The organism is Methylomagnum ishizawai (assembly GCF_900155475.1).
GTDB classification, from domain to species: Bacteria; Pseudomonadota; Gammaproteobacteria; order Methylococcales; family Methylococcaceae; genus Methylomagnum; species Methylomagnum ishizawai_A.
In genome coordinates, this window is the sequence record NZ_FXAM01000001.1 from 524202 (window position 1) to 579032 (window position 54831).

The 54831-nt window shown below is 63.1% G+C and carries 56 protein-coding genes and 2 tRNA genes (2 of these 58 running past the window's edge); 27 read left to right on the top strand and 31 right to left on the bottom strand.

The features are described from left to right. The 3 genes in view from recF to dnaA are tightly spaced (at most 56 nt apart) and all read right to left on the bottom strand, a layout consistent with a single transcriptional unit that may run on beyond the window. Positions 1-293, bottom strand: the beginning of a protein-coding gene (recF, locus tag B9N93_RS02220; protein ID WP_085210495.1) for a DNA replication/repair protein RecF. The gene continues 802 nt to the left of window position 1, outside the view; 293 of the gene's 1095 nt are visible here — the first part of the coding sequence; it begins with the start codon at positions 291-293; its stop codon lies beyond the left edge, outside the window. 56 nt (positions 294-349) lie between these two features. After that, positions 350-1450 (bottom strand): DNA polymerase III subunit beta, encoded by a 1101-nt coding sequence (gene dnaN, locus B9N93_RS02225; protein WP_085210497.1) that lies wholly within the window; start codon positions 1448-1450, stop codon positions 350-352. A gap of 19 nt (positions 1451-1469) precedes the next feature. Then, positions 1470-2795, bottom strand: coding sequence for a chromosomal replication initiator protein DnaA (gene dnaA, locus B9N93_RS02230; RefSeq protein ID WP_085210499.1), 1326 nt, complete (start codon positions 2793-2795; stop codon positions 1470-1472). Positions 2796-2980: 185 nt separating this feature from the next. Here dnaA and rpmH point away from each other — a divergent pair, with 185 nt between their 5' ends. The 5 genes from rpmH to mnmE are packed head-to-tail and all read left to right on the top strand — an operon-like array spanning position 2981 to position 6720. Beyond that, entirely contained in the window at positions 2981-3115 is a 135-nt protein-coding gene (gene rpmH / locus B9N93_RS02235; RefSeq protein ID WP_085210500.1) for a 50S ribosomal protein L34, read from the top strand. Between the two features lie 3 nt (positions 3116-3118). Then, positions 3119-3514, top strand: coding sequence for a ribonuclease P protein component (gene rnpA / locus B9N93_RS02240; RefSeq protein WP_085210502.1), 396 nt, complete (start codon positions 3119-3121; stop codon positions 3512-3514). Further along, positions 3469-3693 (top strand): membrane protein insertion efficiency factor YidD, encoded by a 225-nt coding sequence (gene yidD, locus B9N93_RS02245; RefSeq protein ID WP_085210503.1) that lies wholly within the window; start codon positions 3469-3471, stop codon positions 3691-3693. The genes rnpA and yidD overlap by 46 nt, the downstream gene beginning before the upstream one ends. 2 nt (positions 3694-3695) lie before the next feature. Then, positions 3696-5336, top strand: a complete 1641-nt coding sequence (gene yidC / locus B9N93_RS02250) for a membrane protein insertase YidC (protein ID WP_085210505.1) — start codon at positions 3696-3698, stop codon at positions 5334-5336. A 37-nt stretch (positions 5337-5373) separates the two neighbouring features. After that, positions 5374-6720: a tRNA uridine-5-carboxymethylaminomethyl(34) synthesis GTPase MnmE gene (gene mnmE / locus B9N93_RS02255; RefSeq protein WP_085210506.1), complete on the top strand. Its 1347-nt coding sequence runs from the start codon at positions 5374-5376 to the stop codon at positions 6718-6720. Positions 6721-6782: 62 nt separating this feature from the next. On the opposite strand, the gene tnpC is transcribed toward mnmE, so the two are convergent. From tnpC to tnpA, 3 genes are all read right to left on the bottom strand, one after another. Further along, positions 6783-8348, bottom strand: a complete 1566-nt coding sequence (tnpC, locus tag B9N93_RS02260) for an IS66 family transposase (protein ID WP_085216142.1) — start codon at positions 8346-8348, stop codon at positions 6783-6785. Between the two features lie 78 nt (positions 8349-8426). Further along, positions 8427-8768 carry an IS66 family insertion sequence element accessory protein TnpB gene (gene tnpB / locus B9N93_RS02265; protein ID WP_254899320.1) on the bottom strand — a complete coding sequence of 114 codons (342 nt, stop codon included), beginning with the start codon at positions 8766-8768 and terminating at the stop codon, positions 8427-8429. Further along, positions 8765-9067 (bottom strand): IS66 family insertion sequence element accessory protein TnpA, encoded by a 303-nt coding sequence (gene tnpA / locus B9N93_RS02270; RefSeq protein ID WP_085210508.1) that lies wholly within the window; start codon positions 9065-9067, stop codon positions 8765-8767. The genes tnpB and tnpA overlap by 4 nt, the downstream gene beginning before the upstream one ends. Positions 9068-9119: 52 nt before the next feature. Here tnpA and B9N93_RS02275 point away from each other — a divergent pair, with 52 nt between their 5' ends. Next, positions 9120-9575 carry a DEAD/DEAH box helicase family protein gene (locus B9N93_RS02275; RefSeq protein WP_217807251.1) on the top strand — a complete coding sequence of 152 codons (456 nt, stop codon included), beginning with the start codon at positions 9120-9122 and terminating at the stop codon, positions 9573-9575. A gap of 29 nt (positions 9576-9604) precedes the next feature. On the opposite strand, the gene flhB is transcribed toward B9N93_RS02275, so the two are convergent. From flhB to fliQ, 3 genes are read right to left on the bottom strand one after another with little or no spacing between them, the layout of a single operon-like run. Next, positions 9605-10735: a flagellar biosynthesis protein FlhB gene (flhB, locus tag B9N93_RS02280; protein ID WP_085210509.1), complete on the bottom strand. Its 1131-nt coding sequence runs from the start codon at positions 10733-10735 to the stop codon at positions 9605-9607. Positions 10736-10738: 3 nt separating this feature from the next. Next, entirely contained in the window at positions 10739-11509 is a 771-nt protein-coding gene (gene fliR / locus B9N93_RS02285) for a flagellar biosynthetic protein FliR (RefSeq protein ID WP_085210511.1), read from the bottom strand. 3 nt (positions 11510-11512) lie between these two features. Further along, complete coding sequence (gene fliQ / locus B9N93_RS02290; protein WP_085210513.1) at positions 11513-11782, bottom strand: flagellar biosynthesis protein FliQ; 270 nt, start codon at positions 11780-11782, stop codon at positions 11513-11515. A gap of 249 nt (positions 11783-12031) precedes the next feature. On the opposite strand from fliQ, the gene B9N93_RS02295 reads away from it, so the two are divergent. From B9N93_RS02295 to B9N93_RS02330, 8 genes are all read left to right on the top strand, one after another. Then, a complete protein-coding gene (locus tag B9N93_RS02295) occupies positions 12032-12754 on the top strand; it encodes an SDR family NAD(P)-dependent oxidoreductase (RefSeq protein ID WP_085210514.1) in 723 nt (240 codons plus the stop codon). A gap of 43 nt (positions 12755-12797) precedes the next feature. Further along, a complete protein-coding gene (locus tag B9N93_RS02300) occupies positions 12798-14702 on the top strand; it encodes an alpha/beta fold hydrolase (RefSeq protein ID WP_085210516.1) in 1905 nt (634 codons plus the stop codon). Between the two features lie 308 nt (positions 14703-15010). Beyond that, positions 15011-15205 carry a hypothetical protein gene (locus tag B9N93_RS02305; protein ID WP_085210518.1) on the top strand — a complete coding sequence of 65 codons (195 nt, stop codon included), beginning with the start codon at positions 15011-15013 and terminating at the stop codon, positions 15203-15205. A 219-nt stretch (positions 15206-15424) separates the two neighbouring features. Further along, positions 15425-15778 carry a hypothetical protein gene (locus B9N93_RS02310; protein WP_125468800.1) on the top strand — a complete coding sequence of 118 codons (354 nt, stop codon included), beginning with the start codon at positions 15425-15427 and terminating at the stop codon, positions 15776-15778. A 407-nt stretch (positions 15779-16185) separates the two neighbouring features. After that, complete coding sequence (locus B9N93_RS02315) at positions 16186-18942, top strand: SpoIIE family protein phosphatase (protein WP_085210521.1); 2757 nt, start codon at positions 16186-16188, stop codon at positions 18940-18942. Next, positions 18914-20053 carry a PhnD/SsuA/transferrin family substrate-binding protein gene (locus tag B9N93_RS02320; protein WP_085210523.1) on the top strand — a complete coding sequence of 380 codons (1140 nt, stop codon included), beginning with the start codon at positions 18914-18916 and terminating at the stop codon, positions 20051-20053. Before B9N93_RS02315 ends, B9N93_RS02320 begins: the two co-directional genes overlap by 29 nt. Before the next feature lie 156 nt (positions 20054-20209). Then, positions 20210-21319 carry an acyltransferase family protein gene (locus B9N93_RS02325; RefSeq protein ID WP_085210524.1) on the top strand — a complete coding sequence of 370 codons (1110 nt, stop codon included), beginning with the start codon at positions 20210-20212 and terminating at the stop codon, positions 21317-21319. Between the two features lie 55 nt (positions 21320-21374). After that, the gene (locus B9N93_RS02330) at positions 21375-21875 is read left to right on the top strand and encodes a transposase (protein ID WP_085210526.1); all 501 of its coding nucleotides are present in this window, start codon (positions 21375-21377) and stop codon (positions 21873-21875) included. 56 nt (positions 21876-21931) lie between these two features. Here B9N93_RS02330 and B9N93_RS02335 read toward each other — a convergent pair whose 3' ends face one another. After that, on the bottom strand, positions 21932-23587 hold the full coding sequence (locus tag B9N93_RS02335; protein WP_085210528.1) for a hypothetical protein: 1656 nt from the start codon (positions 23585-23587) through the stop codon (positions 21932-21934). 185 nt (positions 23588-23772) lie between these two features. Here B9N93_RS02335 and B9N93_RS02340 point away from each other — a divergent pair, with 185 nt between their 5' ends. Further along, positions 23773-24426, top strand: coding sequence for a TMEM175 family protein (locus B9N93_RS02340; RefSeq protein ID WP_085210529.1), 654 nt, complete (start codon positions 23773-23775; stop codon positions 24424-24426). 192 nt (positions 24427-24618) lie between these two features. Then, positions 24619-24822, top strand: a complete 204-nt coding sequence (locus B9N93_RS02345; protein ID WP_085210531.1) for a YjfB family protein — start codon at positions 24619-24621, stop codon at positions 24820-24822. A gap of 81 nt (positions 24823-24903) precedes the next feature. On the opposite strand, the gene B9N93_RS02350 is transcribed toward B9N93_RS02345, so the two are convergent. Both B9N93_RS02350 and B9N93_RS02355 read right to left on the bottom strand, forming a co-directional pair. Continuing rightward, a complete protein-coding gene (locus B9N93_RS02350; RefSeq protein WP_125468801.1) occupies positions 24904-26001 on the bottom strand; it encodes a hypothetical protein in 1098 nt (365 codons plus the stop codon). Positions 26002-26470: 469 nt separating this feature from the next. After that, positions 26471-27502 (bottom strand): class I SAM-dependent methyltransferase, encoded by a 1032-nt coding sequence (locus B9N93_RS02355; protein WP_085210534.1) that lies wholly within the window; start codon positions 27500-27502, stop codon positions 26471-26473. A 108-nt stretch (positions 27503-27610) separates the two neighbouring features. Between B9N93_RS02355 and B9N93_RS02360 the strand changes: the two genes are divergently transcribed. From B9N93_RS02360 to B9N93_RS02380, 5 genes are all read left to right on the top strand, one after another. Beyond that, complete coding sequence (locus B9N93_RS02360; protein ID WP_085210536.1) at positions 27611-28453, top strand: class I SAM-dependent methyltransferase; 843 nt, start codon at positions 27611-27613, stop codon at positions 28451-28453. A gap of 181 nt (positions 28454-28634) precedes the next feature. Beyond that, on the top strand, positions 28635-28811 hold the full coding sequence (gene ccmD / locus B9N93_RS02365) for a heme exporter protein CcmD (protein ID WP_085210538.1): 177 nt from the start codon (positions 28635-28637) through the stop codon (positions 28809-28811). Next, positions 28808-29269: a cytochrome c maturation protein CcmE gene (gene ccmE / locus B9N93_RS02370; RefSeq protein ID WP_176225099.1), complete on the top strand. Its 462-nt coding sequence runs from the start codon at positions 28808-28810 to the stop codon at positions 29267-29269. The genes ccmD and ccmE overlap by 4 nt, the downstream gene beginning before the upstream one ends. Continuing rightward, on the top strand, positions 29266-31242 hold the full coding sequence (locus B9N93_RS02375) for a heme lyase CcmF/NrfE family subunit (protein ID WP_085210540.1): 1977 nt from the start codon (positions 29266-29268) through the stop codon (positions 31240-31242). Before ccmE ends, B9N93_RS02375 begins: the two co-directional genes overlap by 4 nt. Positions 31243-31424: 182 nt before the next feature. Next, positions 31425-32723 (top strand): hemolysin family protein, encoded by a 1299-nt coding sequence (locus B9N93_RS02380; protein ID WP_085210542.1) that lies wholly within the window; start codon positions 31425-31427, stop codon positions 32721-32723. A 73-nt stretch (positions 32724-32796) separates the two neighbouring features. On the opposite strand, the gene B9N93_RS02385 is transcribed toward B9N93_RS02380, so the two are convergent. The 8 genes from B9N93_RS02385 to gshB all read right to left on the bottom strand — a co-directional run bounded on the left by B9N93_RS02385 (position 32797) and on the right by gshB (position 39425). After that, positions 32797-34077, bottom strand: a complete 1281-nt coding sequence (locus tag B9N93_RS02385; RefSeq protein ID WP_085210544.1) for a dihydroorotase — start codon at positions 34075-34077, stop codon at positions 32797-32799. Further along, positions 34074-35054: an aspartate carbamoyltransferase catalytic subunit gene (locus B9N93_RS02390; RefSeq protein WP_085210546.1), complete on the bottom strand. Its 981-nt coding sequence runs from the start codon at positions 35052-35054 to the stop codon at positions 34074-34076. Before B9N93_RS02390 ends, B9N93_RS02385 begins: the two co-directional genes overlap by 4 nt. A gap of 3 nt (positions 35055-35057) precedes the next feature. Then, positions 35058-35564, bottom strand: a complete 507-nt coding sequence (pyrR, locus tag B9N93_RS02395) for a bifunctional pyr operon transcriptional regulator/uracil phosphoribosyltransferase PyrR (RefSeq protein WP_085210548.1) — start codon at positions 35562-35564, stop codon at positions 35058-35060. After that, positions 35557-36027: a Holliday junction resolvase RuvX gene (gene ruvX, locus B9N93_RS02400; RefSeq protein WP_085210550.1), complete on the bottom strand. Its 471-nt coding sequence runs from the start codon at positions 36025-36027 to the stop codon at positions 35557-35559. The genes pyrR and ruvX overlap by 8 nt, the downstream gene beginning before the upstream one ends. A 4-nt stretch (positions 36028-36031) precedes the next feature. After that, entirely contained in the window at positions 36032-36604 is a 573-nt protein-coding gene (locus tag B9N93_RS02405) for a YqgE/AlgH family protein (RefSeq protein ID WP_085210552.1), read from the bottom strand. 100 nt (positions 36605-36704) lie between these two features. Further along, complete coding sequence (locus B9N93_RS02410; RefSeq protein WP_085210554.1) at positions 36705-37610, bottom strand: energy transducer TonB family protein; 906 nt, start codon at positions 37608-37610, stop codon at positions 36705-36707. A gap of 28 nt (positions 37611-37638) precedes the next feature. Further along, positions 37639-38460 (bottom strand): energy transducer TonB, encoded by an 822-nt coding sequence (locus B9N93_RS02415; RefSeq protein WP_085210556.1) that lies wholly within the window; start codon positions 38458-38460, stop codon positions 37639-37641. An 8-nt stretch (positions 38461-38468) separates the two neighbouring features. Beyond that, the gene (gene gshB, locus B9N93_RS02420) at positions 38469-39425 is read right to left on the bottom strand and encodes a glutathione synthase (RefSeq protein WP_085210558.1); all 957 of its coding nucleotides are present in this window, start codon (positions 39423-39425) and stop codon (positions 38469-38471) included. 111 nt (positions 39426-39536) lie between these two features. Between gshB and rpmB the strand changes: the two genes are divergently transcribed. Genes rpmB through B9N93_RS02435 form a run of 3 tightly spaced genes read left to right on the top strand, consistent with a single transcriptional unit; the run spans position 39537 to position 40156 of the window. Further along, positions 39537-39773, top strand: a complete 237-nt coding sequence (gene rpmB, locus B9N93_RS02425) for a 50S ribosomal protein L28 (protein ID WP_085210560.1) — start codon at positions 39537-39539, stop codon at positions 39771-39773. A gap of 19 nt (positions 39774-39792) precedes the next feature. Continuing rightward, positions 39793-39948, top strand: coding sequence for a 50S ribosomal protein L33 (gene rpmG / locus B9N93_RS02430; protein ID WP_085210562.1), 156 nt, complete (start codon positions 39793-39795; stop codon positions 39946-39948). Between the two features lie 16 nt (positions 39949-39964). Beyond that, the gene (locus tag B9N93_RS02435; protein ID WP_085210564.1) at positions 39965-40156 is read left to right on the top strand and encodes a CstA-like transporter-associated (seleno)protein; all 192 of its coding nucleotides are present in this window, start codon (positions 39965-39967) and stop codon (positions 40154-40156) included. A gap of 46 nt (positions 40157-40202) precedes the next feature. On the opposite strand, the gene B9N93_RS02440 is transcribed toward B9N93_RS02435, so the two are convergent. Then, entirely contained in the window at positions 40203-40463 is a 261-nt protein-coding gene (locus B9N93_RS02440; RefSeq protein WP_085210565.1) for a hypothetical protein, read from the bottom strand. 97 nt (positions 40464-40560) lie between these two features. On the opposite strand from B9N93_RS02440, the gene msbA reads away from it, so the two are divergent. Together msbA and B9N93_RS02450 are read left to right on the top strand one after the other, a co-directional pair. Further along, positions 40561-42330: a lipid A export permease/ATP-binding protein MsbA gene (gene msbA, locus B9N93_RS02445; protein ID WP_085210567.1), complete on the top strand. Its 1770-nt coding sequence runs from the start codon at positions 40561-40563 to the stop codon at positions 42328-42330. A gap of 158 nt (positions 42331-42488) precedes the next feature. Further along, entirely contained in the window at positions 42489-43004 is a 516-nt protein-coding gene (locus tag B9N93_RS02450; protein ID WP_085210569.1) for a hypothetical protein, read from the top strand. Between the two features lie 71 nt (positions 43005-43075). On the opposite strand, the gene B9N93_RS02455 is transcribed toward B9N93_RS02450, so the two are convergent. Both B9N93_RS02455 and B9N93_RS02460 read right to left on the bottom strand, forming a co-directional pair. Next, complete coding sequence (locus tag B9N93_RS02455; protein ID WP_085210571.1) at positions 43076-44431, bottom strand: sigma-54-dependent transcriptional regulator; 1356 nt, start codon at positions 44429-44431, stop codon at positions 43076-43078. After that, positions 44428-46050 carry an ATP-binding protein gene (locus B9N93_RS02460; RefSeq protein ID WP_085210573.1) on the bottom strand — a complete coding sequence of 541 codons (1623 nt, stop codon included), beginning with the start codon at positions 46048-46050 and terminating at the stop codon, positions 44428-44430. Before B9N93_RS02460 ends, B9N93_RS02455 begins: the two co-directional genes overlap by 4 nt. 209 nt (positions 46051-46259) lie before the next feature. Here B9N93_RS02460 and B9N93_RS02465 point away from each other — a divergent pair, with 209 nt between their 5' ends. Further along, positions 46260-47261, top strand: coding sequence for a TraB/GumN family protein (locus tag B9N93_RS02465; RefSeq protein WP_085210574.1), 1002 nt, complete (start codon positions 46260-46262; stop codon positions 47259-47261). A gap of 32 nt (positions 47262-47293) precedes the next feature. Here the strand turns inward: B9N93_RS02465 and B9N93_RS02470 are convergent, their stop codons facing one another. From B9N93_RS02470 to tig, 8 genes are all read right to left on the bottom strand, one after another. Further along, complete coding sequence (locus B9N93_RS02470) at positions 47294-49162, bottom strand: SurA N-terminal domain-containing protein (protein ID WP_085210576.1); 1869 nt, start codon at positions 49160-49162, stop codon at positions 47294-47296. Between the two features lie 99 nt (positions 49163-49261). Further along, a tRNA-Asp gene (locus B9N93_RS02475) sits at positions 49262-49338 on the bottom strand. A gap of 9 nt (positions 49339-49347) precedes the next feature. After that, positions 49348-49423: transfer RNA gene (locus tag B9N93_RS02480), tRNA-Val, on the bottom strand. A gap of 12 nt (positions 49424-49435) precedes the next feature. Beyond that, entirely contained in the window at positions 49436-49708 is a 273-nt protein-coding gene (locus B9N93_RS02485; protein ID WP_085210578.1) for an HU family DNA-binding protein, read from the bottom strand. 303 nt (positions 49709-50011) lie between these two features. Further along, entirely contained in the window at positions 50012-52429 is a 2418-nt protein-coding gene (gene lon / locus B9N93_RS02490) for an endopeptidase La (protein ID WP_085210580.1), read from the bottom strand. A gap of 150 nt (positions 52430-52579) precedes the next feature. Continuing rightward, entirely contained in the window at positions 52580-53860 is a 1281-nt protein-coding gene (gene clpX, locus B9N93_RS02495) for an ATP-dependent Clp protease ATP-binding subunit ClpX (RefSeq protein WP_085210582.1), read from the bottom strand. A gap of 100 nt (positions 53861-53960) precedes the next feature. Continuing rightward, complete coding sequence (gene clpP, locus B9N93_RS02500; protein WP_085210584.1) at positions 53961-54602, bottom strand: ATP-dependent Clp endopeptidase proteolytic subunit ClpP; 642 nt, start codon at positions 54600-54602, stop codon at positions 53961-53963. 33 nt (positions 54603-54635) lie between these two features. Continuing rightward, a protein-coding gene (gene tig, locus B9N93_RS02505) for a trigger factor (RefSeq protein ID WP_085210586.1) crosses the window boundary here: on the bottom strand, positions 54636-54831 show its final stretch. 1121 nt of this gene lie beyond the right edge of the window; only the last 196 of its 1317 coding nucleotides appear in the window; its start codon lies beyond the right edge, outside the window — the gene reads right to left on this strand; the stop codon is at positions 54636-54638.

Below are 54831 nucleotides of genomic sequence, written 5' to 3' on the forward strand. Positions count from 1 at the left end.
AAGTGGATTTCGCGCCGACCGTTGCGGGCGATGCGGAGGCCGACGGGCAGGGGCGGGGATGAGTCCGCCGCGACCCGGCCCACCACGGTCAGGGCGGGTTGGTCGAAGCGGATGATCTGGTGGGGTTGCGAAGTACGGAAGGATCGCGCCCGGCCCAGCAGGTAGATGGCTTCCAGCAGCGAGGTCTTGCCGCTGGCGTTGGGGCCGACCAGGAAATTGAGGCGGGGAGAAGGCAACAGCGTGGCCGCTGCGATATTGCGGACATCCTGGGCTTCGAGTTTGAGGAGGCTCATGCGGCGTTAGCGTGATCGTTCCCGCGCCAGGCGCGGGAACGCTAGGCGGGTTGGGTTCACAGCCGCATCGGCATCACGATGAACTTGAAATGGCTGTCCTCGCAATCCTCGATCAAGCAGCTATTGGCTGCCTCGGTGAACGACAGCCGCACCTGGGCCGAGCCGACATTGTTGATGGCGTCCAGCAGATAGGCTGCGTTGAAGCCCACCGACAGCCCGCTGCCTTCCAACTGGATCGGCACCCGCTCCTCGGCTTCCTCGTGTTCGGGATTCTGCGCCTTCAGGGACATCACCGCGTCCTCGTCCACTTCCATGCTGATGCTCTTGTACTTCTCATTGGACAGCACCGAAACGCGGGTCAAGGCGCCTTTGAACACATCCTTGTCGATCAACATGATCCGGGCCAGGTCGCGCGGCATCACCCGCTGGAAATCGGGGAAGCGGCCCTCGATCAGCTTGGCGGCGAAGCTGACCGCGCCCAGGTTCACCCGCACGGTGTTGGGGGCGATCTGCACCGTCACCGTTTCCGCGCCCTCGCCCAACAAGCGGGCCAGTTCCAAGACGCCCTTGCGCGGGATGATGATTTGCCGCCCCTGGCCCTCGATTTCCAAGACCTCCTCGAATACCGCCAGCCGGTGTCCGTCCGAGGCCACGGTGCGTAGCGTGCGGCCATCCACATCCAGCAACAAGCCGTTGAGGTAATAGCGCACGTCCTGCTGGGCCATGGCGAAGGTGGTTTTTTCCAGCGCCCGGCGCAGGGTGGCGGCGGGCACGGCGATTTCCAGTTCGGTGGTGCCGGTGTCGAATTCGGGATAATTGTCGGCGGGCAGGGTCGCCAGGTTGAACTTGCTGCTGCCGCAACGGATGGCGAAACGCTCGTCCTTGCAATCGACGTTGATGGCGCTTTTGTCCGGCAACAAGCGGCAGATATCCAGCAGCTTGCGGGCCGGGACCGTGATCGCGCCGTTGTCGCCGCTTTCCACGGTGGTGCGGGTAATCAATTGCACTTCCAGGTCGGTGCCGGTCAATTCCAACTGGCCGTCGCTGAGTTTCAGCAGGACGTTGGATAGGATCGGCAGGGTTTGGCGTTTCTCGATGACGCCGATGACCTGTTGCAGCGGGGTGAGCAGGGTTTCACGCGCGATGGTGAATTTCATGGTGGATGCCAGGGTGGGTTTAAGCGGAGAGGGTGCGGAGGAGGATGCTGTAATCCTCGGCGAACTTATTATCGCAGGCCCTGAGTTCCTCGCTCTTGCGGCAGGCGTGCAGGACCGTGGTGTGGTCGCGGCCCCCGAACATCTGGCCGATTTCCGGGAGGCTGTGGTTGGTCAGCTCCTTGGCCAGGGCCATCGCCATCTGCCGGGGGCGGCTCAGGTTGCGGGTGCGCTTGTTCGACAGGAGGTCCGAGACCCGGATTTTGTAATACTCGGCCACGGTGCGCTGGATGTTGTCCACGTTGATGAGCCGGTCCTGCAAGGCGATCAAGTCCCGCAGCGCGTCCTTGGCGAATTCCATGGTGATAGGCTTGCCGGTGAAATGCGAGTTCGCCATCACCCGCCGCAACGCGCCTTCCAGTTCGCGGATATTGGAGCGGATGCGCTTGCCGATGAAAAACGCCACTTCGTCCGAGAGTTCCACGCCCAGGTTCACCGCCTTGCTCTTGAGGATGGCGACGCGGGTTTCGAGGTCGGGCGGTTCGATGGCGACCGGCAGGCCCCAGCCGAAACGGGACTTCAAACGCTCTTCCAGACCCTTGATTTCCTTGGGATAGCGGTCGCAGGTCAGCACGACCTGGTGCTTGTTTTCCAGCAAGGTGTTGAAGGTGTGGAAGAACTCTTCCTGCGAGCGCTCCTTGCCGGCGAAGAATTGGATATCGTCGATCAGCAAGGCGTCGACGGTGCGGTAATAATCCTTGAACGCCCCGATGGCATTGTGTTGCAGCGCCTTCACCATGTCCGACACGAAGCGCTCGGAATGCAGGTAAACCACCTGGGCCGAAGGATTGGCTCTGAGGATTTCATTGCCGATGGCATGGATCAAATGGGTCTTGCCCAGCCCCACGCCGCCATAGATGAACAAGGGATTATAGGCCCGCCCGACGCTCTGGGCGACCTGGACCGAGGCGGCGCGGGCCAGTTGGTTGGATTTGCCCTCGACGAAGCTGTCGAAGGTGAAGCCGGTGTTCAGGTTGTGCGGCAGGCTTTTTTTGGCGCTCTGGGTTTTTTTCGGGGCGGAGGCCGGGGCGGCGCTGTCGGCGTTTTTGCGGGAGCCGATTTCCAGGATCAGGCTGGGCGCGGGTTGGAGTTTCTGCGCGGCCAGCACTTCCTCGATCTTGCCGATGAAATGTTGCTTCACCCAGTCCAGCACGAAGCGGTTCGGGGCCAGGAGCCTGAGTTCGGCCCCTTCCTCCACCGCCTGCAAGGGCCGTATCCAGGTATTGAATTGTTGGGGCGGCAGTTCGCCTTCCAGCTTGGCGATGCACTGGGTCCAAAGGGCGCTCATAACGCGGCATCCCTGTCGGAGACAGGCCGGTGTGGGGTCGGGGGCATAGGGGAATCGGGGTCGTGGTCTCGGGGGGGTGGATACTATACCGCGGCCCGGACTTATCCACAGCATTGACAGAGGCTTAGAGGGTGCTTTAGGATTCCGCGTCTTTTTACCCCCGTATCGCAAGAGGCTTGAGTCCCATGAAAAGAACTTGGCAACCCAGCAAAATCAAGCGCGTCCGTACCCACGGCTTCCGCGCCCGCATGAAAACCCGTGGTGGCCGCAACGTGCTGAACGCCCGCCGTGCCAAGGGCCGCAAGCAACTGACCGTTTGACGCTTGGAAGCTTCCGGCCAGGGTTTCCCCAAAACCCATCGCCTGAACACGGCAGCCGAGTTCCAGCGGGTTTTCGATCAGCCCTTGAAGTCAGCGGATAGCCGGTTGACCGTACTCGCCCGGACCAACGGTAAAACCCATCCGCGCCTGGGGTTGGCGATCTCCAAACGGCAAGTCCGCAAAGCCACCGACCGCAACCTTATCAAGCGCCTCGTCCGGGAAAGTTTCCGATTACGGCAGCACACCCTAGGCGGGCTCGATTTCGTCGTCATGGCGCGTAGCGCCGCACTCCAGGCCGACCATGAAACACTCCGCCGCTCATTGCAGAAACACTGGGACCGCCTGGTGACGCAATGCAAGCCCTCCTGGTCTTCCTCGTCCAATCCTACCGCTACCTGATTAGTCCCTGGGTGGGGCACCATTGCCGTTTCCACCCGACCTGCTCCGCCTATGCGCTTGAGGCACTGGAACGGTTCGGGGCAGTCAAAGGCTCGTATCTCGCCGCCCGGCGCCTCCTGCGTTGCCATCCCTGGCATCCCGGCGGCCTCGATCCCGTCCCAGAAAAATTCGGAAAATAACAATGGATAACTTAAGGTTCGTCCTGTTCGCTTTATTGTTCTTCCTAGGCTTCACGATATGGCAGCAATGGCAGGTTGATTACGGCCCCAGGCCCGATCTCGCGGCCTTGCAGCAGCAACAACAGTCCCCCGCCGCCCCGGATGTGCCGGACTCGGCCCGCGGCGTCGATGATATCGTCAAGCAGGGCGAACCCGCCGCCAGCGCCGCGCCGCACCGCCGCGTCGTGGTCACTTCCGACCTGTTCCGCCTGGAGATCGACACCCAGGGCGGCGATATCCGCAAGCTCGACCTCCTCAACTATCCGATCAGCAAGGACCATCCCGACCAGCCGGTCGAACTGTTCTCCGACGGCGATTTGATGTTCGTCGCGCAGAGCGGCTTCCTGGGCAACGAAGCCTCCGCCCCCACCCACCACAGCGTTTGGGAAGCCCAGGCCGATCAATATCAGATGGCTCCGGGCCAGGATACCCTGCGGGTGCCCTTGGCCTGGACCAACGACCAGGGCGTGAAGGTGGTCAAGACCTATGTGTTGAAGCGCGGCAGCTATGAAATCGCGCTGGAACAGGAAGTCACCAACGGCGGCGCGGCGGGCTGGAAAGGCCGCCAGTACGTGCAGTTGCAGCGTAAAGACCCCGGCAACAAGGACCAGTTGGTCCGCACCTATACCGGCGGCGTGCTGTATACCCCCGAGGAGAAATACCGCAAGATCAGCTTCAAGGACATGACCAACGAGAACTTGGACAAGAAGTCCAAGGATGGCTGGATCGCCATGATCCAGCATTATTTCGTGGCCGCCTGGATTCCCGCCAAGGACGACGAGGAGACCTATTACACCAAGGCGCTGTCGGACAACCATTTCGTGATCGGGGCTTATTCGCCCGCGCTGGAAGTCGCGCCCGGCCAGTCCAAGGTATTCACCGCCCAGTTGTACGCCGGTCCCAAGCTGCTCCGCGTGCTGGAAGCGACCGCGCCCGGCCTGGACCTGACCGTGGACTATGGCGCCCTGACCTTCATCGCCAAGCCGGTGTTCTGGTTGCTGGAGCAATTCCACAAGATTTTCGATAACTGGGGCTGGGCGATCATCTTCGTCACCCTCACCTTGAAAGCCTTGTTTTTCCGGCTGTCGGCGTCGAGCTACCGTTCCATGGCCAATATGCGCAAGCTCCAGCCCAAACTGGCCGAACTCAAGGAAAAGTACGGCTCCGACAAGCAAAAGCTGAACATGGCGATGATGGAAATGTACCGCAAGGAAAAAGTGAACCCCTTGGGGGGGTGCTTGCCGATCCTGGTGCAGATTCCGGTGTTCATCTCGCTGTATTGGGTGTTGGTGGAATCGGTCGAGATGCGGCAAGCCCCGTTCATGCTGTGGCTGAACGACCTGTCCGACAAAGACCCCTACTTCGTGCTGCCCTTGATCATGGGCGTGTCCATGTTCATCCAGCAGAAGCTCAGCCCGCCGCCTTCCGATCCGGTGCAGGCCAAGGTGATGCTGTATATGCCGGTGATGTTCACGGGCTTCTTCGCCTTCTTCCCCTCGGGGCTGGTGGTGTACTGGGTGGTCAATAACTTGCTGTCCATCGTGCAGCAGTGGTATATCAACAAAACCATCATCGTTGATAAGCCCGCGCCCGCAGGCTCTTGATCTTGGAGAGGCCGGGCAAACCCCGGCCTTTTCTTTTATGGCCGCTTCCAACCCCGACACCATCGCCGCCATCGCCACCCCGCCCGGACGGGGTGGCGTCGGCATCCTCCGCGTTTCCGGCGACCTCGCGCCGGAGATCGCCCAGGCCGTCCTGGGCCGGATGATTCCCGCCCGTCATGCCCATTTCGGCCCGTTCCGCGACCACGACGGCGCGGTGCTGGATAGCGGCCTCGCCCTGTATTTCCCCGCTCCGCGTTCGTTTACCGGCGAACACGTCCTCGAACTCCACGCCCATGGCGGGCCGGTATTGCTGGATTTGCTGTTGCGGCGGGTGCTGGGTCTGGGGGCGCGGCTGGCCCGGCCTGGGGAATTCAGCGAGCGGGCGTTCCTCAACGACAAGATCGATCTGGCCCAGGCCGAGGCCATCGCCGATTTGATCGACGCCAGCACCGAGCAAGCCGCCCGTTCCGCCCAGCGTTCCTTGCAAGGGGAGTTTTCCCGGCGGGTGGGGAACTTGGTCGAAGCCTTGATCCAACTCCGGCTCTATGTCGAGGCGTCCATCGATTTCACCGACGAGGACATCGATTTCCTGGCGGAAGGCCAGATCGCCGCACAGGTCGCCGAGCTATTGGCCGCGCTGGACGCCATCCGCCAGACCGCCCGCCAAGGCTGTTTGCTGCGCGATGGCATGACCGTGGTGATTGCGGGGCGGCCCAACGCGGGCAAATCCAGCCTGTTGAACCTTTTGGCCGGGCGGGAAGCCGCCATCGTCACCGCTATCGCCGGCACCACCCGCGACACCTTGCGCGAATACATCCAAATCGACGGGATGCCCTTGCATGTGGTCGATACGGCGGGACTTCGGGACAGCGAGGATATCGTGGAGCGGGAAGGCATCCGCCGCGCCCGCGCCGAGATCGAGCGGGCCGATCGGGTGCTGTTGTTGATCGACGACCGCGAGCCGGAGCAGGCCGGGGAACTGCTGGCGAGCCTGCCGCAAAACCTGCCCGTCACCCGTATCCATAACAAGATCGACCTGACCGGCCAGCCCGCCGGGTTGGTCGAAATGCCCGAAGGCCCGGTGGTTTATCTCTCTGCTAAAAGTGGAGCCGGGGTCGGGGATTTGCTACGCCATCTCAAGGCCGCGATGGGTTACGAGGCCGACACCGAAGGCGTGTTCATCGCCCGCCGCCGCCATTTGGATGCCATCGACCGCGCCCGAACCGCACTGGACAACGCCGCCCGGCAGGTGGATGCGCGGGCTTTGGAGCTATTGGCCGAGGAATTGCGGGAGGCGCAGCATGCGCTTTCCGAAATTACGGGCGAGTTCACCAGTGACGACTTATTGGGGCGGATATTTGGGAGTTTTTGTATTGGAAAATAAAGTCATATTTTTCTACATCCAAAGTAAGCGTCCAGCGCTACCACCTGTCCTGATTGCTCGGCCTATGCCTGGGGTATCTGGGTGTGGAACGGCAGTAACTCGTCGATACGGCTGTTGGGCCAGGCGGGAAGTTTTGCGAGGGTGTCCCGCAGCCAGGCGGCGGGGTCGAGCCCGTTGAGTTTGGCGGTGCCGAGCAGGGTCTGGATGGCGGCGGCGCGTTGGCCGGCCCGTTCGGAACCGGAGAACAACCAATTCTTTTTCCCGACGGCGATGGGGCGGATGGCGTTCTCCACTGGATTGTTATCCACGGGCAAATCGCCGGTCTCGGCATAGCGGACGAGGGCGGGCCAGCGTTTCAGGGTGTAGTCCAGCGCCTTGGCGGCCCCGGTGCCCGGGGCGGTGCGGGCGCGGGTCTCGGCCAGCCAGGCGCGCAGGGACTCCAGTTCCGGCAGGGCGCGTTCGGCCCGCAGCCGCTGGCGGGCCGGGATGTCCAGCGACCGGGCCTCGGCTTCGACGGCGTAGAGCTGGCCGATGCGCCGCAACGCCTCCCCGGCCATGGGGCTTTGGTTGGCTTGGTGGAGTTCGAAGAACTTGCGCCGCGCATGGGCCCAGCAGCCCAGTTCGACGCAGGGCGGGGCCGCTTCCCGTTCCGGGGCGAACAGCGCCTTGTACCCGGCATAGTCGTCGACCCGCAGGTGGCCTTGCCAGGTGCCGAGGAACGCCCGCGCGTGCCCGCCGCCCCGGCCCGGCCGGTAGTCGAACACGACGATGCGGGGTCCCGGTTCCAGGTCGTTGCTGCGGTAGGCCCAGAGGTAGGCCTTCTTGGCCTTGCCGCTGCCGGGGTCGAGTTGCGCCACCGGGGTTTCGTCGGCGTGGAGCGTGCCGCCCCGGCGCAGGTGCCAGGCGAGCCGGTCCGCCAGGGGTTGCAGGGCCACGCCGAGGCGGCCCACCCAGTCGGCCAGGGTCGAGCGCGACAGGACCACCCCGTCGCGGGCGGCGATCTGTTCCAGGCGGTACAGGGGGAGGTGGGCGACGTGCTTGCCGATCAGCACCCAGGCCAGCAGGCCCACCGCCGCCAGGCCGCCGTCGATGATGGCGGGCGGCACCGGGGCGGCGGCGACGGTTTCGCAGGGGCGGCAGGCGTATTGGGGCCGGATGTGGCGGTGGACGAAGAACCGGGCCGGTTCGACGTCCAGTTGCTCGGTGACGTCCTCGCCGATCAGGACCAGGTCGGTGTTGCCGCAACGGGGACATTGGCAGGCCTCCGGTTCGTGGCGGTGCTCGATCCTCGGCAGGGGGTCCGGCAACGGCTGGCGTCCGGCCCCCGCGCGCTTCGGCTTGGCGGCGGCGGGGGCCGCCGCGCCGTCGGCCAGGCGCTCGATCTCCGCCTCCACCGCCGCCGAGTCCTCGTTCCAGGTGTCCTGGAACAGGTCGCGCTGGGTCTGGGGCAGGGCTTCGCTTTTGACCCCGAAGCGGATCCGCCGCAAATGGGCGAGTTCCAGGGTGAGCGCCTGGATCTTGAGGTCCTTGGCTGCGGACGCCCTTTGCAACGCCGCGATCATCGCCGCCAATCGGGTTTTGGCGGACGGTTCGAGGTTCAGCAGGTCGAGTTGGGCCAGCGCTTCCATGGCCCCGATCATACCCCCGCCCGACCCCCCGGAACCCTTGGAAACACTGGGTTCCGGGGGAATGCTCCGTCCCCGTCCTCAGGCTTGCCAATCCACCGGCGGCGTGGCCGACAGGCGTCGCCAGTCCATCCCCGCCACCAACCATTCCCACTGCGCCGGCGTCAGCGCGAACACCGCCTCGCCCAGCGCGGGCCACGCGAACCCGCCCCGGTGCAGCCGACGCTGGCACAGCCACGCCCCGTTCCCGTCCCACACCAGCAGCTTCAGCCGTGTGCCCGCCTTGTTCCGGAAGATGAACCCCGCGCCGGAACACGGCGACCGGCCCAGCCGGTGCTGGACATGGGCCGACAGCCCATCGATGCCCCGCCTCATGTCCACCGGCTCGACCACCAACCACAGATGCTCCGGACGCCGGATCACGCCAAGCCCCTCAGCAATTCCGCCACCCAGCGCGCCGGTACCGTCGCGGGAATATCCAACCGGACACCCGGGGCCAGCCGCAGCACCAAAGCCGGCCCCTCCTCGGCGGCGACCGGGGCCGGGGCCACCCGGACCGGAATCAATCCAAGGCCGGCCAACCCCCCGGCGGCGGGTTCCCGCTTCACCCAGCCCGAGAAGGTCTTGGGGTTCACGCCCCGTTGACGGCAATACTCGGCCTGGCTCAACCCGCTCTTCCTCCACGCCTCGACGTGGACCTCCGGCAAATCCCGCTTCTTCATCCCGCTCCTCCAACAAAAGACCCAAGGGTGTCGCGGTTTAACCAGGGCGTCCATGTGGGAGGGTTGGAGGCTTACCATCCAAACTCGTCTAGGTAGGCTGCGCTACGCCACCATCGACACCGGCGAGAAGTATTACCTCAAATGGGTCGAGGACTCCGGCCCCCACGCCGACGAGCCCAACCCGCTGGACCGCCACCTGATGCAGACCTGCGGCAAGCGGCGCTTCCTCGAATTGATCCACGACTTCATCGTCTACGACGCCGGGACCAAGAAGGTCTGCCGCCAGAACCAATACTTCGGCGTCAAGGCCGCCCAGGACTTCATCCTGCGCCGCGAGGGCGGCATCATCTGGCACACCCAGGGCAGCGGCAAGTCGCTGACCATGGTCTGGCTCGCCAAGTGGATACGCGAACACCGCATCGGGGCGCGGGTACTCATCATCACCGACCGCACCGAACTCGACGAGCTAGCTTATGCCGGGGATTCCAATAGTCAGCGGGGGGGTTGACTTTACACGACTTTTTTACCAGACAGCTTCTAACTCCGCGCATACTCCTCCGGTACCTCGATATCCCCCAAAGGTTCAGGCCCACTCCCCCCATGACGCCGGGCATCGCGTAATTGGTAGACATAGGCCAAGACCTGCGCCACGGCGAGATACAGCGCCTGCGGAATCTCCTGGTCCAATTCGGTGCTGGCGTGGAGGGCGCGGGCCAGCGGCGGCGCGGCCACCAAGGGCACTTCCGCGCCCAGGGCCAGGTTGCGGATTTGCGCCGCGATCAAATCCACGCCCTTGGCGACCACCTTGGGCGCGGCCATGCCCGCCGCGTCGTATTTAAGGGCCACGGCGTAATGGCTCGGGTTGGTAATGACCACATCGGCCTTGGGCACCTCTTCCATCATGCGCCGCCGCGCCATCTCCATCTGCAAGCCACGGATGCGGCTCTTGACCTCGGGCTTGCCCTCGGCGTCGCGCATCTCGTCCTTGATTTCTTGCAGGGTCATCCGCAGCTTGCGCTTCCACGACCACAGTTGGAACGGCACATCCACCGCCGCGATCAAGACCAGCGAGGCGCACAGCCATAACAGGCAGGTCAGGACCAAATCCATGGCCCGGCCGGCGGCGGGTAGGAAATCCAGCCGTCCCAACCCGACGAAATCGTCCAAATGGTGCATGAACAAGCCAGCGGTCACGAAGCCCACCAGCAGGAATTTAATGATCGCCTTGGCCGCCTCGACCGCCGCCTGCGCCGAGAACATGCGGGCGATGCCGGGCAGCGGATTGAGCTTGTCCAACTTCACCCCCAGGTTTTCGGAAGTGAAGTTCCAGCCGCCCAAGGCCAGGGGACCGAGCAAGGCCGCCAGCACTCCCAGCGCCAGCAAGGGCCACAGCATCTCCAGCATCAAGCCTAGGTCGTAGGCCAAATGGGCCAAGGGCGCTTCCGGGTCGAAGGCGTCGCGTTGGCTCAGGCGGATATCGTGCAGCATCACCTCGCGTAGATCGTGCAATAGCCCGGACCCGAACATGAGCATCCCCACCACCCCGGCCATTAGCACGGCCAGGGTGTTGAGCTCGCGGGAACGGGGAATCTGGCCTTGCTTGCGCGAATCTTCCAGCCGTTTGGCGGTGGGTTCCTCGGTGCGTTCCTGGTCGTTGTCTTCGGCCATGGCTCAGCCCAGCAGATGGCCGATCAAGCGATAGCCCTCGTCGAGGAAACCGGCGAACAAGGCCAGCACATCGGGCAGGGTCAGCCGCATCAGCACCAAGCCCAACAACAGGCTGACCGGGAAGCCGACCGAGAAGATATTGAGCTGCGGCGCGGCCCGGCTGGCCACGCCGAACCCCAGGTTGATGAGCAACAGCGCCGCCACCATGGGCAGGGACAGCAGCAAACCCGCCGCCATCAGCTTCCCGGTCCAGAGCGACAGTTCCCACAAGGCGTCGCGACCGAGTCCCTCGAATCCCACCGGCACCGCCTGGAAGCTGTCCGCCAGCAGCCTAATCATCACCAAATGCCCATCCATCGACAGGAACAATAGGGTTCCCAGCAATTGGTAGACCTGGGCGATGGCGGGTACCTGCACCCCGGTCAGGGGATCGACCAGGGAGGCGAAGCCCAGCCCCATGCTATAGGCCACGCTCTGCCCGCCGAACACGATGGCGGCGAACACCATATGCAGCACGAAACCCATGGCCGCGCCGATCAGGCATTGCTGGACGGAAACGAAGAGGCCGGGCAGGCTGAACAACTCGACCTCGGGCATGGGCGGCAGGTTGGGCAGGACGGCGAAGGCCACGCCCGTGGCGAGCATGACCCGCACCGGCATGGGCACGGTATGGCCGATGAACAGCGGCATGGACACGAACATCGCCGCCGAGCGCAGCAAGACCCAGGCGAATCCGGCGATGGCGGCGAGGATTTGGGCTTCGTCGAAGCGCATGGTTCAGCCGATGAGGTGGGGAATGGCGCGGATGAGGCCGCGGGTGTAGTCGATCAGCAATTGCAGCATCCACGTCCCGGCGAACATCAGGGTCAAGGCCATGATGATGAGCTTGGGTACGAAGGAGAGGGTCATTTCGTTGATCTGGGTGGCGGCCTGGAACACCGCGATGACGAGTCCCACGGCCAAGGTGCCGATCAGCAACGGGGCGCTGATTTGCACGGTGACGGTCATGGCTTGGCGGCCGAGTTCGGCGATCATGTCGGGGTTCATGGGCTGCCTCGTGGGGTGGGGGTTTCGTAGAGTTTAGACCTTGGGCGGGGTAGGGCGTGGGGGAGTCGTTTTGCCCGCGTGGCCCTGGGCGGCGTTAATATATCGGCCCGCCCAAGCCGACGCCGCGCCTCGCCCCGAATCCGATCCGCCTCGGAAGCCCGGCATCGAGAACCACCCGGCTTGCAAGCCATGGCCCTGCGCTCTGATCCAATTCGACCGCAGCACGTAGTACCCAACGGGATTGACCCAATGACCAAAACCGAGCATGAATCGAACTCCCCAGTATGCGCCATCGTGGGCGCTGGCCCCGGCAATGGCGCGGCCTTCGCCCGGCGCTTCGCCGCCGCGGGCTACCGTGTGGCGCTCCTGGCGCGGAACCTGGCGCGATTGTCCGAACTGGCCGCGACCCTCCCGGGCAGCCGGGCCTATGCTTGCGACGTCACCGACGGCGCGTCGATCCGGGCGGCGTTCGAGGCCATCGCCCGCGACCTGGGTCCGGTCGAAGTCCTGGTCTACAACGCCGGCAAGATGGTCTGGGGCGACCCGCTCGCACTGGCCGAGGCCGACTTCGAAGCCGCTTGGCGGATCAACGCCCACGGCGCCTTCCTGACGGCACGGGCGGTCTTGCCCGCCATGCTGGCGGCGGGGCGCGGCACGGTCCTTTTCGTCGGCGCGACCGCCTCGCGACGGGGCCGGCCCGGCACTACCGCCTTCGCCGCTGCCAAGGCCGCTCAACGCAGTCTCGCCGAATCCTTGGCCCGCGCCTATGGTCCCCAAGGCATCCACGTGTCCCTGCTGATCATCGACGGCGTGGTGGACGAGCCGGTCAACCGGCCCGCCTTCCCCGGCCGCCCGGACGAGTTCTTCGCAAAGCCCGACGACATCGCCGGGACCGCCGTGTTCCTGGCCCGCCAGCCGCGCTCGGCCTGGACCTTCGAATTGGATGTCCGGCCCTTCGGCGAACCGTGGTAGCCAAGCGCTGGTCTTGCAGCCTTTTTTAACGCAAGGGCCACGCATGCAACCCAAGACACCACAAAAACGGCGCGGGCGGCCCATCGCCCTATCCATCCTCGTCCTTGCCAGCGCGGGTTGCTCGACCCCGGTCGGCGTGCAGCCGGTCGATATCCAGACCGCCTACGCCCTCCAGAACCTCAGCGCCCTCTCGGCGGAACAAGCCTCGGAGCCTTCCAAGACCGTGCTGCGGCGCTTGGGGCTGCTGGACCGCTTCGAGACCGAACCAGTCCGGGTGCTGGCCGAGTTGCACCGGGGGCTGAACCCGGTGGACGACGACGAGCGCTTGTTCGCGCTGGCGGAGCTTGCGTTCCTCCATGCCGACCGGGCGCGGGACCGCCGCTATTTCCTGGCGGCCGCCGTGTATGCCTGGGCTTTGCTGTTCCCGGACGCCGACCCGCCCCGGTTGTCCCCGTCCGACCCCCGCTATCGGTTGGCCTACGATCTGTATAACCAAGCCGTCGCCAAGGGCTTGGGCCAAGCGCGGGGCGGGGACCGGGAAGAGGTGGTGTTGCGGCCCGGCCTGTATCCGCTACCGTTCGGCACGTTGCGGCTGGGCGCGGACCCCGCCGGGCCGGCCTGGGGCGGCTACCGGCTGGATCATTTCATGCCGACCACGACCCTGCGGGTGCGGGGTTTCCGCAACCGCTATAACCGCCATGGCATCGGCGCTCCCTTGACCGCCGCCATCGACACCCAGCGCTCGCTGGAAAAAACCGTCGGCGCGGAACGGCTGGCGGCCGGCACCCAAGTTCCAGTCACCGTCCTGTTGCGGTTGGACCAGGCCCGCGCCCATCTGGCCGATGGCCGGATCGAAGGGCGGATCGAAATCTACGCCGCCGACCAAGCCACCACGGTCGAAGTCGCCGGGCGCAGCCTGCCGCTGGAATCCGACCCCACGGCGGCGTTGGCCTACCAGCTCGAACACAGTCCCCTTTACGATCTGGAATTGACCGGCTTCCTGCGCGGCGGCCTGTTCAAGAGTTGGCTGCCGAAGGATCGTGCCCAGGACGGCCTGTTCACCCTGCATCCCTATAAGCCGGGCCGGATTCCGGTGGTGCTGGTGCATGGCACGGGTTCCAGCCCCGCCCGCTGGGCCGAACTGGTCAACGAACTCGAAGGCGACCCCCACATCCGTGAGCGTTTCCAAATCTGGGTGTTCTTCTACGACAGCGGCAATCCCATCGGCTTTTCGGCCTCGCGCCTGCGCTCGGCTTTGAACGCCGCCGTCGAGGAATTCGACCCGGCGGGCCGGGACGCCGATCTGCGGCGGATGGTGGTGGTCGGCCATAGCCAGGGCGGTTTGCTGACCAAGCTCACCGCCATCGACAGCGGCGACCGCTTCTGGCGGCGCATCAGCGACCAGCCTTTCGATGCCGTCCCGATGGACCCGGAAGCGCGGGCCATGCTCAAGGGGTATGCCTTCTACACGCCCCTGCCGTCCGTGGCGCGGGTGGTGTTCGTCGCGACCCCGCACCATGGGGCGTTGTTGGCGGCGGGCCGGATCGGGTCCATCGCCGCTTCCCTGGTCACGCTGCCGGTGGATTTGTTCAGCCGGGCCGCCCAGGCCGTGACCCTGAGCGGCGAGGAAAAGCTGATGAAGGCCATCCTCAGCCCGCCGACGGCGGTGGATAACATGAACCCGGACAATCCCGCCCTCCAAATCCTCCAGACGATCCCGGTCGATCCCCGGATCAAGGCCCATTCCATCATCGCGGTGCGGGGCGAGGGTGCCGAAGCGGCGGGCGACGATGGCGTCGTGTCCTACCGCAGCGCCCATATCGACGAGGCGGTGTCGGAAAAGGTGGTGCGCTGGGACCATTCCTGCCAGGGCCAGCCCGAGGTGATCGAGGAAATCCGCCGTATCCTGTACCAACACGCGGCGGAGTACGCCGGACAGCGGCCTTAGAGCTTCTATAGGGTGGGCATGAGGACATGCCCATCCACGCCAGCAGAGGGGACCGTACACCCAAACCGAAAATGCGTTAGGCGTGGCACCGGACCCTGGAAATCCGGGCCGAGCCGCCGATATATCGGTCAAAGGGCCGGGATTGTTGAATCCATAGGGGGTGTCGGAAAAATTGACACTCCCCGTCGCCCGGCCCGGCGCCATCCCGCCAAGCCCATGAAAAGCTTGGGGCAATGTTTCTAGGCATAAACCGTGCTTCACTGGAGGCACTCACACCCTTCGGCCATAGCTAGGCAAGGAGACCCGCCATGTTAGCCACTATCGAAACCCTGATCCGGAAATTCCATGGGCGGATTCACGAGGCCGCGGGTTTTGTGATCGCATACTTCGACGATCCCGCGCAAACCCAGGGTTGCGCCTTGGCCATCGCGACCCAGACGCACCGCGAGGTGGAATGGTGCGGTTGCCAGCTCAGCGTGCTGGTTTACGGTCTGCGGGGTTGAAATGCGGGAGCGACCTGTCGCCGTGGCGCGGGAAGACCGCACGGCAATCCGCGCCCATCCGTCCGGCCAGGGCGCGGCGGGAGGCGGGCTAGGGTGACGGCCACCGTGTTCATCAGGAATATCCCGGCGGATACCGATCCCAAACGGCTCGGGCGGTTCGTCGCGAGCGGTCTCGATCCCCGGCCCGGGTTCTTACCCTGGCGGCGCAGGGGCCGTATCTTGGCAATCAAGATCATGGCCTTGCTGGATGCCGAGACCCGGCTGGCCGAATATCACGGCTTGGTCGAACTGGAATCCGAACTCGCCGCCGATGGGGTCGTCAAGCGCTTGAACCTCAGGGTGTTCGGCGGCCGCCGGGTGCTGGTCCGGCGCTACCGGGAGCGCTCGCCCGTCAACGACCGGCGGCACGGCCAAAGCCCGGCAACCGCCCGTTTGTTCCATGACCGCCGCGCCGGGGATCGGCGCAGGCGGTGTTTGGAATGGACCACGGTGGCGGCGACCGGCGCGGTGCCAAGCCCGGCCAAACCGGCCGATATGGCTTTGACCAAGTTTAATTTAGGTCCGGGGGGATAACGATGCCCAAGGCTTTGGCGCTCTGGGTGTCCGCCACCTGATGGGCTTGGAAAGCCTCGCCTTGCCCGTCGCCCCGATGGCCGCCAGTTGCGTGGTGCGATTGCACCGGCTGCGTATCCGCTGATCCCGTCCCGTCCGGGCCGGTCCTCTTTCCGACCCGCTCTTCCCCGTCTTGTCCATCCCCGTCCCGGCGTGGCGCCGGTTTCCTGGCACACCTGGGAAGCTTGGCCGCACCCTGCCTCAAGGCCACACAGCCCGTGTCGCAGGCCACCCCGTTTCTCTGTTTTTTTCCCATCGAATCCCCGGCTTTCTTGTAGACTTCCCAATACAAGCACGAAACACCTTATTCCTCTCCCCGCACGATAAAGAACGAGATGAAAAAAACACACCTAATATGAGGAGAACATATGCAACCACAACCGCATCCTGCCCAAGCAGCGGGTGCCGGGTCGCAGGGCTTTTTCCGGGAAGCCTTGGCCTGGGCCTTGGACCAGTACGTCACGGTGTTGGCCTTGCTCGCCATGACCGCCCTTGTGACCTACGCCATCTTGATCGCCGACCTCCGCAGCCAGGAAGGTAGCGCCGCCGCCCTCAACCTCGCAGGCCATCAACGCATGTTGATCGAGCGCGGCGTCTTGCTCGCGCTCAAGATGCAGCATGCCGAGACCCACGCCGAACGCCAGAAGATCCGCCAGCAAATGGTGGAAACCGTGACCCTGTTCGACAACATGCACAGCTATCTCCGCAACGGCGACCGCCTCATCCGCCAGGGGCCGCGGCTCTTGGCCGAGCCGGGCGAGTTGTCGCCGGAACTCAGGACCATCTATTACGCCGATCCCATCAACCTCGACCAGCAGGTCCAGAGCTACATCTCCGCCGTCAAGAAGCTCCTGTCGCAGCCGGTGGATCAAATCGATCTCGACAACCCCGGCCTGCAATATCTCTTGTCCACCGCGCCGGAAAAGGCCGTGGAAGGCATCGACAAGGTGGTGGCGTTCTACCAGAAGGATTCCGACTTCCGCTTGCAAAACACCCAGAACCTCCAGGCCGTGTCGCTGGTGTTCTTCTTGGGCGCCATCGTGTTTTCCGGCACCTTCCTGTTGAATCCCTTGGTGAACCGGCTCAAGGACAGCATGGCTAGCCTCGCCGAGCAGCGCGACTTCAACGACAACATCATCAACACCGCCCAGGCGCTCATCATCGGTCTCGATCCCTTCGGTCGCATCAACCTGTTCAACCGCTACGCCCAGGAAATTTCGGGCTGGGCCGAGGACGAGGTGCGCGGGGTCGATTTCTTCGACACCTTGTTCGCGCCGGAGCAGCAGGACGCCATCCGGGCCTTGTTCCTGGAAGTCATGGAAGGCGGCCACGCCGGCGAGGGCGGCGCGGAAATCCCCTTGATGATCCGCACCCAGGAATTGGTGGACATCATCTGGCACGCCACCGTGGTGCGCGACCCCGCGACCAAGCTGCCGACGCTGTTCCTCATCACCGGCGACGACATCACCGAGCGCAAACGCGCCGAGGACCGCTTGCAGGCCACCCTGGTCGAACTCGAAGCCCTCAGTGGCCGCTTGCAGGAGGAAATCAACCTCGCCGCCACCTTGCAGCACTCGATCCTGCCCAGCCCGGACATCGTCCTCCCCGGCGTGCAGGGCAAGGCCACGCTGTTGACTTCGAGCGAGGTCGGCGGCGACTACTACGACTATTACAAGGTGGGTGGCTATTACTCGGTGCTGTTGATCGGCGACGTCAGCGGCCATGGCGTGGCGGCGGGCACCATGGTGTCGGCGGCCAAGGCCGGCCTTTATCCGTTGGTGAACGAAGGTGTGACCCGTCCCGCCGAAATCCTCCGCTCCTTGAACGAAACCATGGTGGCGACCGCGCACCAATCCTTGCTGATGACCATGGGCTGTTTCAGCCTGGACAGCCGCACCGGACATTTGCGCTTCGCCAACGCCGGCCATGTGCTGCCTTATCTACTCCGCCGGGGCGAACGGGAATGGCGCATGATCGAAGGCTTCGGCCTGCCCTTGGGCAAGACCCTGGACACCGACTATCTGGCGGTCGAGCAGGAACTGCAACTGGAGATCGGCGACCGCTTGTTCCTGTTCACCGACGGCTTGGTCGAGCAGGAATCGCCCCGCGGCCAGCCCTTCGGCTTCGATAGGCTGGAAGCCGTGTTGAGCGAACATGCCGACGCCCCGCCCGAGGTGTTGCAGGATCAAATCCTGGCCACCCTCCGCGCCCATTGTGGCCGCGAGCATTTCGACGACGACGTGACCCTGGCCGTGATCGAGCATTCCGACCGGGTGGAAGCCCAGGCCGGGGCGGGCGAATCCAACCAGCTGGTGCGCGTCACCGAAGGCTTCTACCGTTCGCAGTCCGACCATTTCACCTCGCCGACCTCGCGGCAATTGGTGGTGTTCATGAGCGAGGGCGAGTTCCACGACCTGCTGCCCCGCCTCAGCGCCGACGGCATCCGCCGGGTGCTGCCGCGCGACGACGAGTTCTACCACCGCCTGGGTTGGGAACACCTTTTGGCCCAGCACCAAACCACGCCCGACGACGATATCTACCTACTGGTCCCCGACCGGATGATGGAGCGTTCCTTCCTGCTGACCCATAGCGACGACAAGCTGTTCTTCATGGAGGAAATCCGCGCCTGGCTGGCCGAACTCGGCGTCTTGCCGCAGGAGCATCTGGACTTCATCCCCATCGTGCTGGACGAAATGGTCGAGAATTCGCTGTACGGCGCGCCCCGCGACGGCCAGAGCCGCCCGTTCTTCATCAAGGGCACGGAACGCGCCCTGGCCGAGAACGAGCTGGTCAGGATCAATGTCGCGGTCGGCCCGGAAACCGTGGGCCTGTCCGTCACCGACAACTGGGGTACCCTGACCCCGGCGATCTTCCTCGACCATCTCACCCACACCCTGGCCGAGGGCGTCGAGGCCGGTGTCGGCGGCGCGGGCTTGTACCTGATGTGGCGTATGTCGGATTACTTGCAGGTGCGCGTCACCCCGCACCGCAGCACCCAGATCACCACGCTTTGGGACTTGAACAGGTCGCCGCAGATCGGCCTGCGTACCGGGTTCCAGTTCCTTTACCACAGCGAACACGATGAGGTCGTCAGCCATGACGCTAGCAGATTTACTTTCCATTAATCCCTTGCCTGCCAGCGAAGCGGGACTGCGTTGCTACGAGCTGATCGGTTCGGTGGACGCCCATTCGGCCCCCGCGCTCAACCAATTGCGCGGGGTCGAATCCAGCACCCGCGTGAAGCTGGATTTCATCAAGGTGGAGCGGGTCAATTCGATGGGCTTGTCCCTGCTCTTGAAGCTGTTCGAGGAATGGGAGAAGCGCGGCATCAAGATCGAGGTGGAAAATCCCAACCGCATGGTGGCGATGCTGTTCAAGATCACGGGGCTGGGCCGATTCCTGACTGCCGACGTGAAGCTGCCGTCCGAGCGTAGCGGCGGTGCCCAGCCCTCGGTGGTGAGTTCGGTGCGGGCGGCGGCCAAACCCGCCGAGGCCGCGCCCGCCGGCGGCAAGCTGAATTTCGTCGCCAGCCTGCAAGTGGGCGCGCAGTTGAGCGGCTGGTATCTGCTGAACACCTATCTGCAACGGCGCTTGCAGCGGGCGATCCATTTCGAGCAATTGCCCGCCGGGCGCGAACTGGGCCAGGAGGTGGTGGATTTGCTGTTCGCCAAGCCGTTCGAGGCATGCGCGATGATGCAGAAGCGGGGTTTCATCCCGCTGCTGCGTCCGGTCGGCGAGGCCGATGAGGTGGTGATCGTGATGCGGGCCGACGATCCCAGGACGTTGGCCGATCTGCCCGAAGCGCAGGCGGTGACGGCTTCGCAGGGGAGTTTCGTCTATGTACTGGGGCGGTTCTTGTGCGACGAGAACGGATTGGATTCCTCGCGCTTCCAGCAGCATTTCGCGGGCAACGAGATCAAGGCGCTGCAAATGCTGCTGAAGCAGCAGGCGGACGTGTTGTTCATGCTCAAGAAAACCTATTACGGGCTGTCCGGGCTGACCCGCGGCAATACCCGCGTGGTGGACGAGAGCGATACCCAGTTCGCTTTCCATTTGCTGTGTATCGATCCGGCCATCGCGGCGCAGAAGGACGACATTACCCAGACCTTCCTGAATATGGCGGAGGACGACCAGGGTCGGCAAATCCTCAAGGATATCCAGTTGGAGGGCTGGTGCGTGCCGCAGGAGGGGGAATTGGGAATGTTGATGCGGTTGTATGAGCGGTATTCGGAGTAGGGGAATATAGGCTTTGGCGGGGTTGCTATATAAAATACTGGCCCCGCCTTTTTATTTATACTACGCATAAACGCTATAAATATCTGCTCAAACCATAACCCGCGCAGTGCCTTTCAAACCGATATATATGAGAATCCCGGCCATCTAGCGCACTCCATGCCCATCAAAACAAGACTGGAATGGCTGGATGGGCTGAGGGGATGGGCCTGTATCGTGGTGTTTCTACACCACTTGGTGGGCGCTTTCCTGCTCGAATATCTACCGGAATACAAAGGCCCATGGAACTCGTTCATCACCGACGGTGGCCTCGCGGTATCTGTCTTTTTCGTGATTTCCGGTTTCGCCTTGAGCGTGAAAGGGGTTTATGGGGAGGGCGGCAGTCTGCTCGTGGCCACCACATCGAGATATTTCAGGCTGGCCATCCCGGTATTCGCTGTCTCCCTGATCGCGTTTTTGCTGATGAAGGCGCATTTGATCTTCAACAAAGACGCGGCCCGATATTTGGCCGATCTAATGCGGTGGGATGCCCGTACCTATAATTGGATCGGCGACCACTTCCACACCCAACCAAACTTCGGCGGGATGCTGACGTTTGCCTTCTACGAGTGCTTTTTCGAATATCAGCCGAAAACCAGCTATAACTCAAGTTTATGGACCATGCAGACTGAACTGCTCGGTTCATATATGCTCTATGCGTTCATCGCCATCTATAGAAGCCATGGCAAAGCCAACTGGCTTGTCGCGCTTATTCTATTGGTTTTCTTCTACCTGAAAAATCAAAAGCTAGCCTGTTTCTGGCTGGGCTATATCCTATGCGAACTCAATAAATCGCACTTCGATAAGCGCGACTTTACTTCCGTCGGGTCCGAGGTATTGGCATTCGCGATCATCGCCACCGATGGGTATATATCGACTTGGCATAGGGGGTTCGAGAACCACCCGAAAGTGATGTGCCTCATGGCGGCGAGTATCGTGCTGGCGGTGGCTTTATCCCCACGCCTCAAAGCGCTGCTTTCCTCCGGCCTTTCGCTTTTCCTGGGGAAAATATCGTTCCCCCTCTATCTGATACAGATCGTTGTCATATGCTCATGGTCGTCCTTTTTGTTGATCGCATTGCCGGGATTGGGCCTGGGAAAAGCCATAACGGCGGGTATGATATTGGTCACGACCGCCATGATATGCTTGGTCATCAGCCGGTATCTGCTTGCGGTGGAAACAATGAGCATGAGGCTCTCCAAAGCCATCGCTTTGAAATTACTTCCATAACCGTGGCGGATGCAGTCGCCCGCGTGATCCGGGCCGGGCAAAGCTACCTATCTTTATGATCACCGATCTGCCCGCCGACATTCCCGCCACCACCATCGCCGACCTTTACCGCCGAAGGTGGACCCTGGAAACCGCGTTCCAACACGTCGAAAGGCATTTCAATTCCGAGATCGAAACCCTGGCCTATCCCAAGGCCGCCCTGTTCGGATTCGCCCTGGCCCTGGTGGCCTATAACATTTCCTCGGTGATGATCTCGGCGCTGGATTGCGTCCACCCAAAGCCGGTATCCAAGGATGTTTCCGGGTATTACATTGCCCACGAGATCGCCGCCACCTTCCTCGCCCTCGTCCAGCTGGGCGAGGCCTTGGATTGGGTATCCGTCGCCGCCCGCACCCCGTCCGGGTTCGCCGCCTGGCTGCGCGAAACCGCCCGCAACGTCAATCTCCGCGCCCTGAGGAAGCATTCGAGGGGTCCCAAACAGCCAAAATCCAAGCCCCCCTACGATCCAAAGCAGCCCCATGTCTCGACTTATCAATTGCTTACGGGTAAGAAGTAGTCACTTTGAAAGGGCTGGCCCATGAACCACGCCATAACCCCGGCGATTTTTCAAGCTTATCGGCTTTCTTTGAAAAAATTGAAAAAGCGCTCATCCTCGCGCTCGTATTTGTTCACGAGATGGCGCAAAGTCGGCCTGTTGCGGGATTCGGAGAGCTTGCCCTCCAGCGAACCCAGCCGCTCCATGATGTCGCCGTAAAACTTCTCGGTTTCCCTGGATCGGAATAAACTTGAACCACGCCGTGCGGCATGGACGATACAGGAAATATCCAGCAGGGTTCTTAATGCCCGGTAATTTGGAGTTTGTAGATACCGCTCGCAACTGATATGCATATCCGCCACATGGTCGGGAACCTTTTTCCTGATCTTCCGCCTCTCTTTCATGAATTGGATTTCATAGCCACCACCCCTGACGCTCCAATCCCTGGTTTGAATATCATTTATGATATCCACGAAGAAATCATCCGCCTCTTCCCGGAACCCGGAATCGGCATGGAGCGCCGCCAAATTTTTGCCAATATCGATGGCCGCCTCGAAGTCGGGCGAGACTCCCCCCAAGGCGCTTAAACCCTCATAGCGTGCGCTGATCTCGCCGGAGCGGTTGTGGACGATCCTCTCCAAGGAGCGTTGAATCTCCAAGCGGATCGCGGCTTGGTTCTGGTGGCAGAACGCGAAGAAATCCGGGTCCGGTGCCACCGCCTCCTTGAGGGCGCGTTTGTTTTCGATGATTTTGTCGCGGATACGTTGTTGCAGGGCGGGATTCTCGCCGGGGTCCGAGGCGCGCTCGGCGATGCCCGAATAAACCGTGTCGTCCGTGAATATCAGTTTGGCGATGGCCCAATATTTCCCATCCTCGCATATATCGTACTTATCGTGGATCCCATCGTAAAAACTCAGGAGCCTGCCATCGAAGATCGGCAAGGTACTCGGCAAATAATTCAATTCTTTGATGCAGTCTTTGTCGATATAGCCGGATAAAAAATGCGTCAGCGCCCGGTCTATGAATTCGGGGACCAGTACATATTTGCGCTTGGTAGTATAGATGGATTTCCTATTATCCTTGGTCCGTTTGTCGATGCCCCGCTCGTCGAGGTCGGCGTCGGACGGGGCCGGGAAATATTTCACCGGCGCGAACGAGAGTTTCTTGGCGGCGGCGATGCGCATGGAATTGAGGGATTGCCCGTGGTCGATCTTGATGAATTCCAGATAGGTTTCCACCTCCGATTCACGCACTTCCCCATTTTCGTCCGCAGGGATCGCAAGCCCATAGTTTTGGTCCGAGAGGTCGTTTTCTTCCAGCATGATGGAAGAGAACAAAACCAGCATGAAACCCCGCTGCCCTTGAATGAAAGCTTCCTTGAACGCCATGGCCTTCGCCTGGTGTTTGGCGCGGTCGAGGATATCTCGCACCGAGCGGTATGGAACGAACTCCGACAGGATATTATTGCCGTCGCCGGTCCTGATCTTGGGCTGGAGGGGGCCGATCAAATAACGGTAGATTTCACCGGTAATGCATTCAATAAGCACCTCCTGGCGGCTCGATAGGGTTTTTTTCACCCATTTTTTGGACTCTCCGCCCCGCAAAGGGTTCTTACGGGGAATCGCGCCGAGTTGGGTGGGATTGGCGCTGGCCGTGGTTTCTCCTTCCCGGGCTTTGAAGGCGCTAAAATCCTTATGACCTTTTCCAAGCAAGGGATTTTTATTCTTACACATGGCAATGATCTCGGTTGGCTGAAACGGCATCCGAATCAATATAATACAAATTCAGCGATAGGCATGAGCCGTTCGGGCACGCTGCCCTTCAAGCCGCAAAATCCGGTCTCAGCGGCGCTGTTTGCGGGGACCGATTTAAGTAGGCTATCGCCATCGCTTTCACATGCCGCCAGGAGCAACCCCCCATGTCCGAACACAATGGCCACGGCTTCGAGAAAGGCCGCTTGCAATCCCTGAGCGATGGCGTGTTCGCCATCGTGATGACCCTCCTCGTGCTGGAAATCATCGCCGACGAGGTCACGGGGGCCGGTTCCGCCGCCGAACTCCACAAGGCGCTGCTGGAACTCTGGCCCAAGGTGCTGAGCTACGCCATCAGCTTCGCGGTGGCGGCGGTGTTCTGGATCGACCAGCACGCCGATCTCCACCACCTGACCCACACCGACAACCGCTTCCTGTGGATCAATATCTGCTTCCTGTTCTGGATTTCGCTGCTGCCGTTCTCCGCCGCCATGCTTGGCGAGCATCATCAATACGCCGTGGCCAGCATCATCTACGGTTGTAATATGATCCTGGCCTCGCTGACCCTGCACGCCAGTTGGCTCTACGCCGTCCGCAACCACCGGCTGGTCAAACCCGACCTCGGTCCCGAGGTCATCCGCCAGGCCAACCGCCGCTTGCTGGTCGGGCCGCCGTTCTATGCCCTGGGCATAGCCATCGCCTTCCACAGCCCCCATGCCAGCTATCTGGTGTATGTGCTAATGGCGGTCCTATACGTGGTGGCGGGACTCGTACCCATCCGGTGGCGGACCCGGATGCTGGGCGCGGCGGACGGCGGATGAGCGGGACCGGGCCGGTGCGGCGTCGGGATTTCCGCCAGGGCATTTCCACGCCATTGGTAGGGTGGGCATGTATTCCGTGTCCGCCGGGATAGCCCAAAAATGGTGGGCATGGGGATATGCCCACGGCTGGGCGTAAACCCAAACCAAAAATGCTCTAGCCTTAGCCTATGAACCAACACCCAGGGGACATCCATGGATATTTCGGGTCTTTCCGATTCGGGCTTGATGGGCTTGGCCCAGGCCATGAACGACAGCAAGCTGCAAGAGAAGATCGGCGCTTCGGTGATGAAGATGGCCCACGACCAAGCCAAGCAAGAGGGGCAGGACGCGCTCCAACTCATCGCCTCGGCCACGCCCTCCGGGTCGCTCGGCCATCACCTCGATGTCTGGGCTTGAGTCTGGGGGCGGGGGGCGGGCTGTTCGGGTTGGGTCCGCCCTGGCGCGGAAGGGGCCGGGCGTCCCTGCCCGGTGCTGGGTTTACGCGGCTCTGGCCGTCCTGCTCGTCCCATAGCGGGCGATCAGCCGTTCCAGCCGTGCCGGGTCGCGCAGGCAGGCGTTGAATTCGCTATCGAGGCATTGCTCGTAATGGCGGATCAACACGCTGTCGGTGGGGCGGGGCGGGGCGACCGATTTCAGCATATGCAGGACGTGGTGCAGGAAATGCCTGCGGAGTACGGAATCCTGGGGAATCAGCGGCGGGCGCGGTGCCTGGGCGGCGGCGGGCGTCTCGACCGGCGTCGGCGTCTCGACGGCGGTGGCGGTCGGCGCGACCGGGGCCGGAGGCGCGGCCACGGCCAGCGCCGCGATCCGGGCCGCGTAATCGGCCCGCAGCTTGAGCAGGCTGGCTTCGTCGCGCAGGCAGGCGTCGATGCGGCTCTGGACCAATTGCCCATAATGGCGGATCAGGACGCTATCGCCGGGGCGGGGACCGGCGACGGTCTGCGCCATCAGGGCCGTGTGCTGCATGAAGTGGCGGCGTAACACCGAATCTTCCGGCACCCAGGCCGGGCGCGGGGTGCGGACGGGTGGGGCGGCGACTGGCGCGGTTTCGGCTGGGATTGGAGCGGCGGTGGTAGCAACAAGGGGTTCCTCGACCGGCGTCGGCGCTTCGATAACGGTGGCGGTCGGCGCGACCGGGGTCGGAGGCGCGGTCACGGCCAGCGCCGCGATCCGGGCCGCGTAATCGGCCCGCAGCTTGAGCAGGCTGGCTTCGTCGCGCAGGCAGGCGTCGATGCGGCTCTGGACCAATTGCCCATGATGGCGGATCAGGACGCTATCGCCGGGGCGGGGACCGGCGACGGTCTGCGCCATCAGGGCCGTGTGCTGCATGAAATGGCGGCGCAGCACCGAATCCTCCGGCACCCAGGCCGGGCGCGGTGCCACAGTTGGTACGGCGGCGACCGGCACCACCGCCACGGCGGGAGGCTCGGCCACTTGCGCTGCGGCGGGAACGGGTTCGCTGGCCGGTGGCGGCGGTTCGGCGGTGCGGAGTTGGGAGGTGGTTGCCGGGGTTTCCGAGGCGGGTTCGGCCTGGGTTTGGAGCCGGGGCGGAATATCGGGGCGTGGCTGGTCCACCGCGTGGTGACGGGTGGATTGGGGGGACCATGCAAACTTGTATAGGAAATAAACCAGCGCTAGGACTAATAAAACGGCTATGGCGGTTAGCATATAATCATTATTAGGTGGTTGTTGTAAGGGCGGAATCCCGCAGGAGTAAAGCCAATGTTTGGCGGCAGCGGGGCTGGGACGTCTTGCCAGCGGCCCGTTTCCGGTGGTTACGGAGGGTTTCGATCAATTGGGTCCGGCATATTGGTGGTCCGATAGGTTTGGTCGTCGCCGTCCATAAACGCCTTTGTTTGAAACCCCGGCGCACGGGGTTTGCTTGGGTCGGAAGACACCCTGGATAAAAGGTCGCCAGGGTGGTTTCATCGCTATTATCTTGGGCACCCGGCCTGGGCTTGAGAGAGTGCCAAAGAGCCGATGATCTTGCAACTCTTTTCTAGCCGTGCCGGGCGGGGCGGTGGGGCCGGTTTCCATTGCGCAATCAATGCTTTAGGGCCAGGATGACCTTGAAGCCCTCGGCTTCCGCCAGGGTGGCCGCCCGCGCTCCCAGGGCTTCGATTTCCGGCTCATAGGGCAGATGCCGGTTGGCGACCAGGAACAAGCGCCCGCCCGGTTTGAGCGCCGCGAGGCCCGCCCGCACGAAGGCCCGGCCCAGCGCCGACAGCGCCGCCCGTCCCGTGTGGAACGGCGGGTTCGTCACCACGAAATCCAAGCGCGACACCGGCAAGCCCAGGGTCACGTCGGCCCAATGGAATTGCGCTGCCGGGTGTCCTTCCAGGTTGCGGCGGGCGGCGTCCAGCGCCTTGTGTTCGGATTCGAACAGGTGCAGTTCGGCGATCTGGCGCGGGCGGGCCAGGATTTCCCGGCTCAGATAGCCATAGCCCGCGCCCAGATCGGCCCCGCGCCCGGCCAGATCGTCCGGCAGGTGGCGGGCCAGGAGGCGCGAACCCAGGTCCAGCGCCTTCCAACTGAACAGGCCGGGGCGGCTCATCAAGCCGGTATCCGCGATGCCGTGCCAATCCCCGCCTTGCAACCATGTTTCCAACAGGCCGCGATCCAGCTTGGCCGGGTCTTTGCGGGCCAGGAACACCCGGCATTTGTGCTTGCTATAGGTTTCGACGCCGCCCATCAACTCGGCACAACGGCGTTCCAGCGAGGGCGCGCCCAGGTCGTTGGCGGCGCTGACGATCAAGCTGCCGCCTTCGTCCAGCAGCGCGGCGGCGCGGGCGTAGTGGTGGAGGACTTCTTCCTTGTGCTTGGTGGCGAACACGAGGCAGAGGGAGGCGGGGGAGGCGGGTTCGTCGGTGCGGACTTCGAGCCCGAGCCGGGCCAGGGCGTCGGCACCGGGCTTGTCGGTTTGGTAATAATGGACGGGGCGCGGTGGGAGCGCGTCCAGATAAGCGCCGGGCAGGGCGCGGAACACGGCGGCGGGACCGCCGCCCGCCAGGATGCCGGGATGGCGGGCGATGAAACTGTCGAGCGCGGCGGCGCGGGGATCGTGCGGGGAAGCCATGGGATACGGGTACTCGGGCGATGGGGGATGACAGGGGTTTTTCCGGTATTCTGACAGGCCATCCTGTGCCGACGCCATCCAAATTCCATTGCCAAGGAGCCTAGCCCCATGTCCAGTCCGATCCGCCTGCCGTATTTCGATGCTTTGCTCAAGCTGTTGGACGAGGGGCATCCCGTCCTGGAACAAGTGTTCGGCCGCCATGTGCATTGGGGCTATTGGCCCGAACCTAAGGCCGCGACCGGCACGCCGGAAGATTTCGCGGTAGCCGCCGAAGCTTTGTCGCGGTTGGTGTATCAGGCGGCGGGCGTGACCGATGGCATGAAGGTGTTGGATGCGGGTTGCGGCTTCGGCGGCACCACGGCCAGCTTGAACGCCAATTTCGAACGCATGGCCCTGGCCGGGCTGAATATCGATCCGCGCCAACTCGAAAGGGCCGGGAGCCGCATCGTGGCCCGGCCCGGCAACACGCTGGAATGGATCGAGGGCGATGCTTGCGCCCTGCCGTTCGAGGATGCCAGTTTGGATGCGGTGCTGGCGGTGGAGTGTATTTTCCACTTCCCGAGCCGGGAACGATTCTTCCGGGAGGCTTTCCGGGTGTTGAAGCCGGGCGGACGGCTGGCCTTGTCGGATTTCCTGCCGACGGCGGGTTTGAAGCCGTTCATGGGCTTGGCGGGGATGTGGCCCGCGACCTTGGGGTTTTATGGGCGTTGCGATTTCCGCCATGGATTGGAGGATTACCGCCGGTTGGCGCAAGGAACCGGGTTCGCCGTAAGCGTGGAGCGGGATATTACCGGGGAGACCCTGCCGACCTACGATTTCATCCGCAAGCTGGCCAAAGAGTTCACCCTGCCCAGCGTGTCGGCGGCGGCGGAGACTTTGTTCGCCGAATGGGCCAGCCGCTTGGGGGTATTGCGGTATGCGGTGCTGGGGTTCGAGAAGGCGGGTGGATAAGCCGCTCCAACGGGCGGTGGGATGTTCCGCCGTGCCGCATCCCGCTGCGGGACACCCAGCATTTCACAGCCAAACCCCCGCCGAACCGCTAGAATATCCCGCCTCGCATCCCAGCCCCCGATGGGGCGGCTCCCCAAGCGTTCCGCGCCGGTCCCTCCTTCCATCCACATCCGCTATCGCAATGAACTGGAACGAATTCTTCTCCATGGGCGGCTACGCCCTCTATGTCTGGACCTCCTATGGCCTAATGGCCGTGATCCTGGTCCTCAATCTGCTGGCACCCCTCAAACGCCATGCCGAGGTGCTGAAAACCATCGCCCGCCGCCTGAAACAAGAAGCGCAACGGAGGCCGTCATGATGACCCCGCGCCAAAAACGCATGACCGTGGTGGGGCTGATCCTGGTGGGCGTCAGCGTCGCCGCCTTCCTGGCCCTGACCGCGTTCCAGAAGAACCTCTTGTATTTCTACACGCCCAGCCAGGTCGCCGCCGGGGAAGCGCCGAAGGGCTATCCGTTCCGGGTCGGCGGGCTGGTGGTGCCGGGCACGGTGCAGCGCGAGGCCAACGGCACTACCGTCCATTTCACCCTCAGCGACGGTGGCCCGGCCACGGTGCAGGTGGTCTACACCGGCATCCTGCCGGATTTGTTCCGTGAAGGGCAGGGCATCATCTCCATCGGCCAGCTCAACCCGGCGGGCGTGTTCGAGGCCGGCGAAGTCCTCGCCAAGCACGACGAGAACTATATGCCGCCCGAAGTCGCCGATTCCCTCAAACACAACGGCCAAGCGCCCATCGACTACTCAGGGTGGAAGAAATGAGCCCCGAACTCGGACATCTGGCTTTGATCCTGGCCTTGCTGACCGCGCTGATGCAAGCGACCTATCCCTTGCTGGGCGCGGCGCGGCGCATTCCCGCCTGGATGGCGGTCGGACCCGCCGCCGGGAGGGCGCAATTCCTGTTCCTGGCGGTGTCGTTCGGCTGTCTGGTGGCGGCATTCGTCAACCATGATTTTTCGGTCCTGTACGTGGCCCAGCATTCCAATAGCAGCCTGCCCTTGTATTACCGCATCTCGGCCACCTGGGGGGCGCACGAAGGCTCCATGCTGTTGTGGGCCTTGATCCTGGGCTTGTGGACGGTGATGGTGACGGGGTTCAGCCGGGGCTTGTCGCTGGAATTCCAGGCGCGGGTTTTGGGCGTGATGGGGCTGGTGAGCGTCGGGATTTTGCTGTTCATCCTGCTGACCTCGAATCCATTCGAGCGCATCGTCCCGGCCCCCGCCGACGGCAACGACCTCAATCCCTTGTTGCAAGATTTCGGTATGACCATCCATCCGCCCATGCTGTACATGGGCTATGTGGGTTTGTCGGTGGCGTTCGCCTTCGCCATTGCGGCCTTGCTGGGCGGCTCGCTAGATTCGGCCTGGGCGCGGTGGTCGCGGCCCTGGACCTTGATCGCCTGGGTGTTCCTGACGGCGGGTATCGTGCTGGGTTCGTGGTGGGCGTATTACGAACTGGGTTGGGGCGGTTGGTGGTTCTGGGACCCGGTGGAAAACGCTTCGTTCATGCCTTGGCTGGTGGCGACGGCCTTGCTGCATTCCCTGGCCGTGACCGAGAAGCGCGGCGCGTTCAAAGCCTGGACGGTATTGCTGGCGATCTTCGCCTTTTCCTTGAGTTTGCTGGGGACGTTCCTGGTGCGCTCGGGTGTGCTGACTTCGGTCCATGCCTTTGCCTCCGATCCGGCGCGGGGCTTGTTCATCCTGGTGTTGCTGGCCCTGGTGGTAGGCGGTTCCTTGCTGTTGTACGGGTTACGCGCCCCGGCTATCCGCGATACCGCCCAATTCGGCTTCGTCTCCAAGGAAAACCTCTTATTGCTGAACAATATCCTGTTGGTCACGGCCAGCGCCAGCATCCTGCTCGGGACGTTGTATCCCTTGCTGCTGGACGCCTTGAAGCTGGGCAAGATTTCGGTGGGTTCGCCCTATTTCGCTAGCGTGTTCGCGCCCTTGATGACCCCGATTTGCCTGCTGGCCGGGATCGGGCCGATGCTGGCCTGGCGCGAGGCGCAGCTCGGCAAGCTATTGTTCCGGGTACGCTATCTGGCCTTGGCGAGTTTGCTGCTCGGGATCGTCGCTACCGCCGTGTTCTGGGATATCGCCGATATCAAGGCGCTGGCGGGCTTGACGATGGCGTTTTGGTTGGCGGGCAGCGCGGGTTTCACCCTGTGGAACCGGCTCCGGCTGCGCGGCAGCTTGGCGGAAGGTCTGCGCTCGCAATCGCGCAGCGTGTACGGCATGACCCTGGCCCATTGCGGTATCGCGGTGTTCCTGGTCGGCGTGGTGCTGTCGAATGGGTATAGCGAGGAAAAAATCGTCAAGCTGGCTCCGGGCGAGGCCGTGGAAGTGGGCGGCTACCGTATCGTGTTCCAGGGCGTGACCGATGTGCAAGGGCCGAATTTCGTGGCGCGGGAAGGCGATTTCCAAGTGCTGCGCGAGGGCGGGGAAATCGCCCGGTTGTCGCCGCAAAAGCGCGTCTACAAGGTCCAGCGCAATATGATGACCGAGGCCGCCATCGATCCCGGCCTGACCCGCGATCTCTATGTCGCCCTGGGCGAGCCGATGGAAGCCGGGGCGTGGAGCGTGCGGGCCTATTACAAGCCGTTCATCCGCTGGATTTGGCTGGGCGGTGTGCTGATGATGAGCGGAGGTTTGTTTTCGGCGGCGGACCGGCGTTACCGGCTGGCGCGGGAAGCCGCCGGGCCAGAGGCCAAACTGGTGGGGGACTTGGTCCGTTGAGGGCCGCGGTGCGCCGCTCCCATCCGGGGAGGGTGCACCGTATCGCCTTGGTTTTATTGGCCTATTCCTCTTTTGAGCCTGTCTTTCATCTTGGACGCATTGGCTGCCTGAGCGATGTTTTTGCATCGACACCGGGGATTCGCTACCCTAGCTCCCACCGTCCCACAACTCCCATCCCTTGAATGGAAATCCTGATCCTGGCCCTTTTGTTCATCCTGAACGGCCTGTTCGCGATGTCGGAAATCGCCATCGTTTCCTCGCGCAAAATCCGCCTGCAACAAGCCGTCGAAGAGGGCGTGAAAAGCGCCAAGCTCGCGCTCAAACTGGCGAACGAACCCAGCCATTTCCTTTCCACCATCCAGGTCGGCATCACCTTGATCGGCATCCTCAGCGGTGCCTATGGTGAGGCCGCGCTGTCCGGCCAGTTGGCGGACTATCTGGCCCAGTTCCCGGAGGTCGCGCCCTATAGCCATGGCTTGTCGCTGGCGGTGGTGGTGTTCGGCATCACCTACTTTTCGCTCATCATCGGCGAGTTGGTGCCCAAGCGGCTGGCCCTGCACCGGCCCGAGTCCATCGCCATGGTGATGGCCCGGCCCATGAACGGGCTGTCGATCCTGGCCTATCCCCTGGTCAAGGTGTTGAGCTTTTCCACCGATGTGGTGCTGCGGCTGTTCCGCGCCCACAAGAACGACGAGCCGCAGATCACGGAAAAGGAAATCCGGCTGATGATCGACCAAGGCACCGAGGCCGGCGTGTTCCACAAGCGCGAGCAGGAAATGGTGTCCAACGTGCTGCGGCTGGACGATATCCGCATCGGCGCGATCATGACGCCGCGCATGGATATTTATTACCTGGACGTGGAGGATTGCTTCGAGGAGAACCGCCATAAGCTGGTGGAAAGCCCGTATTCGATCATCCCGGTGTGTAAGGGCGGTTTGGATAACGTGCTGGGCTTCATCCAGGCCAAGGATTTGCTGCGGCGGGCTTTGCGCGGCGAGCGTATGGAACTGGCCGGGGCGGCCCGGCCGGCTTATTCGGTGCCCAGGACTTTAAGCCCCGTGCAATTGCTGGAGGAGTTCAAGCGCTCCAAAACCGCCCTGGCCCTGGTGGTGGACGAATACGGCGAAATCGCCGGATTGGTGACGCTGAAGGATGTGTTGGAAGCCATCGTCGGCGACCTGCCTTCGGAGGGCGAAGAGGAGGAAGAGCCGGAGGCCGTGCGCCGCGAGGATGGTTCCTGGCTGCTGGACGGCGTCCTCGGCGTGGAGAAGTTCAAGCAAATCTTCGATGTGGAAGAATTGCCCGACGAAGCTTCCGGCGGTTTCCACACCATCGGCGGTTTCGTGATGGTGCAGCTAGGCCGGGTGCCCCGCGCTTCCGATCATTTCGAGTGGGAGGGTTTCCGCTTCGAGGTGGTGGATATGGACAAAAACCGGGTGGACAAGGTGATGGTGGTGCCGTTGGAGGCCGGACCCGAGTAAAAGACCCACTCGTTCCCCAGGGCGGTTTGGAAGCGCGGAAGCCCTGTTTCCGCTTCCCCGCAAGCAGGTCTTGTCAGCGTCGGAACACCACCCGTCCCGCCGCCAGCGTATAAGCCACCCGCCCCTTCAGGCTCTTCCCCCAGAACGGCGTATTCCGCCCCCGGCTTAGCCAACTCCCTTCCCCCACGGTCCATTCCGCCTCTGGATCGAACACGCAGAGATCGGCCACCGCGCCCACCCGCAAACTCCCCGCATCCAGCCCCAGCAGGGCGGCAGGCCGCGACGTTAAGGCCGCCAGGGCGGGGTGCAGCGCCATCGCGCCCTGTTCCACCAAGGCCAAAGTTAGTGGCAGCAGGGTCTCCAGGCTGGAGATACCGGGTTCGGTCGAAGGGAAGGCGTCGAGCTTGGCGTCGGGCTCGTGGGGCTGGTGGTCGGAGCAAATCGCCGCGAGCGTCCCATCCCGTACCGCGAGGCGCAGGGCGTCGCGGTCGCCCAGGCCGCGCAGGGGCGGGCGCACATGGCAGAGCGCGTCGAAGCCGTCGATATCGGCCTCGGTCAGATGCAGTTGATGGGCGGCGACATCGGCACTGACCGGCTCGCCTTTGTCCTGCGCCCTGGCGATGGCGCGGGCGGCGCGGGCGCAGCTGATCTGGGCGAAATGCACGCGGGCGCCGGTGGGCTCCAACAAGGCCAGTACCTGGGCCACGGCCACGGTTTCCGCCGCGTAGGGGATGCCGCGCAGCCCCAGCCGGGTGCTGACCGGGCCTTCGTGGACGCAGCCCGTGTCGGCCAGATAGGGGTCTTCCGGCCGCACGACGACCAGGAGGTCGTGGCTGGCGGCGTATTCCATGGCCCGGCGCAGCACCAGGGTATTGGCCATGGGCGCATGGGCGTTGCCGACGGCGAGGCAGCCGGCGCTTTTCAAGGCGCCCATCTCGCTGAGGTCGCGGCCATTGAGTTCGGGGGTCAGGGCGCCGATGGGCAGGATGCGGGGTCCACCCGCCGCTTCGGTTTTTTCCAGGATCAGGTTGACCACGGCGGGGGAATCGATAGCCGGGCTGGTATCGGGTGGACAGCACAGGGTGGTGATGCCCCCGGCGAACGCCGCCTTGCCCTCGCTGGCGATGGTGCCCTTGTGTTCCTGGCCGGGTTCTCGCAGCCGGGCGCAGAGGTCGATGAAACCGGGGCTGACGATGTGGCCCTGGGCGGGAATCTCCAAATCCGCCGCGTAGCCGTCCGGTTTCGCGCCCAGGCCGACGATGCGGCCCCCGGCGATATATAAATCCTGGATGGAGTCGCCACCGGAGGCGGGATCGACCACCCGTCCGCCGCTGATGAGGATGCGTGGGCTCATGCCGTTTTGTCTCCGCCGTCGGGACTCATGGCCATGGACATGACCGCCATGCGGATGGCGATGCCATGGGTCACTTGTTGCAGGATCACCGAACGCGGGCCGTCGGCCACCTCGGGGTCGATCTCGATGCCGCGGTTGACCGGCCCCGGATGCATGACGATGGCGTCGGGCTTGGCGCGTTCCAGGCGCTTCCCGGTCAGGCCGAAACGGGCGAAATAATCATGCACGCTGGGGATGAACGCACCGCTCATGCGTTCCGTTTGCAGTCGGAGCATCATCACCACGTCCACATCCTCCAAGCCCTGTTCCAGGGTGTGGAACACCTTGACGCCCAGGGTTTCCACGGCGGCGGGCAAGAGGGTGCGCGGGCCGATCACCCGGATTTCCTGGACGCCCAGGAGGTTGAGCGCCTGTATCTCCGAACGCGCCACCCGCGAATGCAGCACATCGCCGACGATGGCGACTTTGAGTCCCGCGAAACCGCCCTTGAGTTTGCGGATGGTGAACACGTCCAGCATCCCCTGGGTGGGATGGGCATGGCGGCCATCGCCGGCGTTGATGACGCTAATATGTGGGGCGACATGGCGGGCGATGAAATGCGGGGCGCCGCTCGCGGCGTGGCGCACCACGAACATATCGACGTGCATGGCTTCCAGGTTGCGGACGGTGTCGAGCAGGCTTTCGCCCTTGGCGGTGGCCGAGGTGGCGATGTTGATATTCAGCACATCGGCGGAGAGGCGCTTGGCCGCCAGCTCGAAGGTGGTGCGGGTGCGGGTGCTATTCTCGAAAAAGAGGTTCACCACGGTCTTCCCGCGCAGCAGCGGGACTTTCTTGACCGTCTGTTCGGTGACGCTGGAAAAGGACTCCGCCCGGTCCATGATGTTTTCCAGCAGCGGGCGGCCCAGGCCTTCGAGGGTCAGGAAATGCCGCAGGCGTCCATGGGCGTCCAACTGTAGCGCGTCGTGGTTGGGGAGCATGGGTTACACACGGTGTAGGGTGAAACGCAGGGGATCGGGTCCGGTCAGTTTAATGCGCTGGCCGGGTTCCAGGGCCAATTCGCCGCCTATGCAATCGGGCCGGAGGGGAATCTGGCGGCCATCGCGTTCCAGCAGCACGCCCAACACCACCTGGGCCGGACGCCCGTAGTCGAATATCTCGTTGAGCGCGGCGCGGATGGTGCGGCCCGTGTAGAACACGTCGTCGATCAGGAGGATATCGCGGCCCTCGACCCGGAACGGCAGCAGGCTGGGCCGGACCTGGGGGTGCATCCCGATCTGGGAGAAATCGTCGCGGTAGAAGGCGATGTTGAGGACGCCCAAGGGTTCCTTGAGGCCGAGCCGGGCGTGGAGTTGTTCGGCGACCCAGGTGCCGCCGCTGTGGATGCCGATCATGGCGGGGTCCGTGAGGGGGCGGCGGGCGATTTCTTGGCGCAGGCCGGCTTCCAGCCGGTCCAGCAGGGTGGCGACTTCCAAGGTGGATTCAGGCATCGGGGGTTTCGCGTTGGGCCGTGTGTTTCAGCCAGGTTTGCAGGATGAGCTGGGCGGCGAGTTCGTCCTTGATATCGGCGAACTGCACCGAGCGCTTGGAGCGTTCGCGGTAGAAGATTTCCTGGGATTCCTTGGTCGAGAGGGTTTCGTCCATGATGTAGACCCGGCGACGGTAGCGCTTTTCCAGTTGCTCGCAGAATTTCAGGATGGGCTGGACGATGGGGTTCACCTCGCCGGTGGGATGGTAGGGCATCCCGACCACGAAGGCGGAGGGCTGCCAAGTCTTGACCAAGCGGGCCACGGCGCTCCACAGGGCTTGTTCGCTGGTGGCGCGGATGGTTTCGAGCCCGGTGGCGGTGGCGGTGACCCTTTGGCCCACCGCGACGCCGATGTTGAGCGCGCCGTAATCGAAGCCGAGGTAGGTGCCGCCGCCGAGTTCGGGGACTTGGGATTCTTCGCGCATCGGATCAGCCGTGTCCGGCCGGCGTGGTCAGCAGTGCGATATTCACGCCCATCAGTTCCGCCGCGGCTTTCCAGCGGCTCGCCGCCGGGCGTTGGAACAGGATGGAGGGGTCTGCGTGGGCGTTCAGCCAGGCGTTCTCGACGATCTCGCGTTCCAATTGGCCCTTGCCCCAACCGGCGTAGCCCAGGGCGATCAGGACATCGTGCGGTCCCTCGCCTTGGCCGATGGCTTCCAGGATGTCGCGGGAGGTGGTGAGGGAGATTTGGTCGGAGACTTTGAGCGAGGAACTCCATTCCTGGCCGGGCATGGGCCCGTGCAGCACGAACCCGCGCTCGGGTTGGACCGGACCGCCGTAATAGACCGGGATTTGCCCGACCGTGGGCGCGGCCACTTCGATTTCCATTTGCTCCATGATATCGGCCAGGGTTAGTTCGGAAGGGCGGTTGACGATAATGCCTAACGCCCCTTCCTCGTTGTGCTGGCAGAGGTAGGTCACGGTCCTGGCGAAAAGCGGGTCGGTCATGCCCGGCATCGCGATCAGGAAATGATTGGTGAGGTTGGCGGTGGTTTCGATCATGGGGATAGTATCGGCCTTCGGGGTGGACGGGCGCAAGCCGGGCCGGTCGGACCGGGCGTGCCGCTTGGAGGTTGTGGGACGGGGTTTCCGGGGGTTCTGTTCAACGGTCCTGTTCTAGCAGATTGCCGTTCTCGAACTGGAATACGCGGTCGTTGACCAGCACATCGCATTCTTCGCGCAAGCCCTTGGGGAACGGCGGCAGGGGCACCGCCCGTTGGACGATGCCTTCCGCCGCCGCGTCCAGGCCCGCGTCGCCCGAGGAGCGGATTTTTTCCATTTTGTAGAGGCTGCCGTCGGCGCGGAGGGCGATGCGTAAATGGACGCTGCCCGACCAGTCCCCGTCGCCGGTTTTGGGAGAACCCAGACCCAGCTTGCCGATATGCCTCAGCTTGCGTTCCCAGCCGTAGAGGTAGTCGGTGGCCTTATGCTGGGCGGCGTTGGTGGCGTTGATATGCAGGAAGCGGAGTCCATCGGCCTGGGCGGTACGGCTGAGGTTGAGCGCCGTGCCGACCTCGGCGATTTGCTGGCTCAGGGAGCCGAGGTCGAGCCGCTTGGGTGGCGGGGCGGATTCGTGGTGGGCTGCCACGGCGGGCTTGGGCGCTGTGGGCTGCGCGGGTGCGGGTGCGGGTGTGGGTTTGGGTTCGCGCTTCGGCTGCGGTGTGGGCGCGGGTGTGGGCTTGGCCACGGGCATGGGGGTGGGAGCTGGGACCGGAGCGTGTGGAGCGCGTTGGGGCGGTACCGGGCGGGGCGGGGCGGGTTGTGGCCGGGGCGTTTTTGGCGTGGGTGCCGTGGTGGCTTCTACCGGGGGCGGCGGTTCGGATGGCGGAGCCGGGTTTGGCGGGATCGCGGGTCGGGGCGCTTGGACCAAGGCGACATCCATCGGGCGTGCGCTCCGCAAAGGCCCGGGGGGGGAGGGGCTGAATTCCAGGAGCGCCAAGGCATGGACGACGACCACCAGCAGGATGATCAAACCTTGGCCGATGGGATGGTTGAAGATTCCGCTCATGGGGCAGGTTTGCGCTCGCGTGGCATCCTTATTCGGTTTCGAGCCGCGAGTCGTTGTAGAACCGCCAGGTTCGGGTGATGACCAACACGTCGGCTTCCTGCCGGAGTTCCGCCGGGAACGGGCTGAACGGCGCGGCCAGGGCGACGATGCGCTTGGCGGCGTCGTCCAGCGCGGCATGGCCGGAGGAATGCGTGATCTTCATATCGTGGACCGTGCCGTCCTGGCGCAGCGCCACCACCATCACCAAGCTCCCGGACAGTTTTTGCCGCCGGGCCTCGTCGGGATAATGCAGGTTGCCGATGCGCTCGATCTCGCGCTGCCAAGCCCGTTCATAGGCGGCGGCCTTGTATTTTTGGGCGTTGACCGAATTGATGAACACCTTGCGGAGGCCCTCGGCCTCGGTGTCCCGTGGGGGGTTGATTTCGATGGCCTGGACCTGGACAGATTGAGGTTGCGGGGGATGGGGTTCGTCATCGGCGTTGGGGACGGCTTTTTCCGATTCGGCCTGGGTCAGGACCGGCTTGCGCCGGGCCGCCGCGTTGGATTCCTGGGCGGGGAGGGGCGGCTGTTCGGCCTGGGGCTCCCCGGTCACGGCGGGGTAGGCGGCTTCGGGTTCCGGGAGGGTTTTCCGTGTGGCCGCGCCATCGCCTAGTTGATGTTCCGGGGCCAGGGCGTCGGCGGTTTTGGGGGCGGCCGGGCTGGGGTTGCGGGCCAGGGTGACGGCCAAGGCTGGCTTGATCTGCGCGGGCCGGGGCGGCTCGAAACCCACGCCCAGGATCGCCACGGCGTGGACCAGGCCCGCGAGCAGCAGCGCGATGAGGAAACGGTCGTGGGCGGTGCGGTCGTGCATGGGGTGATTTAAACCGGGCGTTGGACCACGCTTTCGATATGGTCCATGAGCTTGGCGCTGATATTGAGGTTGAAGAATTTATCCAATTCCTGCACGCAGGTCGGGCTGGTGACATTGACCTCGGTCAGGTAATCGCCGATGACATCCAGTCCCACGAATATTAGGCCGCGTTCCTTCAAGGTCGGCCCGACTTGTTCGACGATCCAGCGGTCGCGGGCGGTGAGGGCGCGGCCCTCGGCCCGGCCTCCCGCCGCCAGGTTGCCGCGGCTTTCGCCCTGGGCCGGAATCCGCGCCAGGGCGTAGGGCACGGCCTCGCCGTTCACCACCAGGATGCGTTTGTCGCCGTCCACGATTTCCGGGAGATAGCGCTGGGCCATGGCGTAGCGGGTGTTGTGGCGGGTCATGGTTTCCAGGATCACGCTCAGGTTGGGGTCGTTGCCCGCCACCCGGAAGATCGACGCCCCGCCCATGCCGTCCAGCGGTTTCAAGACGATTTCGCCTTGTTCGCGCAGGAATTCGCGGAATTTGCCGGCTTCCCGCGCCACCAGGGTCGGGGCGCAGCAGTGGGAAAACCACGCGGTGAACAGCTTTTCGTTGGCGTCGCGCAGGGAGCGCGGTTTGTTGACCACGTACACGCCCCGGCTTTCGGCGCATTCCAGGAGATAGGTGGCGTAGATATATTCCTGATCGAACGGCGGGTCTTTCCGCATCAATACCACGTCGAGCCGGTCCAAGGGCTGGTCTTCGCTGTCGCCCAGGCTGAACCAGGACAGTTCGTTGCGCTGGACCCGGAGGGAACGCATCCGGGCGTGGGTGCGGCCATCGCGCAGGTACAGATCGTTGAGTTCCATGTAATACAGTTCATAGCCACGTGCCTGGGCTTCCAGCAGCAGCGCGAAACTGGTGTCCTTGTGGATTTTGATTTTTCCGATGGGATCCATGACGATCCCGAGCTTGATACTCATGGTGCGGTTCCTGAAGGGAGGGGGAAGCCGGGTTCCGGCTTGACTTGGGGCGCGGCCATCCTATATAAAGCATGGTTTTTTCGTGTCAGCCAAGGCGAGCAGAGGTTAACCATGTCCAGAATATGCCAGGTGACGGGCAAGGGCCGTATTGTAGGCCAGAACGTCTCCCACGCTAACAACAAGACCAAGCGGGTCTTCAATCCCAACTTGCACGACCGCCGCTTCTGGGTGGAAAGCGAGAACCGTTGGGTGAAGCTGCGGGTTTCGGCCCAGGGTCTGCGCACCATCGACAAGAAAGGCATCGACGCGGTCTTGGCGGACATCCGCAAGCGCGGCGAGAGCGTCTAAGGATTTCGGAGTTTAGATCATGCGCGACAAAATCAAATTGGTATCGAGCGCCGGCACCGGCCATTTCTACACCACCACCAAGAACAAGAAGACCATGCCGGAAAAGATGGAGATCAAGAAGTTCGATCCCGTCGTCCGCAAGCATGTGATGTACAAGGAAGCGAAGATCAAGTAATCCCCTGGGTTGCGGAATGCCGCGTCTTCCGGGCCTCGGGCGCTGCTGGCGGTGGCTGCGGGAGGCCACCGGGGACGATGCCTACGAGCGTTACCTGTCCCACTGGCATTCCCGCCACGCCCACGAGGGCGGCGAACCCCTGAGCCGCAAGGCGTTCCACGAGGCCGAAATCCAACGGCGCTGGAGCGGCGTCAAACGCTGCTGTTAGCCGGGCACCCCACCGCCAGACGCGGCGGGATGCCGCCTAGTAGCCCTTACAGGTGGCTTTTGATGCGCTCGTAGGCGCTTTTCAGTTCTTCCCCGAGCATTTTCGCGCTGGCCCAGACATCGTCCGAGGCGTCCTTGGCCTCGGCGGCGGCCCCTTCCAGCTTGGCCGAGAATTCCTCCAACTTGGCTTCGGCCCGTTCCCACTCCTCCCGCGCTTCCAATTTCGCCAGGTTCAATTGCACGGCCAGCTCATCGCGTTGTTGCAGCAGGCCATCCCGGAATTTGCCGAGTTCTTCTTGGACGTTCATGGTGTTCTCCTATGTTTGCTAGTATTCGCCACCTGACCAACCCTCCGGCCCAGCGCGGGCGGCCCGCCCGTTTGTCCAGCCCTACCGAGACCCGCCGATGAGTGAAACCGATCCCCAACGCAAGACGCTGGCCGATGGCAGGGTGGTCTATCGCAGGCTGTGGGCTTATGCATTGCCGCACTGGCGGATGTTCGTCGTCTCCATTGTAGCGATGATCGTCTACGCCGGCATGGGTCCGGCCTTCGCCAAACTGACCCAATCCCTGGTCGATGGCAGTTTCATCCAGAGCGGTCCCGAGGTGCTGCGCGAGGCGGCCTGGACCTTGGTCTGGCTGTCGGTGTTGCGGGGCGTGGCCGGGTTCGCCAGCGATTATTACTCGGGCTGGGTCAGCCGCCGGGTCATCGCCGATTTGCGCCGCGATCTGTTCGACCAATTCCTGAACCTGCCCTGCGCCTATTACGACCAATCCTCCTCCGGCCAATTGCTGTCCAAACTGCTCTATAACACCGAGCAGGTGGCGACCTCGCTCAGCACCGGCATTGTCACCGTGTTCAAGGACAGCCTCAGCATTGTCGGGTTGACCGCGCTGATGGTGTACGAGAATCCCTTGTTGTCCCTGGTGATGATGGTGGTGGGGCCGTTGTTGGGTGTCGGCACCCGGCAGGTCAGCAAGCGCTTCCGCAAAATGTCCATGCGCATCCAGGAGTCCATGGGCAATGTCGGCCATGTGGCCCAGGAAGTCCTCGACGCCCAGCGCGTCGTCAAGGTGTTCGACGGCAAGGACTACGAGACCGGGAAATTCAAGCGCGAGAACGAGAGCAACCAGCGCCGCCAACTGCGCTTGATCGCCACCGACGCCATCAGCGGCGCGATCATCCAGTTCATCTATATCGGCGGCATCGCCACCATCCTCTACGTGGCCTCGCTGGATTCGGTGCGGGCCAGCCTGACGCCGGGCAGCTTGGTGTCGTTCGTGGCGGCGATGGCGATGATGCAAAGCCCGATCAAGCGCGTGACCCAATTGGTCAGCGTCCTGCAACGCGGCATCGCGGCGGGCGATAGCATCTTCGAGGTGCTGGACGCGGGCCGCGAACGCGATACCGGCAAGCTGGAACTCCTGTCCACCCAGGGCCGCATCGAATACCGGGCCGTCGGCCTCGCCTATCGCGACGGCGGCGAATACGCCTTGCGGAAGGTCGATCTCGCCATCGAACCGGGCCGGACCATCGCCCTGGTCGGCCATTCCGGCAGCGGCAAGACTTCGCTGGTGCGCTTGTTGCCCCGGTTGTACGAGGCCACCGAGGGGAAAATCCTGATCGATGGCCTGGATATCCGCGGTTTCACCCTCGGCAGTCTGCGCCGCCATATCTCCTATGTCGGCCAGGAAGTCACCCTGTTCAACGACACGGTGGCGAACAATATCGCCTATGGCAAGCGCGACGCCAGCCGCGAGGATATCCGCCGCGCCGCCGCCGCCGCCTTCGCCCTGGATTTCATCGAGAACCTGCCCCAGGGTTTCGATACCCAGGTCGGCCAGCAAGGCGTGGTGCTGTCGGGCGGCCAGCGCCAGCGTATCGCCATCGCCCGCGCCCTGTTGAAGGACGCGCCGATCCTGATCTTGGACGAAGCCACCTCGGCCCTGGACGCCGAGTCCGAGCGCAATGTCCAGGACGCCCTGGAAATCCTGATGCGGGGCCGCACCACCCTGGTCATCGCCCACCGCCTGTCCACCATCCAGAACGCCGACCGCATCTATGTCATGCGTGATGGCGGTATCGTCGAAGCCGGCACCCATGCCGAATTGCTGGCCGGGCCTTCCTATTACGCCGATTTGTACCGGATGCAATTCGGCGGCGCGGCGGCCTGAATCCTCCGGGCCGTCGCGCCGGGCGGGTCGCCATATTGCGGTTTTGGGTGATTCCGCCTATGTTGTGCAGGACCGGCGCGGAGCCGAAGGTTATCGGCTGCGCGGTCCGATACCCGGCTGGTTCACCAGCCGCGATAATTACAAGAAGAGGGGATGTTATGACCGAATTATTATTCTTGCTCACCTTGGTATTCTTGGGGTATGTCGCCCGCGAGGTATTCAAAACCGTCGCGGAAATCCAAAGCGGGCAGGCTTCCCCCGGAAATCCGATTCCCGCCGCCCGCGAGGAAAAGACGGTGATCGCCGTGACGGAGAAAATCGAAGCGCCCGTGGCCGAGCCCGCGCCCGTGGTCCAGGCCGTCGCCGAACCCGAATCCACCGATGCCACGACCGAGCCAGCCTCCGCCGTCGAGCCCGCCGCAGCGCCGGCCCCCGCCGCTCCGGCCAAGGCCGGTTTGCCCGAGCGCGGCCCCAACCTCCGCAATCCCGCCACCGGCGAGACGGCGGCGTTCCCGACCAATTATCGCTTCGCCAAGAAATGGCTCAAGGAAGCCCTGGTCGAAGAGGGTTTGTTGGACCATATCTACAAGCCCAGCGAATTGGACGGGGCGGGTGCCGTGGTGGTGAAGGAAGCCCTGGAGAAATTCCGCCACCTCGATAAATACCACGCCTGAGCCGGGTTTTCCCGAGCAATGAAAAGCCCCCGGAATGGGGGCTTTTCGATGGGCGGGAATACTTCGGCGGATTATTCCAAATCCAGTTTCTTCAGTTTATAGCGCAGGGCGCGGAAGGTGATTCCCAGGAGTTTCGCCGCCGCTGTCCGGTTCCAGCGGGTTTTTTCCAGGGCGCGGATGATGGCCTGTTTTTCGATCTCGTCCATATAGTTTTCCAGTGAGACGCCTTCTTCCGGCAGGGGCGGGGACGGGGCGTCCTCCCCGCCCGGCGCGGGGCGGTTGGACAGGCTTTCCGGCAGGTCCAAGTCGCCCACCATGATGCGCCAGTCCTCGCACAGGGCCACGGCCCGTTCCAGGATGTTCTCCAATTCCCGCACATTGCCGGGGAAGCGGTAGCCCAGCAGGGTGTCGAGCGCCTCGGGGGCCAGGCGGGCGCGGGGTTCGTGGTTGGTGGCGGCCAATTTGTCGAGGATATGGTCGACCAGGATAGGGATATCGCCGCGCCGTTCCCGCAGGGAGGGCACATGCACCCCGATCACGTTGATGCGGTAGAACAAATCCTGCCGGAACGCGCCTTCCTCCACCAGTTTCGCCAGGTTCTTGTGGGTGGCGCTGATGATGCGGGTATCGACCTGGATTTCTTTGGCCTCGCCCACCGGGCGGATGGATTTTTCCTGGATGGCCCGCAACAGCTTGACTTGCAGGCTCAGGGGCAAGTCGGCCACTTCGTCCAGGAACAGGCTGCCGCCGTTGGCGGCCTGGAACAGGCCGGGTTTGTCCGCCACCGCGCCGGTGAAGCTGCCCTTTTTGTGGCCGAAGAATTCGCTCTCCATCAGTTCCTCGGGGATGGCCCCGCAGTTGACCGGCACGAAGGGCTGGTCGGCGCGGGGGCTCATGGCGTGGATCAGGCGGGCCACCAATTCCTTGCCGGTGCCGGATTCGCCGCTGACGAACACCGGGGCCTGGCTGCGCCCGAGCTTGGCGATCTTGGCGCGGATCTCGCGCATGGCCTCGGATTCGCCCAGCAGGACCTGGCGCGAGCGGCGCTCGCGGGGTTGGCCGCGCAGCTTGAGCGCGGTATGGACCAGATTGCGTAATACCCCGAGGTCCAGGGGCTTGCTGACGAAATCGAAGGCGCCGCTTTTCATGGCGCGGATGGCGGCTTCCATGCTGCCATGGGCGGTGATGACCGCCACCGGCAGGGCCGGGCAATGGGCCTGGATGTATTCGACCAGGTCCAGGCCGTTGCCGTCGGGCAGCTTCATATCGGTGAGGCAGATGTCGAAGCTCCCGGATTGCAAGGACTGCTTGGCCTGGGCCAGGCTGCCCACCGCGCGGACATCGATATCCATGCGTTCGAGGGTCATTTCCAAAAGTTCGCGGATCGCGGGTTCGTCGTCGATGACTAGGGCGGTCGATTTGTTCATAGGGCAACGCTGTTTTTCTCTGCATCCGGCAAATATAGCCGGAAACCACGGGCTTCTCCGTTGATCGCCCCGTATTCCAGCCGGGCTTGGTTGAGTTCGGCCAATTCACGGGAAATATACAGCCCCAGCCCCGTGCCGGTGGACGAGGTGGTGAAAAACGGCTCGAACAGGTGCTGGACCGTCTCGGCGTCCAGGGGAGCGCCGTGATCCAGCACCGCGACATAGGGCTCGCCCTGGGCCCGGCCCACCCGCAGGACGATGGGGCCGAGTTCGGGATGCCCGTATTTCAACGCATTCGAGCATAGGTTTTCGACGATTTGCTTGAAATGGGTGGGATCGACGCTGATTTGGGGCGGGCGGGTTTTCACATCCAGCAGGAACTGGGCCGGTCCCAGCCCTTGCCGCGCCTCGAACTCGCGTAGCCAATCCGCCAGGGTTTCCACCAGGGGGAGGGTTTCCCGCCGCGCCTCGCCGCGGCGGGAGAGTTGCAGCACGTTTTCGATCACCGAGTTGAGGCGGGCGGCGTGTTCGATGATGATCTGGACCAGGCGCCGGTCCTTGTCGCCCAGGCCCGGACATTCCTCCAGCAATTGGCTGGCGTGGTTGATGGCGCTCAGGGGATTGCGGATTTCGTGGGCGATGCTGGCGGTGAGCCGCCCCAGCGAGGCCAGCTTGCTTTGCTGGACCCGTTCGTTGCGGAGGGCGCTGTCCTCCAGGAAGATCATGTAGGTCGGCGGTTGGGTCCGGCCCAGCCGGGTGAAGCGGGCGTGGAGGGGCTGGCCGTCGGCGGTCTTGAGGTCGGCGCCGTTGCGGGCGGGGTCGGCCAGCCAGCGCTGGAAATGCTGGGCCAGGAACGGGCAGACGCTCTCCAGCGATTGGCAGTGCGGCGCATGGGGATAGAGCCGCTCGGCGGCTTCGTTGGACAGGCGGATGCGGTGGTGGCTATCGACCGCCAGGATGCCGGATTGCATATTCTGGATGATGAAGCTGTTGAGCTGTTGGAGGTTCTCCACGTCGATGCCGCGCTGGGCGGCGATGGCTTCGCTCTGCTCCGCCCGCCGGGCCAGGACCATGGCCAGCAGCGCGATGCCGAAATAGGACGCGCCCAGCATCCCGGCGTAGGGATAGTTGGTGCTGTGGAACAAATCGCCCAGGTCGGCGTAGACCTCTTCCACCAGCACGGCGAGGCTGGCGAGGGCCGCGAACACGATGGCGCAACGCCCGCCGACCAGGATGCCGCCCGCCGCCACCGACAAGCCCAGCAAGGCACCGACGCCGCTGCCGATGCCGCCCGAAGCCAGCATGATGAACGGGATCAGCATGATATCCACGAAAACCTGGGTTTGGGCCTGGAACCCGAACGCGGGACGGCGCAACGATAGTGGGATGGCCGCCAGGAAGATCGACGCCAAATACAGGCAGGCCGAGAAGGCATAGAGCGGCGGCGAGAATCCGCCCAGGGCCGAGGGTAGCGCGTTGAGGAAAAACAACAGCACCAGGGTGCCGCCCAACGCCAGCCGGTACAGGAAGAATACCGTGAGCGAATTCCAAGCTTGGGTCGCGTCGATGCGGTATTGTTTGGAGAGGGGGCAGGGCGCGATTGTTTCGGAATGTTCCATGGTGGCGCGGGGGGTTCGGTGAAGCCCGCATCGTACCGGTGATTTCGGGTCGCGCCAATCGGATGGACGCGCCGGACTTTGGTCTTTGCCGGGCCTTGCGCTAAATTTATACAATTCAGGCCGTCGCGTCGGAACCTGGGCCAGCCTGTTCGGCGGGGTTCCCAGGGCTTCCGCGCCGGGAAACACCCATCCACACCCACGATCCCCCCATGATCTCGACCACACGCTCCCGCGTCCTGCTGTCGGCCCTTATCCTGGCCCTCGCGCCCGGAACGCCCTGGGCCGGCGTCCATAAATGCCTGGATCAGAACAATAAAGTGTTCTACCAGGACAAGCCTTGCCAGGAAAAAACCTCCGCCGGGCTGTCGCCCGCCCTGTCCCGGCTCAATCCGGGGGAGAACCGCCCGCAGTTGTTATGGCAGCTCGGTTCCGGCAAGAAATCCCTCTATCTCCTGGGAGGCTTGGGTTTCGGCACCGCCGATATGTACCCCTTGCCGGAAAAGCTCATGGACGCCTTCGCCGGCGCGAACGTGCTGGTGATCATCGACGATCTCGACACGGTGGGGGAGATGGCGGCGCAACCCGCCCTCGTGGCTAAGGGGGAATACAAGGACGGTACCGGCCTCCAGGACCATATCAAGCCCGGCACCTGGCGCAAGGCGCTCGAACTCGCCAAAAGCCTCGATATCACCGAGGACGCCCTGAACGCCCAGCGGCCTTGGTTGGCGGCTTTGCACCTCAAGGGCGCGGCGCTCAAGCGCATGGGTTACGACGAGCAACTCGCCACGGTCAAGAGTTTCGTCAAGGCGGCGGAAACCCTCAAGCCCATCATCGAATTCGACCCGCTGGCCGAGCAGGCCAAACGCTTCGACGGCATGGCCGACGCCGAGCAAGAGGCATTTTTGCTGGAAGCCTTGCACGAGGCCGACGCCAGGAACGAGTATTTCAAGGCCCTGGACGAGGCCTGGCGCAAGGGCGATCCCGAATCGGTGGAATTCACGGTGCGGCGGGCGTTGGCGGCTGTGCCCGCCTTGCAGAAATCCTCGGAGCAATGGCTGAAGTCGCGCAACGAGGCCGTGGCCCGCAGCCTGGACGAACTGGCCGCCGATGGCCGGACCTATTTCGTGGTGGTGGATGCGCGGCGGGTGGTGGGGGAGGCCGGGTTGTTGGCCGCGCTGGAAGCGAAGGGATTCAAGGCGAGCCGGGAGTGAAAGCGCGGGGCGTTGCCCCGCGCTGGCCGGGATCAGGATTCGGGTTGCTTGAACTTCACATCGGCGAGTTCCCTGAGGCGGGCGGCGAAGGCGGTGAATTCGCGCTGGCCCAGGCTCCGGGACAGGAATTGCCGGGCGGAATCGGCTTCCTTGGGGTCGGTGGAGGAAGGCACGCCGTCCTTCACCGTCAACAGGTTGAAGATGGCGACCTCGCCGGTATCCAGTTCGGTGCTGTTGGGGGTCGGCTTGCCGTCCTGGGGGCGCGGGGTCTTGAACGCCGCGCCGACCAGGGTCGCCGGTAGCTTGTCCTCGCCGCGCTTGAAGATCGCCGGTTTGTTCACCGCGAGTCCCGCGCTCTTCGCGGCTTCCGCGAAGGGCTTGCCCGCCTTCACCTGCTGCAACAACCCATCGGCTTGTTTGCGGGCCTCGCGGCGGGCGTCCTCGTCGCGCAACTGGGCGAGGATGCCGTCCTTGACTTCGGCCAAGGGCTTGTCCGAAGCCGGTTGATGCGCCTTGACGCGCAGCACCAGGGCTTTTTCCCCTTCCAGTTCTATCGGGTCGCTGTTGCGTCCGTTCAGTACATCCGTGCTGAACGCCGCCGTGCGTACCTTTTCCTCGCCGGCCACGCCCTCGCCCGCCTCGCGGGTGAAGGGACCGGCCTGTTCGATCTTGAGCTTGAGCTGCTGGGCGGCGGCCTCCAGGCTATCGGGATGCTCGAAAGCCTGCTCGGTCAGGGTTTGGCCGAGATCGTAGAATTTGTTCTCCGCCGCGTTGTGCTGGGCGGTCTTCAGCAACTCGCTTTTTACCGCGTCGAAGGGTTTGATCTGGGCCGGGACCAGTTCGGTCAGCTTGATGAGGTGGTAGCCGAATGAGGTTTTGACCGGCTCGGACACCTCGCCCGGCTTCAAGGCCGCGACCGCCTGGGCGAAGCTTTCCTCCATGGCGCTCTTGTCCATGAAACCCAGGTCGCCGCCCTGTTTGGCCGAGACGGGATCGCCCGAGGCTTCCTGGGCCACCTTGGCGAAATCTTCGCCTTTGGCCAGCCGTTCGCGGACGGTCTTGGCCTTGGCGAGGGCGGCGGTGTCTTTGTCGCCGCCTTCCACCGGGATCAGGATATGGCTGAGCTTGCGGCGTTCCTCGGTGCCGAAATTGGCTTTGTGTTCTTCATACTGGCGGCGCAGTTCGTCGTCGCCGATTTGCACCTCCTTCGCCAGGTCTTCCAGGGCCAGGACCACATATTCGATGGAGACTTTCTCGGGATTCCTGAAGTCCGCCAGATGCTCGCGGTAATACGCCTCGATCTCGGCATCGGTGAAGGCGCGGGTGGAGGGCTTCAGCGGCACGGTGGCGTATTCGATCTCGCGCTCTTGGTTCCTGAGCCGGATCAGCGTATCCACTTGGTCCTGGGTGGCGAAGGCGCTGTCGAGGATGCCTTTTTGATATTGTTCCATTACCAGGGCGCGGCGGACCTGGGCGGTGAATTGTTCGGGGTTCATACCCTGGGACGACAGCATGGCTTTGTATTTGTCCTTGTCGAACTTGCCGTCGGTCTGGAAATAGGGCAGGGATTGGATGAAGCCGCGCATCTCGGCATCGCCGATGGTCAGGGATTCGTCCTCGGCGCTTTGGACGATGACTTCCTCTTGGACCAGCCGTTCCAGGGTTTCCTGGCGGAGTTGCTTCTCGTCGAAGTCGATGCCCATCAGGCTGGTGAGGCTGCGTTCGTAGGCCTGGTTCACTTCGCGGTCGAAGATTTCATGGCCGTTCACCACGACCGCCGGTTTTTCTTTGCCGGTATCCATGTAATTCTGGATACCCCACAGGCCGAAGGGCACGCCGATCAGAATCAACATTATCCAGGCAAAGATGCCTTGGGCACGATCACGAATCGCTTGGAGCATAAGCGGAACCTACCGAGTGGAAAGAAAGGGCTGGGGACGGGGCATTTCCTTGGAGCTAAAAAAAAGCCCCGCGTGATGCGCGGGGCTTTTTTCTTGGTTTGGCGGAGCGGACGGGGCTCGAACCCGCGACCCCCGGCGTGACAGGCCGGTATTCTGACCAACTGAACTACCGCTCCAAATTAACTTGGTGGGTGCTGTAGGGATCGAACCTACGACCCTCGCCTTGTAAGGGCGATGCTCTCCCAGCTGAGCTAAGCACCCTGAAAGAGAAGGCTATTGTACAGCATCTTTCAGGGCTTTACCAGCCTTGAATGCGGGAATTTTCGCGGCTTGGATGGTGATCGAATCGCCGGTCTGCGGATTGCGGCCCAGACGCTCGGCGCGTTCCTTCACCAGGAAGGTGCCGAAGCCCACCAAGGATACAGCTTCGCCCTTACGCAAGGCTTCGGTAATCGCATCGATGACACCGTCCAATGCGCGACCGGCATCCGCTTTGGTCAAGTCGGCCGCGTCGGAGATCGCCTCGATAAGTTCCGCTTTATTCATTCATTCCCCCTAGGTGAGTTGGGATTAATCGGTTATGTTCGATGGAAGCGCAGGAAGGTGCCGGGCGGCGATGGGCTGGATGTTGGGATCGACCCGGTTCCATCCCGCGTCTTCAAGCCAGGAGCAACCGGCTTGGGCCAAGCCCCGAAAGCCACGTTGCCGCAGTCGCGTCTGCTCGATAGGGCGGGGAATTTATCAGCACAGGAAAAGCCATGTCAAGGCGGGATGGGCCTGGGAGCCTTGATTTCCGCGGCTTCCGGCCCGTTCGCGGGTTGCGCGGCGGGCCGGTCGGTCGGGAAGGGGTCAGTGGGCGATCATGCTGCTGGCGGGCATCGCGGGGAGGGTGACGCCTTCGCCTTCCACCACCGGGGGCGGGACCGGCAGCGGCTCGGGCATGCGTTGCAGCGCGATTTTCAGTACATCGTCGATCCAACGCACCGGGATGATGGCGAGGTCTTGCTTGATGTTCTTGGGGATTTCCGCCAAGTCCTTCTCGTTTTCCTCGGGGATCAGTACTGTGGTGATCCCGCCGCGGTGGGCCGCGAGCAGTTTTTCCTTCAGGCCGCCGATAGGCAGCACTTCGCCCCGGAGGGTGATTTCGCCGGTCATCGCCACATCCGAGCGCACCGGGATTTTGGTCAGCGCGGACACCAGGGCGGTACACATGCCGATGCCCGCGCTCGGACCGTCTTTCGGGGTCGCGCCTTCGGGGACATGCACATGCACATCGTGCTTTTGGTAGAAAGTGGGGTCGATTCCCAGCATGTCGGAACGGGTGCGGGCCACGGTGATGGCGGTCTGGATCGACTCCTGCATGACCTCGCCCAGCTTGCCGGTATAGGTCTGCTTCCCGTTGCCCGTCATGATGACGGCCTCGATGGTCAGCAATTCGCCGCCCACTTCGGTCCAAGCCAGCCCGGTGACCTGGCCGACCTGGTCGTTTTCCTCGGCGCGGCCATAGCGGAAGCGCTTCACGCCCAGGTAATCCTCCAGGTTGCGGTTGGTCACGTTGACCCGCTTGCTGCTGGGCTTCAAGGCCAGGTTCTTCACCACTTTGCGGCAAATCTTGGCGATGTCGCGTTCCAGGTTACGCACCCCGGCTTCGCGGGTGTGGTAGCGGATGATGTCGCGGATGGCCGATTCGTTGATGTGGATTTCGGTTTCCTTGAGGCCGTTGTTCTTGATCTGCTTGGGGATCAAGTAGCGCAGGGCGATGTTGATTTTCTCGTCCTCGGTGTAACCGGCGATGCGGATCACTTCCATGCGGTCGAGCAGCGGGGCCGGGATGTTCAGCGTGTTGGCGGTGGCGATGAACATCACCTCGGACAGGTCGAAATCGACTTCCAGGTAATGGTCGTTGAAGGTGTGGTTCTGCTCCGGGTCCAGCACTTCCAACAGGGCGGAAGCCGGGTCGCCGCGGAAATCCATCGCCATCTTGTCGATCTCGTCCAGCATCAGCATGGGGTTGCGGGTTTTTACCTTGGCCATGTTTTGCAGGATTTTGCCGGGCATGGAGCCGATGTAGGTGCGGCGGTGACCGCGGATTTCCGCCTCGTCGCGCACGCCGCCCAGGGCCATGCGTAGATATTTGCGGTTGGTGGCGCGGGCGATGGATTGGCCCAGCGAGGTTTTGCCGACGCCGGGCGGTCCCACCAGGCACAGGATCGGGCCTTTGAGCTTTTTGACGCGCTGTTGCACGGCCAGATATTCCAGGATGCGTTCCTTGACCTTGTCCAGGCCGTAATGCTCGGCTTCCAGGATTTCCTCGGCGTGTTTGAGGTTGTGGTTGACCTTGGTGCGCTTCTTCCAAGGCATGCTGACCATCCAATCGATGTAGTTCCTAACCACCGTGGCTTCGGCGGACATGGGCGACATCAGCTTGAGCTTGCTCAGTTCGGTCTCGGTCTTGACGCGGGCGGCTTCCGGCATCCCGGATTTCTTGATCTTGCGGGCCAGTTCCTCGAATTCGTTGGGCACGTCCTCCATTTCGCCCAGTTCCTTCTGGATCGCCTTCATCTGCTCGTTCAGGTAGTACTCGCGCTGGTTCTTTTCCATCTGCTGCTTGACGCGGCCGCGGATGCGCTTTTCCATTTCCAACATGTCCACCTCGCCTTCCATCAAGGTCATGAGGCGTTCGAGGCGGGCGGTGATATCGCTGGATTCGAGGATGATTTGCTTATCCTCGATCTTGATGGTCATGTGGGCGGCGATGGTGTCGGCCAAGCGGCTGGGGTCGTCGATACCGGCCAGCGAGTTCAGGACTTCGGGCGGGATGCGCTTGTTCAGCTTGACGTACTGGTCGAAGGTGTTGATGACGGTGCGGACCAGCACATCCAATTCTTGTTCGCCGATGCTCAGTTCGTCCTCTTGCGGCACGACCTGGGCCATGAAGAACTTGTCCAGCATCTTGTATTTTTCCACCCGGCTGCGCTCGCTGCCCTCGACCAACACCTTGACGGTGCCGTCCGGCAGCTTGAGCAATTGCAGGATGTTCGACAGCGTGCCGACCGTGTAGAGGTCTTCGAAACCGGGGTCGTCGACCTCGGCTTCCTTTTGCGCCACCAGCAAGATTTGCTTGTTGTCGCGCATGGCGCTGTCCAGGGCCAGGATCGATTTTTCCCTGCCCACGAACAGGGGGATGACCATGTGCGGATAAACCACCACGTCGCGCAGAGGCAGAACCGGGACGGTTTTCAAAGTGGCATGCGTTGAACTATCCATAGGGGGGACCATTGGTTGTAGGAGGGGGTGGATTGAAGATATAGGCGGGGGGGGAATGAATACAAGGGGCGCTGAAATAAAACCGCAAAAAAAATCGCCCGCAAGCGGGCGATTGTTTATTTACAGTTAATTGTCGTGTGGATTTTAGGGTTATTCACCCGAGGCGAGGTGTTTTTCGCCGCTCTTATAGATCAAATAGGGTTCGGTTTCGCCTTTGATGACCTTTTCATCGATCACCACCTTGGAGACATGCTCGGAAGAGGGTAATTCGTACATGGTATCCAGCAGCACGTGTTCAAGGATGGTACGGAGGCCGCGAGCGCCGGTCTTGCGGTCCATGGCCCGCTTGGCGACCACTTTCAGGGCGTCCTCGCGGATTTCCAGGTCGCAACTTTCCATCTCGAACAGCTTCTTGTACTGCTTGACCAAGGCGTTCTTGGGCTCGGTCAGGATACGGACCAAGGCCGCTTCGTCGAGTTCTTCCAGGGTCGCGACCACCGGCAAGCGGCCCACGAATTCCGGGATCAACCCGTAGCGGATCAAGTCCTCGGCTTCCACCTCGCCCAGGATTTCGCCAACGTTGCGTTTCTCGTCCTTGCTCTTCACATCGGCGGAGAAGCCGATGCCACCCTTCTCGGAACGGGCGCGGATGACCTTTTCCAGCCCGGCGAACGCGCCGCCGCAGATGAACAGGATATTGGCGGTGTTGACCTGCAAGAACTCCTGTTGCGGGTGCTTGCGGCCCCCTTGCGGCGGCACCGACGCTACCGTGCCTTCGATCAGCTTGAGCAGGGCTTGCTGCACGCCTTCGCCCGACACGTCGCGGGTGATCGAGGGGTTGTCGGACTTGCGGGAAATCTTGTCGATCTCGTCGATGTAGACGATGCCGGATTCGGCTTTTTCCACATCGTAATCGCACTTTTGGAGAATCTTCTGGATGATGTTCTCCACGTCCTCGCCGACATAGCCCGCTTCGGTCAAGGTGGTGGCGTCGGCGATGGTGAAGGGCACGTCCAGCAAGCGGGCCAGGGTTTCGGCCAGCAAGGTCTTGCCAGAGCCGGTCGGGCCGATCAGGAGGATATTGCTCTTGGCCAATTCCACGTCGCTCTTCTTGGCGTGGCTTTGGGCGCGGAGCCGCTTGTAATGGTTGTAGACGGCCACCGACAGGATACGCTTGGCCTTTTCCTGGCCGATCACGTATTCGTCGAGGACCGCCTTGATTTCCTTGGGCTTGGGCAACTTATCCATGCCGGAGGAGGCGCTCTCCTGGAGTTCCTCGCGGATGATGTCGTTGCACAATTCCACACATTCGTCGCAGACGAAAACGGCGGGCCCGGCGATGAGCTTGCGCACCTCATGCTGGCTTTTACCGCAAAACGAGCAATAAAGGAGCTTGCCGCCCCCGTCTTTGCCGTGTCTGTCGTCACTCATCGCACACCCCTTCTTGCGTCGTCGTAAGCGTTGCGGCGGTCGATCCAAGCCCCGTCCTGGGGCATCGACCGCGTGTTTCCTGAGTTATGGGAATTCCGGCTCATCCCGCCGCGGAAACTTCCCGGCTCTCCAAAACCTTATCGATTAGACCATAGCGTACCGCGTCGGCTCCGCTCATGAAATTGTCACGGTCGGTATCGGCTTGGATGCGCTCCATGGGCTGGCCGGTATGCTTGGCCAGGATGGTGTTGAGGCGTTCGCGCACGGCCAGGATTTCGCGGGCATGGATATCGATATCGCTGGCCTGGCCTTGGAAACCGCCCAAGGGCTGGTGGATCATCACCCGCGAGTGCGGCAGGGCGTAGCGCTTGCCGGGGGCGCCGCCCGCGAGGAGCAAGGCGCCCATGCTGGCGGCCTGGCCCACGCACAGGGTGCTGACATCGGGTTTGATGAATTGCATGGTGTCGTAGATGGCGAGGCCGGAAGTCACCACGCCGCCCGGCGAGTTGATGTACAAATGGATGTCCTTGTCCGGGTTTTCCGATTCCAGGAACAGGAGTTGGGCGATGATGAGGTTCGCCATGTAGTCCTCGACCTGGCCGACCAGGAAGATGACACGCTCCTTGAGCAAACGGGAATAGATATCGAAGGCCCGTTCGCCGCGGGCGGATTGTTCGATGACGATGGGCACCAGGCCGGAAGCCCTGGGGCTGAGGTCTTGGGGGAGGTTTGGGTTAAACATGGGTTGCCTTCTGGGAATGGGGGTGTGGGCCGGCTAGGCTTGGGCCTTGGGAGCCGCCGCTTGCATGAGCGCCTGGAAGTCGATCTTCTCTTCGGTGGTCTGGCCTTGTTCCAGGATCAAATCCACGACCTGGTCTTCGCGGGTCACGTTCTCGATTTCGCGCAGCCGGGTCTTGTCGGAATAGTACCAGCGAACCACCTCGCTGGGTTGTTCGTAGCTCTGGGCCAGT

Coding starts and splice junctions, on each gene's coding strand:
- dnaN (WP_085210497.1), bottom strand. CDS start 1,450: ATGAAATTCACCATCGCGCGTGAAACCCTGCTCACCCCGCTGCAACAG.
- dnaA (WP_085210499.1), bottom strand. CDS start 2,795: ATGAGCGCCCTTTGGACCCAGTGCATCGCCAAGCTGGAAGGCGAACTG.
- rpmH (WP_085210500.1), top strand. CDS start 2,981: ATGAAAAGAACTTGGCAACCCAGCAAAATCAAGCGCGTCCGTACCCAC.
- yidD (WP_085210503.1), top strand. CDS start 3,469: ATGCAAGCCCTCCTGGTCTTCCTCGTCCAATCCTACCGCTACCTGATT.
- yidC (WP_085210505.1), top strand. CDS start 3,696: ATGGATAACTTAAGGTTCGTCCTGTTCGCTTTATTGTTCTTCCTAGGC.
- mnmE (WP_085210506.1), top strand. CDS start 5,374: ATGGCCGCTTCCAACCCCGACACCATCGCCGCCATCGCCACCCCGCCC.
- tnpC (WP_085216142.1), bottom strand. CDS start 8,348: ATGGAAGCGCTGGCCCAACTCGACCTGCTGAACCTCGAACCGTCCGCC.
- tnpA (WP_085210508.1), bottom strand. CDS start 9,067: ATGAAGAAGCGGGATTTGCCGGAGGTCCACGTCGAGGCGTGGAGGAAG.
- B9N93_RS02275 (WP_217807251.1), top strand. CDS start 9,120: ATGTGGGAGGGTTGGAGGCTTACCATCCAAACTCGTCTAGGTAGGCTG.
- flhB (WP_085210509.1), bottom strand. CDS start 10,735: ATGGCCGAAGACAACGACCAGGAACGCACCGAGGAACCCACCGCCAAA.
- fliR (WP_085210511.1), bottom strand. CDS start 11,509: ATGCGCTTCGACGAAGCCCAAATCCTCGCCGCCATCGCCGGATTCGCC.
- fliQ (WP_085210513.1), bottom strand. CDS start 11,782: ATGAACCCCGACATGATCGCCGAACTCGGCCGCCAAGCCATGACCGTC.
- B9N93_RS02295 (WP_085210514.1), top strand. CDS start 12,032: ATGACCAAAACCGAGCATGAATCGAACTCCCCAGTATGCGCCATCGTG.
- B9N93_RS02300 (WP_085210516.1), top strand. CDS start 12,798: ATGCAACCCAAGACACCACAAAAACGGCGCGGGCGGCCCATCGCCCTA.
- B9N93_RS02305 (WP_085210518.1), top strand. CDS start 15,011: ATGTTAGCCACTATCGAAACCCTGATCCGGAAATTCCATGGGCGGATT.
- B9N93_RS02315 (WP_085210521.1), top strand. CDS start 16,186: ATGCAACCACAACCGCATCCTGCCCAAGCAGCGGGTGCCGGGTCGCAG.
- B9N93_RS02320 (WP_085210523.1), top strand. CDS start 18,914: ATGACGCTAGCAGATTTACTTTCCATTAATCCCTTGCCTGCCAGCGAA.
- B9N93_RS02325 (WP_085210524.1), top strand. CDS start 20,210: ATGCCCATCAAAACAAGACTGGAATGGCTGGATGGGCTGAGGGGATGG.
- B9N93_RS02330 (WP_085210526.1), top strand. CDS start 21,375: ATGATCACCGATCTGCCCGCCGACATTCCCGCCACCACCATCGCCGAC.
- B9N93_RS02335 (WP_085210528.1), bottom strand. CDS start 23,587: ATGTGTAAGAATAAAAATCCCTTGCTTGGAAAAGGTCATAAGGATTTT.
- B9N93_RS02340 (WP_085210529.1), top strand. CDS start 23,773: ATGTCCGAACACAATGGCCACGGCTTCGAGAAAGGCCGCTTGCAATCC.
- B9N93_RS02345 (WP_085210531.1), top strand. CDS start 24,619: ATGGATATTTCGGGTCTTTCCGATTCGGGCTTGATGGGCTTGGCCCAG.
- B9N93_RS02355 (WP_085210534.1), bottom strand. CDS start 27,502: ATGGCTTCCCCGCACGATCCCCGCGCCGCCGCGCTCGACAGTTTCATC.
- B9N93_RS02360 (WP_085210536.1), top strand. CDS start 27,611: ATGTCCAGTCCGATCCGCCTGCCGTATTTCGATGCTTTGCTCAAGCTG.
- ccmD (WP_085210538.1), top strand. CDS start 28,635: ATGAACTGGAACGAATTCTTCTCCATGGGCGGCTACGCCCTCTATGTC.
- ccmE (WP_176225099.1), top strand. CDS start 28,808: ATGATGACCCCGCGCCAAAAACGCATGACCGTGGTGGGGCTGATCCTG.
- B9N93_RS02375 (WP_085210540.1), top strand. CDS start 29,266: ATGAGCCCCGAACTCGGACATCTGGCTTTGATCCTGGCCTTGCTGACC.
- B9N93_RS02380 (WP_085210542.1), top strand. CDS start 31,425: ATGGAAATCCTGATCCTGGCCCTTTTGTTCATCCTGAACGGCCTGTTC.
- B9N93_RS02385 (WP_085210544.1), bottom strand. CDS start 34,077: ATGAGCCCACGCATCCTCATCAGCGGCGGACGGGTGGTCGATCCCGCC.
- B9N93_RS02390 (WP_085210546.1), bottom strand. CDS start 35,054: ATGCTCCCCAACCACGACGCGCTACAGTTGGACGCCCATGGACGCCTG.
- pyrR (WP_085210548.1), bottom strand. CDS start 35,564: ATGCCTGAATCCACCTTGGAAGTCGCCACCCTGCTGGACCGGCTGGAA.
- ruvX (WP_085210550.1), bottom strand. CDS start 36,027: ATGCGCGAAGAATCCCAAGTCCCCGAACTCGGCGGCGGCACCTACCTC.
- B9N93_RS02405 (WP_085210552.1), bottom strand. CDS start 36,604: ATGATCGAAACCACCGCCAACCTCACCAATCATTTCCTGATCGCGATG.
- B9N93_RS02410 (WP_085210554.1), bottom strand. CDS start 37,610: ATGAGCGGAATCTTCAACCATCCCATCGGCCAAGGTTTGATCATCCTG.
- B9N93_RS02415 (WP_085210556.1), bottom strand. CDS start 38,460: ATGCACGACCGCACCGCCCACGACCGTTTCCTCATCGCGCTGCTGCTC.
- gshB (WP_085210558.1), bottom strand. CDS start 39,425: ATGAGTATCAAGCTCGGGATCGTCATGGATCCCATCGGAAAAATCAAA.
- rpmB (WP_085210560.1), top strand. CDS start 39,537: ATGTCCAGAATATGCCAGGTGACGGGCAAGGGCCGTATTGTAGGCCAG.
- rpmG (WP_085210562.1), top strand. CDS start 39,793: ATGCGCGACAAAATCAAATTGGTATCGAGCGCCGGCACCGGCCATTTC.
- B9N93_RS02435 (WP_085210564.1), top strand. CDS start 39,965: ATGCCGCGTCTTCCGGGCCTCGGGCGCTGCTGGCGGTGGCTGCGGGAG.
- B9N93_RS02440 (WP_085210565.1), bottom strand. CDS start 40,463: ATGAACGTCCAAGAAGAACTCGGCAAATTCCGGGATGGCCTGCTGCAA.
- msbA (WP_085210567.1), top strand. CDS start 40,561: ATGAGTGAAACCGATCCCCAACGCAAGACGCTGGCCGATGGCAGGGTG.
- B9N93_RS02450 (WP_085210569.1), top strand. CDS start 42,489: ATGACCGAATTATTATTCTTGCTCACCTTGGTATTCTTGGGGTATGTC.
- B9N93_RS02455 (WP_085210571.1), bottom strand. CDS start 44,431: ATGAACAAATCGACCGCCCTAGTCATCGACGACGAACCCGCGATCCGC.
- B9N93_RS02460 (WP_085210573.1), bottom strand. CDS start 46,050: ATGGAACATTCCGAAACAATCGCGCCCTGCCCCCTCTCCAAACAATAC.
- B9N93_RS02465 (WP_085210574.1), top strand. CDS start 46,260: ATGATCTCGACCACACGCTCCCGCGTCCTGCTGTCGGCCCTTATCCTG.
- B9N93_RS02470 (WP_085210576.1), bottom strand. CDS start 49,162: ATGCTCCAAGCGATTCGTGATCGTGCCCAAGGCATCTTTGCCTGGATA.
- B9N93_RS02485 (WP_085210578.1), bottom strand. CDS start 49,708: ATGAATAAAGCGGAACTTATCGAGGCGATCTCCGACGCGGCCGACTTG.
- lon (WP_085210580.1), bottom strand. CDS start 52,429: ATGGATAGTTCAACGCATGCCACTTTGAAAACCGTCCCGGTTCTGCCT.
- clpX (WP_085210582.1), bottom strand. CDS start 53,860: ATGAGTGACGACAGACACGGCAAAGACGGGGGCGGCAAGCTCCTTTAT.
- clpP (WP_085210584.1), bottom strand. CDS start 54,602: ATGTTTAACCCAAACCTCCCCCAAGACCTCAGCCCCAGGGCTTCCGGC.